The sequence below is a fragment of the Prochlorococcus marinus str. MIT 9211 genome, from assembly GCF_000018585.1.
Taxonomy (GTDB): Bacteria; Cyanobacteriota; Cyanobacteriia; order PCC-6307; family Cyanobiaceae; genus Prochlorococcus_D; species Prochlorococcus_D marinus_B.
This window is the reverse complement of the sequence record NC_009976.1, coordinates 229,520-285,767: the sequence shown is the minus strand read 5'-3', so window position 1 is coordinate 285,767 and position 56,248 is coordinate 229,520. Positions and strand designations below refer to the sequence as shown.

General features: G+C 38.4%; 63 protein-coding genes and 2 tRNA genes (2 of these 65 cut by a window edge). 34 read left to right on the top strand and 31 right to left on the bottom strand.

Going from position 1 to position 56,248, the window contains the following annotated elements:
- Both P9211_RS01485 and P9211_RS01480 read left to right on the top strand, forming a co-directional pair.
- Positions 1-1,143, top strand: the 3' portion of a protein-coding gene (locus tag P9211_RS01485; protein ID WP_012194857.1) for a hemolysin family protein. The gene continues 141 nt to the left of window position 1, outside the view; 1,143 of the gene's 1,284 nt are visible here — the last part of the coding sequence; its start codon lies beyond the left edge, outside the window; it ends in the stop codon at positions 1,141-1,143.
- A gap of 37 nt (positions 1,144-1,180) precedes the next feature.
- On the top strand, positions 1,181-2,185 hold the full coding sequence (locus P9211_RS01480; RefSeq protein WP_012194856.1) for a Gfo/Idh/MocA family protein: 1,005 nt from the start codon (positions 1,181-1,183) through the stop codon (positions 2,183-2,185).
- Positions 2,186-2,307: 122 nt separating this feature from the next.
- Here the strand turns inward: P9211_RS01480 and P9211_RS09185 are convergent, their stop codons facing one another.
- Positions 2,308-2,451 (bottom strand): photosystem II reaction center protein K, encoded by a 144-nt coding sequence (locus P9211_RS09185; RefSeq protein WP_086934864.1) that lies wholly within the window; start codon positions 2,449-2,451, stop codon positions 2,308-2,310.
- 32 nt (positions 2,452-2,483) lie between these two features.
- The gene (gene tgt / locus P9211_RS01475; RefSeq protein ID WP_012194854.1) at positions 2,484-3,602 is read right to left on the bottom strand and encodes a tRNA guanosine(34) transglycosylase Tgt; all 1,119 of its coding nucleotides are present in this window, start codon (positions 3,600-3,602) and stop codon (positions 2,484-2,486) included.
- 65 nt (positions 3,603-3,667) lie between these two features.
- On the opposite strand from tgt, the gene cobS reads away from it, so the two are divergent.
- Positions 3,668-4,474, top strand: a complete 807-nt coding sequence (gene cobS, locus P9211_RS01470; RefSeq protein ID WP_012194853.1) for an adenosylcobinamide-GDP ribazoletransferase — start codon at positions 3,668-3,670, stop codon at positions 4,472-4,474.
- On the opposite strand, the gene P9211_RS01465 is transcribed toward cobS, so the two are convergent.
- On the bottom strand, positions 4,443-5,573 hold the full coding sequence (locus P9211_RS01465; RefSeq protein WP_012194852.1) for a sensor histidine kinase: 1,131 nt from the start codon (positions 5,571-5,573) through the stop codon (positions 4,443-4,445). The genes cobS and P9211_RS01465 overlap by 32 nt on opposite strands.
- 313 nt (positions 5,574-5,886) lie before the next feature.
- Here P9211_RS01465 and P9211_RS01460 point away from each other — a divergent pair, with 313 nt between their 5' ends.
- Entirely contained in the window at positions 5,887-6,255 is a 369-nt protein-coding gene (locus tag P9211_RS01460) for a DUF3155 domain-containing protein (protein ID WP_012194851.1), read from the top strand.
- A 12-nt stretch (positions 6,256-6,267) separates the two neighbouring features.
- Here the strand turns inward: P9211_RS01460 and P9211_RS01455 are convergent, their stop codons facing one another.
- Complete coding sequence (locus tag P9211_RS01455; RefSeq protein ID WP_012194850.1) at positions 6,268-6,873, bottom strand: alpha/beta hydrolase; 606 nt, start codon at positions 6,871-6,873, stop codon at positions 6,268-6,270.
- A gap of 60 nt (positions 6,874-6,933) precedes the next feature.
- Here P9211_RS01455 and purH point away from each other — a divergent pair, with 60 nt between their 5' ends.
- Positions 6,934-8,490, top strand: a complete 1,557-nt coding sequence (gene purH / locus P9211_RS01450; protein ID WP_012194849.1) for a bifunctional phosphoribosylaminoimidazolecarboxamide formyltransferase/IMP cyclohydrolase — start codon at positions 6,934-6,936, stop codon at positions 8,488-8,490.
- Positions 8,491-8,536: 46 nt separating this feature from the next.
- On the opposite strand, the gene P9211_RS01445 is transcribed toward purH, so the two are convergent.
- The 4 genes from P9211_RS01445 to sfsA all read right to left on the bottom strand — a co-directional run bounded on the left by P9211_RS01445 (position 8,537) and on the right by sfsA (position 12,906).
- The gene (locus P9211_RS01445; protein WP_012194848.1) at positions 8,537-9,109 is read right to left on the bottom strand and encodes a DoxX family protein; all 573 of its coding nucleotides are present in this window, start codon (positions 9,107-9,109) and stop codon (positions 8,537-8,539) included.
- Between the two features lie 117 nt (positions 9,110-9,226).
- Positions 9,227-10,441 carry a 4-hydroxy-3-methylbut-2-enyl diphosphate reductase gene (locus P9211_RS01440; RefSeq protein WP_012194847.1) on the bottom strand — a complete coding sequence of 405 codons (1,215 nt, stop codon included), beginning with the start codon at positions 10,439-10,441 and terminating at the stop codon, positions 9,227-9,229.
- 105 nt (positions 10,442-10,546) lie between these two features.
- Positions 10,547-11,977, bottom strand: a complete 1,431-nt coding sequence (locus P9211_RS01435) for an ammonium transporter (RefSeq protein WP_012194846.1) — start codon at positions 11,975-11,977, stop codon at positions 10,547-10,549.
- A 158-nt stretch (positions 11,978-12,135) separates the two neighbouring features.
- Positions 12,136-12,906 (bottom strand): DNA/RNA nuclease SfsA, encoded by a 771-nt coding sequence (gene sfsA, locus P9211_RS01430; protein WP_012194845.1) that lies wholly within the window; start codon positions 12,904-12,906, stop codon positions 12,136-12,138.
- 84 nt (positions 12,907-12,990) lie between these two features.
- Between sfsA and murJ the strand changes: the two genes are divergently transcribed.
- Positions 12,991-14,598: a murein biosynthesis integral membrane protein MurJ gene (gene murJ / locus P9211_RS01425; protein ID WP_012194844.1), complete on the top strand. Its 1,608-nt coding sequence runs from the start codon at positions 12,991-12,993 to the stop codon at positions 14,596-14,598.
- On the opposite strand, the gene P9211_RS01420 is transcribed toward murJ, so the two are convergent.
- Genes P9211_RS01420 through P9211_RS01410 form a run of 3 tightly spaced genes read right to left on the bottom strand, consistent with a single transcriptional unit; the run spans position 14,585 to position 15,453 of the window.
- A complete protein-coding gene (locus tag P9211_RS01420) occupies positions 14,585-14,848 on the bottom strand; it encodes a hypothetical protein (RefSeq protein WP_012194843.1) in 264 nt (87 codons plus the stop codon). The two genes, murJ and P9211_RS01420, sit on opposite strands and share 14 nt — an antisense overlap.
- 24 nt (positions 14,849-14,872) lie before the next feature.
- A complete protein-coding gene (locus P9211_RS01415; protein ID WP_012194842.1) occupies positions 14,873-15,163 on the bottom strand; it encodes a DUF3181 family protein in 291 nt (96 codons plus the stop codon).
- Between the two features lie 29 nt (positions 15,164-15,192).
- Entirely contained in the window at positions 15,193-15,453 is a 261-nt protein-coding gene (locus P9211_RS01410; RefSeq protein ID WP_012194841.1) for a hypothetical protein, read from the bottom strand.
- Between the two features lie 90 nt (positions 15,454-15,543).
- Here P9211_RS01410 and P9211_RS01405 point away from each other — a divergent pair.
- From P9211_RS01405 to P9211_RS01385, 5 genes are all read left to right on the top strand, one after another.
- Positions 15,544-15,617, top strand: a tRNA-Arg gene (locus tag P9211_RS01405).
- A gap of 111 nt (positions 15,618-15,728) precedes the next feature.
- Positions 15,729-16,979, top strand: coding sequence for a serine hydroxymethyltransferase (gene glyA, locus P9211_RS01400; RefSeq protein WP_012194840.1), 1,251 nt, complete (start codon positions 15,729-15,731; stop codon positions 16,977-16,979).
- Complete coding sequence (locus tag P9211_RS01395) at positions 16,972-18,267, top strand: competence/damage-inducible protein A (RefSeq protein WP_012194839.1); 1,296 nt, start codon at positions 16,972-16,974, stop codon at positions 18,265-18,267. The genes glyA and P9211_RS01395 overlap by 8 nt, the downstream gene beginning before the upstream one ends.
- A 24-nt stretch (positions 18,268-18,291) precedes the next feature.
- A complete protein-coding gene (gene leuC, locus P9211_RS01390; RefSeq protein WP_012194838.1) occupies positions 18,292-19,707 on the top strand; it encodes a 3-isopropylmalate dehydratase large subunit in 1,416 nt (471 codons plus the stop codon).
- Positions 19,708-19,713: 6 nt separating this feature from the next.
- Complete coding sequence (locus P9211_RS01385) at positions 19,714-20,337, top strand: 3-isopropylmalate dehydratase small subunit (protein ID WP_012194837.1); 624 nt, start codon at positions 19,714-19,716, stop codon at positions 20,335-20,337.
- 26 nt (positions 20,338-20,363) lie between these two features.
- On the opposite strand, the gene P9211_RS09055 is transcribed toward P9211_RS01385, so the two are convergent.
- From P9211_RS09055 to psbN, 3 genes are all read right to left on the bottom strand, one after another.
- Complete coding sequence (locus tag P9211_RS09055) at positions 20,364-22,568, bottom strand: DUF3769 domain-containing protein (RefSeq protein ID WP_012194836.1); 2,205 nt, start codon at positions 22,566-22,568, stop codon at positions 20,364-20,366.
- A 78-nt stretch (positions 22,569-22,646) separates the two neighbouring features.
- Entirely contained in the window at positions 22,647-22,775 is a 129-nt protein-coding gene (locus P9211_RS09180) for a photosystem II reaction center protein I (RefSeq protein ID WP_012194835.1), read from the bottom strand.
- Positions 22,776-22,910: 135 nt separating this feature from the next.
- A complete protein-coding gene (gene psbN, locus P9211_RS01375; protein WP_012194834.1) occupies positions 22,911-23,051 on the bottom strand; it encodes a photosystem II reaction center protein PsbN in 141 nt (46 codons plus the stop codon).
- Between the two features lie 86 nt (positions 23,052-23,137).
- Between psbN and psbH the strand changes: the two genes are divergently transcribed.
- From psbH to P9211_RS01355, 4 genes are read left to right on the top strand one after another with little or no spacing between them, the layout of a single operon-like run.
- Entirely contained in the window at positions 23,138-23,341 is a 204-nt protein-coding gene (gene psbH, locus P9211_RS01370) for a photosystem II reaction center phosphoprotein PsbH (protein WP_012194833.1), read from the top strand.
- 30 nt (positions 23,342-23,371) lie between these two features.
- Positions 23,372-23,623, top strand: a complete 252-nt coding sequence (locus P9211_RS01365; RefSeq protein WP_012194832.1) for a TatA/E family twin arginine-targeting protein translocase — start codon at positions 23,372-23,374, stop codon at positions 23,621-23,623.
- Positions 23,624-23,652: 29 nt separating this feature from the next.
- Positions 23,653-24,273: an aminoacyl-tRNA hydrolase gene (gene pth, locus P9211_RS01360; protein ID WP_012194831.1), complete on the top strand. Its 621-nt coding sequence runs from the start codon at positions 23,653-23,655 to the stop codon at positions 24,271-24,273.
- A 4-nt stretch (positions 24,274-24,277) separates the two neighbouring features.
- Positions 24,278-24,535 (top strand): DUF3146 family protein, encoded by a 258-nt coding sequence (locus P9211_RS01355; protein ID WP_012194830.1) that lies wholly within the window; start codon positions 24,278-24,280, stop codon positions 24,533-24,535.
- On the opposite strand, the gene P9211_RS01350 is transcribed toward P9211_RS01355, so the two are convergent.
- The 3 genes from P9211_RS01350 to ntcA all read right to left on the bottom strand — a co-directional run bounded on the left by P9211_RS01350 (position 24,516) and on the right by ntcA (position 26,744).
- Entirely contained in the window at positions 24,516-24,956 is a 441-nt protein-coding gene (locus P9211_RS01350; protein WP_012194829.1) for a hypothetical protein, read from the bottom strand. The two genes, P9211_RS01355 and P9211_RS01350, sit on opposite strands and share 20 nt — an antisense overlap.
- A gap of 13 nt (positions 24,957-24,969) precedes the next feature.
- Positions 24,970-25,947, bottom strand: a complete 978-nt coding sequence (locus tag P9211_RS01345) for a DUF3084 domain-containing protein (protein WP_012194828.1) — start codon at positions 25,945-25,947, stop codon at positions 24,970-24,972.
- A 62-nt stretch (positions 25,948-26,009) separates the two neighbouring features.
- On the bottom strand, positions 26,010-26,744 hold the full coding sequence (ntcA, locus tag P9211_RS01340) for a global nitrogen regulator NtcA (protein ID WP_012194827.1): 735 nt from the start codon (positions 26,742-26,744) through the stop codon (positions 26,010-26,012).
- A gap of 240 nt (positions 26,745-26,984) precedes the next feature.
- Between ntcA and P9211_RS01335 the strand changes: the two genes are divergently transcribed.
- The 3 genes from P9211_RS01335 to thyX are packed head-to-tail and all read left to right on the top strand — an operon-like array spanning position 26,985 to position 28,815.
- On the top strand, positions 26,985-27,587 hold the full coding sequence (locus tag P9211_RS01335; RefSeq protein WP_041391358.1) for a cob(I)yrinic acid a,c-diamide adenosyltransferase: 603 nt from the start codon (positions 26,985-26,987) through the stop codon (positions 27,585-27,587).
- On the top strand, positions 27,587-28,180 hold the full coding sequence (dcd, locus tag P9211_RS01330; RefSeq protein WP_012194825.1) for a dCTP deaminase: 594 nt from the start codon (positions 27,587-27,589) through the stop codon (positions 28,178-28,180). Before P9211_RS01335 ends, dcd begins: the two co-directional genes overlap by 1 nt.
- A gap of 2 nt (positions 28,181-28,182) precedes the next feature.
- A complete protein-coding gene (gene thyX, locus P9211_RS01325) occupies positions 28,183-28,815 on the top strand; it encodes an FAD-dependent thymidylate synthase (RefSeq protein ID WP_012194824.1) in 633 nt (210 codons plus the stop codon).
- A 3-nt stretch (positions 28,816-28,818) separates the two neighbouring features.
- Here the strand turns inward: thyX and P9211_RS01320 are convergent, their stop codons facing one another.
- Positions 28,819-29,385, bottom strand: a complete 567-nt coding sequence (locus tag P9211_RS01320) for a thioredoxin domain-containing protein (RefSeq protein ID WP_012194823.1) — start codon at positions 29,383-29,385, stop codon at positions 28,819-28,821.
- A 121-nt stretch (positions 29,386-29,506) separates the two neighbouring features.
- On the opposite strand from P9211_RS01320, the gene glmM reads away from it, so the two are divergent.
- The gene (glmM, locus tag P9211_RS01315) at positions 29,507-30,877 is read left to right on the top strand and encodes a phosphoglucosamine mutase (protein ID WP_012194821.1); all 1,371 of its coding nucleotides are present in this window, start codon (positions 29,507-29,509) and stop codon (positions 30,875-30,877) included.
- Between the two features lie 41 nt (positions 30,878-30,918).
- Here the strand turns inward: glmM and trmB are convergent, their stop codons facing one another.
- On the bottom strand, positions 30,919-31,575 hold the full coding sequence (trmB, locus tag P9211_RS01310) for a tRNA (guanosine(46)-N7)-methyltransferase TrmB (protein WP_012194820.1): 657 nt from the start codon (positions 31,573-31,575) through the stop codon (positions 30,919-30,921).
- An 83-nt stretch (positions 31,576-31,658) separates the two neighbouring features.
- Here trmB and P9211_RS01305 point away from each other — a divergent pair, with 83 nt between their 5' ends.
- The gene (locus P9211_RS01305) at positions 31,659-32,270 is read left to right on the top strand and encodes a DUF3177 family protein (protein WP_012194819.1); all 612 of its coding nucleotides are present in this window, start codon (positions 31,659-31,661) and stop codon (positions 32,268-32,270) included.
- 3 nt (positions 32,271-32,273) lie between these two features.
- Complete coding sequence (locus P9211_RS01300; protein ID WP_012194818.1) at positions 32,274-32,594, top strand: hypothetical protein; 321 nt, start codon at positions 32,274-32,276, stop codon at positions 32,592-32,594.
- Positions 32,595-32,619: 25 nt separating this feature from the next.
- Here the strand turns inward: P9211_RS01300 and ileS are convergent, their stop codons facing one another.
- Both ileS and P9211_RS01290 read right to left on the bottom strand, forming a co-directional pair.
- Positions 32,620-35,529: an isoleucine--tRNA ligase gene (gene ileS / locus P9211_RS01295; protein ID WP_012194817.1), complete on the bottom strand. Its 2,910-nt coding sequence runs from the start codon at positions 35,527-35,529 to the stop codon at positions 32,620-32,622.
- Between the two features lie 22 nt (positions 35,530-35,551).
- Positions 35,552-36,100 (bottom strand): Ycf66 family protein, encoded by a 549-nt coding sequence (locus P9211_RS01290; RefSeq protein ID WP_012194816.1) that lies wholly within the window; start codon positions 36,098-36,100, stop codon positions 35,552-35,554.
- A gap of 53 nt (positions 36,101-36,153) precedes the next feature.
- Between P9211_RS01290 and P9211_RS01285 the strand changes: the two genes are divergently transcribed.
- Both P9211_RS01285 and crtR read left to right on the top strand, forming a co-directional pair.
- Positions 36,154-36,235 (top strand) — tRNA-Leu (locus P9211_RS01285).
- A gap of 135 nt (positions 36,236-36,370) precedes the next feature.
- Positions 36,371-37,396, top strand: a complete 1,026-nt coding sequence (gene crtR, locus P9211_RS01280) for a beta-carotene hydroxylase (RefSeq protein WP_012194815.1) — start codon at positions 36,371-36,373, stop codon at positions 37,394-37,396.
- A 13-nt stretch (positions 37,397-37,409) separates the two neighbouring features.
- Here crtR and gatC read toward each other — a convergent pair whose 3' ends face one another.
- Complete coding sequence (gatC, locus tag P9211_RS01275; protein ID WP_012194814.1) at positions 37,410-37,703, bottom strand: Asp-tRNA(Asn)/Glu-tRNA(Gln) amidotransferase subunit GatC; 294 nt, start codon at positions 37,701-37,703, stop codon at positions 37,410-37,412.
- Complete coding sequence (locus P9211_RS01270; RefSeq protein WP_143703321.1) at positions 37,700-38,485, bottom strand: creatininase family protein; 786 nt, start codon at positions 38,483-38,485, stop codon at positions 37,700-37,702. The genes gatC and P9211_RS01270 overlap by 4 nt, the downstream gene beginning before the upstream one ends.
- Positions 38,486-38,667: 182 nt before the next feature.
- Between P9211_RS01270 and P9211_RS01265 the strand changes: the two genes are divergently transcribed.
- A complete protein-coding gene (locus P9211_RS01265) occupies positions 38,668-39,231 on the top strand; it encodes a DNA-3-methyladenine glycosylase (RefSeq protein WP_012194812.1) in 564 nt (187 codons plus the stop codon).
- On the top strand, positions 39,231-40,244 hold the full coding sequence (locus tag P9211_RS01260) for an aspartate carbamoyltransferase catalytic subunit (protein ID WP_012194811.1): 1,014 nt from the start codon (positions 39,231-39,233) through the stop codon (positions 40,242-40,244). Before P9211_RS01265 ends, P9211_RS01260 begins: the two co-directional genes overlap by 1 nt.
- A gap of 41 nt (positions 40,245-40,285) precedes the next feature.
- Here the strand turns inward: P9211_RS01260 and P9211_RS01255 are convergent, their stop codons facing one another.
- Both P9211_RS01255 and P9211_RS01250 read right to left on the bottom strand, forming a co-directional pair.
- A complete protein-coding gene (locus P9211_RS01255) occupies positions 40,286-40,627 on the bottom strand; it encodes a DUF565 domain-containing protein (RefSeq protein ID WP_012194810.1) in 342 nt (113 codons plus the stop codon).
- A 149-nt stretch (positions 40,628-40,776) separates the two neighbouring features.
- Positions 40,777-40,977: a hypothetical protein gene (locus P9211_RS01250; RefSeq protein WP_012194809.1), complete on the bottom strand. Its 201-nt coding sequence runs from the start codon at positions 40,975-40,977 to the stop codon at positions 40,777-40,779.
- A 237-nt stretch (positions 40,978-41,214) separates the two neighbouring features.
- On the opposite strand from P9211_RS01250, the gene isiD reads away from it, so the two are divergent.
- The 5 genes from isiD (at position 41,215) to ftsH3 (ending at position 46,962) form a co-directional block, all read left to right on the top strand.
- Positions 41,215-41,451: a protein IsiD gene (gene isiD, locus P9211_RS01245; RefSeq protein ID WP_041391354.1), complete on the top strand. Its 237-nt coding sequence runs from the start codon at positions 41,215-41,217 to the stop codon at positions 41,449-41,451.
- On the top strand, positions 41,441-42,730 hold the full coding sequence (gene coaBC, locus P9211_RS01240; RefSeq protein ID WP_012194807.1) for a bifunctional phosphopantothenoylcysteine decarboxylase/phosphopantothenate--cysteine ligase CoaBC: 1,290 nt from the start codon (positions 41,441-41,443) through the stop codon (positions 42,728-42,730). The genes isiD and coaBC overlap by 11 nt, the downstream gene beginning before the upstream one ends.
- A gap of 225 nt (positions 42,731-42,955) precedes the next feature.
- Positions 42,956-43,744, top strand: a complete 789-nt coding sequence (locus P9211_RS01235; protein ID WP_012194806.1) for a photosystem II manganese-stabilizing polypeptide — start codon at positions 42,956-42,958, stop codon at positions 43,742-43,744.
- Between the two features lie 153 nt (positions 43,745-43,897).
- Positions 43,898-45,070: a sulfate adenylyltransferase gene (gene sat / locus P9211_RS01230; protein WP_012194805.1), complete on the top strand. Its 1,173-nt coding sequence runs from the start codon at positions 43,898-43,900 to the stop codon at positions 45,068-45,070.
- Between the two features lie 44 nt (positions 45,071-45,114).
- Positions 45,115-46,962 carry an ATP-dependent zinc metalloprotease FtsH3 gene (ftsH3, locus tag P9211_RS01225; protein WP_041391000.1) on the top strand — a complete coding sequence of 616 codons (1,848 nt, stop codon included), beginning with the start codon at positions 45,115-45,117 and terminating at the stop codon, positions 46,960-46,962.
- Positions 46,963-47,002: 40 nt separating this feature from the next.
- On the opposite strand, the gene aroC is transcribed toward ftsH3, so the two are convergent.
- Positions 47,003-48,094: a chorismate synthase gene (gene aroC, locus P9211_RS01220; protein WP_012194803.1), complete on the bottom strand. Its 1,092-nt coding sequence runs from the start codon at positions 48,092-48,094 to the stop codon at positions 47,003-47,005.
- Positions 48,095-48,261: 167 nt separating this feature from the next.
- On the bottom strand, positions 48,262-49,344 hold the full coding sequence (gene psbA, locus P9211_RS01215) for a photosystem II q(b) protein (protein WP_012194802.1): 1,083 nt from the start codon (positions 49,342-49,344) through the stop codon (positions 48,262-48,264).
- A 306-nt stretch (positions 49,345-49,650) separates the two neighbouring features.
- Between psbA and P9211_RS09050 the strand changes: the two genes are divergently transcribed.
- On the top strand, positions 49,651-49,998 hold the full coding sequence (locus P9211_RS09050) for a hypothetical protein (protein WP_143703320.1): 348 nt from the start codon (positions 49,651-49,653) through the stop codon (positions 49,996-49,998).
- On the opposite strand, the gene P9211_RS01200 is transcribed toward P9211_RS09050, so the two are convergent.
- Entirely contained in the window at positions 49,999-50,922 is a 924-nt protein-coding gene (locus tag P9211_RS01200; RefSeq protein ID WP_041390996.1) for an aspartoacylase, read from the bottom strand.
- Positions 50,923-50,977: 55 nt separating this feature from the next.
- Here P9211_RS01200 and P9211_RS01195 point away from each other — a divergent pair, with 55 nt between their 5' ends.
- The 3 genes from P9211_RS01195 to P9211_RS01185 all read left to right on the top strand — a co-directional run bounded on the left by P9211_RS01195 (position 50,978) and on the right by P9211_RS01185 (position 52,977).
- The gene (locus tag P9211_RS01195; protein WP_012194799.1) at positions 50,978-51,970 is read left to right on the top strand and encodes a glutathione S-transferase family protein; all 993 of its coding nucleotides are present in this window, start codon (positions 50,978-50,980) and stop codon (positions 51,968-51,970) included.
- Entirely contained in the window at positions 51,967-52,644 is a 678-nt protein-coding gene (locus P9211_RS01190; protein ID WP_012194798.1) for a DUF2301 domain-containing membrane protein, read from the top strand. The genes P9211_RS01195 and P9211_RS01190 overlap by 4 nt, the downstream gene beginning before the upstream one ends.
- 114 nt (positions 52,645-52,758) lie before the next feature.
- Positions 52,759-52,977, top strand: a complete 219-nt coding sequence (locus P9211_RS01185; protein ID WP_041391349.1) for a CP12 domain-containing protein — start codon at positions 52,759-52,761, stop codon at positions 52,975-52,977.
- A 72-nt stretch (positions 52,978-53,049) separates the two neighbouring features.
- Here the strand turns inward: P9211_RS01185 and P9211_RS01180 are convergent, their stop codons facing one another.
- From P9211_RS01180 to P9211_RS01170, 3 genes are all read right to left on the bottom strand, one after another.
- Positions 53,050-53,232: a hypothetical protein gene (locus P9211_RS01180; protein WP_012194796.1), complete on the bottom strand. Its 183-nt coding sequence runs from the start codon at positions 53,230-53,232 to the stop codon at positions 53,050-53,052.
- A gap of 82 nt (positions 53,233-53,314) precedes the next feature.
- On the bottom strand, positions 53,315-54,304 hold the full coding sequence (gene obgE, locus P9211_RS01175) for a GTPase ObgE (RefSeq protein WP_012194795.1): 990 nt from the start codon (positions 54,302-54,304) through the stop codon (positions 53,315-53,317).
- 83 nt (positions 54,305-54,387) lie between these two features.
- Positions 54,388-56,248, bottom strand: the 3' portion of a protein-coding gene (locus tag P9211_RS01170; protein WP_012194794.1) for an endonuclease MutS2. Its footprint extends 557 nt past the window's final position; the window shows 1,861 of its 2,418 coding nt (coding positions 558-2,418); the start codon falls outside the window, past its right edge — the gene reads right to left on this strand; it ends in the stop codon at positions 54,388-54,390.

Genomic DNA, 56,248 nt, shown 5'->3' with positions numbered 1-56,248 from the left:
CTGCAAAAAAGGTTACGTAGAACATTAATGGCCGCTCAACTAGGTATAACAATTGCGCTAGTTGCCTTGGGATGGTTAGCAAATGAACTAGCAAACTTATGGTTCTTTTCTACAGAATCAAAATCTCGCTTATTAAATCTCACCATCTTTCTGAGCATTGTCTTACTTGGAACATTGCTTTCTGGCCTCCTACCAAAAGCATTGGTTCTTAGCAATCCTGAAAAATCTGCTCTGCGAATCTCGCCTCTTCTAGAAGGAGTAATAAGAGCAATGACTCCTATTCTTTCTTTATTAGAAACAATCTCTTCTTTTTTACTGAGGTTAATTGGGTTGAACATGCAGTGGGAATCATTAGTTACTGCTTTATCAGCAGGAGAATTAGAAACCCTTATTGAATCAGGCAAAGTTACTGGTCTGCACCCTGATGAAAAAAATATTCTGGAAGGTGTCTTCGCGCTTAGAGATACACAAGTTCGCGAAGTTATGGTCCCTCGTTCAGGGATGGTGACCCTTCCCAGAAATGTTCTTTTCTCTGAATTAATGAGCAAAGTTCATTTAACTCGACATGCTCGTTTTTTGGTTATTGGTGATTCACTTGATAACGTTCTTGGAGTTCTAGACCTGCGCCTCTTAGCCGAGCCAATTTCGAAAGGAGAAATGAATCCTGATACACCTTTGGAAAAATATATCAAGCCTGTTGCACGAGTTGCAGAAACTTGCACATTAGAGATGTTGCTTCCCTTAATAAGAAAAGGAAACCCTTTTTTGTTAGTGGTCGATGAGCATGGAGGGACTGAAGGGCTTATAACAGCAGCAGACTTAACAGGAGAAATCGTTGGTGAAGAAATTGATTCAGGTAAAAAAGAGCCTATTCTACGAAGAATAAATAACAGTTCCAAAACGTGGATTGCTGCAGGCGATCTAGAAATTATTGAACTTAATCGACAATTGAATATCGATCTTCCTGAAAACATAAATCACTATACGCTTGCTGGCTTCTTATTAGAAAAGCTTCAAAGCGTTCCTTCCAAAGGAGAAACCCTTCTAGATAATGGAATTATTTTTGAAATTACTTCTATGAGAGGGCCAAGAATTGATCTAGTAAAAATAATGTTGCCCCAAAAAGTTACTGATAAGGATTGATGGAGAGTAATCTCAGTAAATTCATTGTGACCGTTTCATGACCCCAGCCATGACTCCTGTAAAGGTTGGGGTAATAGGAATTGGGAACATGGGCTGGCACCATGCCCGTGTTTTAAGCCTTCTTAAAGATGCAGAGCTAATTGGTGTGGCTGATTTAGATCCCGATCGAGGCCAACTTGCTACTGAGCAATTTAATTGTGAATGGTATGAAAACTACGAGAGCTTGCTAGATCAAGTAGAGGCTGTCTGCATTGCAGTTCCTACGTTGCTTCATCATAAAGTTGGTCTTAATTGTCTTGAGGCTAAAAAGCATGTTCTTATAGAAAAGCCAATTGCGGCAAGTCAATTAGAAGCTTCAGATCTCATAGCCGCATCAAATAAAGCCAATCGATTACTTCAAGTTGGTCATATAGAAAGGTTTAATCCAGCTTTTAAAGAATTAACGAAAGTAGTCACTAACGAGGAAGTTGTTGTTTTAGAAGCAAGACGTCATAGTCCTCATGCAGATAGAGCTAATGATGTTTCTGTGGTGTTAGATCTAATGATTCATGATCTTGATCTAGTACTTGAGCTTGCTAATGCCCCTGTAGTTAGGTTGGCTGCAGTTGGTGGCCGTAGCGGAGATGGTCCTATGGATTATGTAAATGCAACTCTTGGTTTTAGTAATGGTGTGGTGGCGAGTCTTACTGCAAGCAAAATGAGTCATAAAAAGATTCGTAGTCTTACCGCACATTGCAAGAAAAGTCTTGTTGAAACAGATTTCCTAAACCACACACTGCACATTCATCGTCGATCACATGAATGGTATTCGGCAGATCATGGAGAATTGCTATATAGAAATGATGGATTTATTGAAGAAGTTAGTACCACTTCAATTGAACCTTTATACGCAGAGCTTGAACATTTTCTTCAATGCGTAAGAGGCTTAGAAACTCCTGCTGTAGATGGGCAGCAAGCATCTAGAGCACTTTTTCTTGCAGATCTAATAGAACACGCTGTTGATCATCCTGGAGAGGGAATCTCATTAGAAAAAGCCATTTAGCCTAACCGCTAAATAGCTTAAGTTCTCATTAAAATATTTGGGCTAAGCAATAGCCCATTAAAACTGCTGAAATTTAAAAATTTGCAAGTTGTACAGTAACAACTTAAATCAAATAAATAAATTCAACGGAAGCCCACTGCTGCTTGCCAAACAAATACAAGCAAGAAAAACAGAAGAGGAATTAACGGGAGCACATCAACCGTTGGAGCATAAATTCGGTAAGCCTCAGGTAACTGTGCAAGCAAGTCGAGGGTAAGCGGTGCCATCCCTAAATAATTCATTTACATTCGAAGAGACGCTACCACGTGTAATGCGCAATGGAGTCTTTCTGCCATGGAGCGAAATCCTCTGAAAAACATCCGTCCTCGATCGCTCTGCCCATTGCGCGTGTAAAACGAATCAAATGACTTATGTTATGGACGCTTAAAAGGGTTAGACCAAGCAGTTCCTCACTACGAATTAGATGATGGAGATAGGCTCTCGTGTGGTTAGTGCAAGTTTCACAAAGACAAGTTTCATCTAAAGGTTTGTGATCATTTCTAAAAGTTGCATTTCTCAAATTCCATCTTTCACCACTAACTAAAGCTGTGCCATGCCGTCCCAATCTTGTAGGCATTACACAATCAAAAAGATCAATTCCATTAGAAACAGCAATTGCAAGTTCTCTAAGAGATCCAATACCCATTAAATACCTTGGGATTCCCTCGGGTAACAAAGGGGCGACTTTGCGAACAATATGATTAATTTGATCACTTGGTTCACCCACGCTAACTCCCCCAATTGCTATTCCAGGCAAATTAAAGCTAGAGACAACCCTTGCACTTTCCTCTCTCAACTCGGGGTAGCAGCCTCCTTGAATAATCCCAAACAAAGCCTGGTCTGATTTGTTGTGGATTGCGATAGACCTCTCTAACCAATTATGAGTTCTAAGACAAGCTTCTTCGACATCATTAAAGGTTGCTGGGTATGGAGGACATTGATCAAATGCCATAGCAATATCTGACCCTAAACTCATCTGAATTTGTATAGCTATCTCAGGAGTCAACTTGAGATGACTTCCATCGCGTGGATTCTTAAATTCGACTCCTTCATCATCAATTTTATTCAATTTCCCCAAACTAAACACTTGGTAGCCTCCAGAGTCAGTAAGGATTGGCTGATCCCAACCCATAAATTTATGCAGCCCCCCAGCCTCATGAACTATCTCCTCACCAGGCTGCAGATGTAAGTGATAAGTATTAGCAAGAATCATCTCTGAGCCCGTCTTCAATAACTGATCAGGAGAAACTCCTTTAACCGTTCCAAGCGTTCCTACAGGCATGAACTGAGGCGTATGGACATCTCCATGAGGTGTATTTAGGCACCCCACGCGAGCTCGGGTACTAGAACAATTTGAGTTGATCTGAAAACTAAACACAGCCGAATTACTTTTGTAAATATAATTAAAGGCTTAATCAGCCTTTAATTATCTAACAACCTACGGTGTTATTCAGGGCATTAAAAAAGTTTTTTCTGATTCCACCGAACTGGCTAAAGGACTTTGCTGGCGCATGGGTCTTTTATACAATTTTGCCTCATTGGCCAGGTATAAAGCCACAGTTCAAGCGCATCGCACGCTTTGGACCAGCAATAGGTTTTTTTATAGGATGTATACAAATTACTATCTGGTTAATACTTTCTAAACTAGGTTGGCCAACAGAATCATTGGCTCTTATATCAGTTGCCTTAGCAATTTATCTGACTGGTGGCCTTCATTTTGATGGGTTAATAGATACGGCAGATGGGATAGCAGCAGGACAGGAAAAGCAAATGGAAGCCATGAAAGATAGCAATGCAGGAGCAATTGGTAGTCTCGCTATTATTGCTATTATTTTGATTCAAATTTCAGCACTGTTGAAATTAAATAATCTATCAATTATAGCAATTCCAATAGCATCATTTTTTGGAAGAATTTCTCCTTTATGGGCAATAGATAAATTCCCCTATTTGAAAGATAAAGGAATGGGAAAGTTCCACAAAGATAACTGGAAAGGGTTTTTAAAAGAAATTATACCTTCATTGATAATAATTGTTATTATATCAACTATATTTTCAATTATTCCAGAAACTAAAATAGTTCGATTTAATTTATTAATTGGAACTTTAGTGGGCACTATCCCGGTATTTTTGATACCTAATTGGTTGGGTAATCGCCTAGGAGGTCACAACGGTGATTCATATGGTGCCTCTTGTGTATTAACAGAAACATTAATGTTGATTATTCTGGGATTTTTCTTGGAGGTATACTAAGTATAAATGCATTTCCTTTATTAGGTAGAGAGTCATCAAAGCGTTTAGGTTTCGTCTCCAAGTATAATTCGCCTCCAAACTCTTCTGCCAGTTCCTTACCTAAAGCTAAGCCTAATCCAGTACCTTGAAAATCGGTAATATTTTCACTTCTAAACCCTCTAAAGAAAATGCGATCTCTTTCTTCAGTAGGGATTGGATCACCAGCATCCCAAACACAAATTCCTTCTTCATTGAAAGTCATCCCAAGAGAAACTCCAGGGGGGCTATAGCGAAAAGCATTTTCCAAAAGGTTAGCCACTATCTCTGCTATAACTCCTTCTGAAATAGGGCGATCTTCTTTAGTCCAATTTGGCCAATTTACAGGTCCAAACCATTCTCGGCCCTGCAACTTAGAAGTTACAGATGCTCGATCAATTAAAGGCTTAAGTAATTCTCTTAAGTCCAAATTATCTGAGTTAGTTAATAGCGGAGGCAATAATAATCTAGCGGAAGTTAATGCTTTATTAGGAGTCTTAGTATGGCTTAACTGATCCAGCGCTATTAAGTATTTATTAAATTGCTTCTGTTCGGTCATTAGTCCTTCAACCAAGCTTCTTTGAGAGCTCTCAGGACCAAGTTTTCTCAAAAGAAGCTGTGCATATGTTTTTAAAGCTGCCAAAGGGTTTTTTAACTGATGAACCAACATCCCAATTTGCTCTCTCTGTTGAGTTAGTTCTTCTAGAAGTCTCTTTCGGTCAAGCTCTAAACTCAAGCAATTAGACAAAGCCGAAGCAGTAGCTTGCAATTGCTGGTCTAGAAGATCTGGCCATCCTTGTTCTGAAGAAAAACGCTCAGCTCTAAGCACACCTAACAAAACAGAACCATCTTGCAATGGATACCACCTCCGATTAGGAGAAGGCACTCTTAAATCAGGGTCATTTGCAATTGGAGGCAAAACTTTCTTCCTATTTCTTGGAATTTGTCCGACTACTTCTAAAGTTGGTGATCCCTCCTGATTGCTCTGAGCTACATATACGACAACATTTTCCAGCTCAGCCTCCTTTTCGAAGCTGTTTAATTGCTGATGAACAAGATTTAGGAACCTATCCGAAAACTGCATAATTACTAGATCAATTTACACGAGTAGAAAATGGAAGAGAAAATCACTTGATAAATAAAAAAAAACTAATTAAGATTAAAGAAATGGGCCAATAAAGAAAATCCTTGGATTCTCCCAAAGGTCAATTTGGCAAAGTTGCACCAATAGTGCTACCAAGGCTATATCAGAGGTTGATGGGTCCCCTGAGCTTGCCTTTCAGAAGCTAAAGAGATTGGTTTTTTCATCAAAATAGTTTCTGTCTAGCAAACCACTTTTATTAAGTCGGATTTCCCGGCAAATCTCAACTCCTTTTTAATTCAAAAGAGTTTTTCTCATGTCAAAAAAGCGCAAACGCATTAGCCGTAGACGTCTTGCTGGCCAAAGAGTCATGGCACATGTGCCAACTTTTCACCTTGAAACAGGAGATTGTAAGCCTGTAACAGCAGCTAGGCGGTACATCGCAGAAGCTGGACTTAAGTCTCCATCAATTCTTAATGTTCGTCGCAACGAACACACAACTGATCGTTTCTTTTGGGGGGAGAAAGGTTTATTCAGTGCACAATATGCTGAAGAGAATCATTTCCTTTTCCCATCGCTTAGAGGAATTGTTGATTCAGTTGGAGAGCATAATATGTTTGATGGATTAGAACTTACTTCTGATGATTGGGAAGAAATAGAAGAATACGAATATGCTTTTGTTTGATTTACTTTTTTATTAAACACATCTACTACTAATAAAAGAGCTAATCTGATCTATAGCTTCTTGAGGGATTTCATGCCCACCATTAAAGGTATAAATATCACATTGGTTGTTGTTTTGTTTGGCTAGGGCAAATATTTTTTTCGCAGCTTCTAAAGGAACTAATTCATCATTGTCCCCATGAGTCAAAAAGATTGGCGGTGTATTGGCCTGTGGTAGCCAATCTGGGTGAGGGTAAGCACTACAGCCAATTAAACCAGCGAAAGGGAATGCGCAGCCACTAGCCAACGCCATTGCGCCACCTTGGGAAAAGCCCAACAAAAATGTCTTGGAAAAAGGAATTGAACTAAAAGAATTTTTCTGGAATCGACTTTGTAATTTTTTTATAGCGTCTGGGACTGCTGACCAATCTGGCGGGAAAAGTGGATACCACTGACGACCATCCCCTTCACTCAAATGTTCAGGTGCTCTCAGACAAATCAACTGCAATCCAATAGAAAGCTGATTTGCCAATGCTTTTCCAACAGGGACTAAATCTTCTGCATCAGCCCCCCAACCATGAAGCAATATCAGTCGATGAGTAGCATTTTCAAAGTCGACAGAAATAAGATCCTCTTCCATTAAGCATTTTTGTCCTTAGATGCGTAAGTTAGCTCTTTATAGACCTATTTAATCTTCCTCATGGCCCGTATAGCATTAATAAGTGTTTCCAATAAAGATGGGCTAATTCCTTTTGCGAAAACATTAACAACCCTTCATGGTTTTGAGATTATTTCCAGTGGAGGTACTGCTAGAGCGCTGAAAGAAGCAAATATCCCTGTCAAAACAGTTTCTGATTACACTGGAGCTCCAGAAATTCTTGGTGGCCGAGTAAAAACTCTTCATCCTCGAATACATGGCGGAATACTTGCCAAGCAAGGAAATTCATCTCATCAATTTGATCTCGAAAAAGAAAACATCAAAAATATTGATCTTGTAGTCGTAAACCTTTATCCATTTCAAGAAACAATCTCTGATCCAGATGTTACATGGGATAACGCAATAGAAAATATTGATATTGGCGGGCCTGCAATGATTCGCGCAGCAGCCAAAAACCATGAATCAGTAAGTATTCTGACTAATCCAAATCAATATGACGCTTTTCTTGAAAAATTAGAAGCTGGGGAGATTTCAACAACTATCAAAGCAAAACTCGCTCTTGAAGCTTTCGAGCACACCGCAAGTTATGACATAGCAATTAGCCAATGGTTAAGCAAGCAAATTGAATCTAAATATTCTCCATATTTAACTTCTCAACCAATTAAACAAACTCTGAGGTATGGAGAGAATCCTCATCAAAATGCAAATTGGTATAGCGCAGTTAATCAAGGGTGGGGGCAAGCTGAACAATTACAAGGTAAAGAGCTCAGCACAAATAATCTTCTAGATCTAGAAGCTGCTGTTGCAACAATAAGAGAATTTGGATATGACTTAGGCAATAAAGGCAATTCGTGCGAGAAAGCTGCAGTCATTATTAAGCACACTAATCCTTGTGGAGTAGCTGTAAGCAATAATCTGAGCAATGCATTCAACCTGGCCCTTGAGTGCGACTCAATTAGTGCATTTGGAGGAATTGTTGCTCTTAACTGCAATTTAGATGCTGCTACAGCAAAAGAACTAAGCAGTCTATTTTTAGAATGTGTAGTAGCTCCAGACTATGACGCTAACGCTTTAGAGATCCTTTCAACGAAAAAAAATTTAAGGATAATTAAACTTAGTCACAGCTCTATAAAGTCGTCCGAACGTAAGTATATAAGAAGCATTTTAGGAGGAATATTGGTTCAGGAAGTTGATGACAAATTAATTGAACCTAATGAATGGAAAGTTCCTACAAAATTACAAATGTCTATTGAAGACAAAGCTGATCTAGCTTTCGCCTGGCGAGTAGTAAGACATGTTAGATCAAATGCAATAGTAGTTGCATCTGCTGGTCAAACTTTAGGAATAGGTGCAGGGCAAATGAATAGAATAGGGGCAGCAAAAATAGCTCTGGAAGCTGCAGGAGAAAAAGCTCAAGGTGCTGTATTAGCTAGTGATGGCTTCTTTCCCTTTGATGACACAGTACATTTGGCATCAAGATATGGAATCAAATCAATAATTCAACCAGGAGGAAGTATTCGAGACCAATCATCTATAGATGCATGCAATCAATTAGGTCTCTCTATGATATTTACTGGTAAAAGACATTTCCTTCATTAATAATTAATAGAGATAATCTATCTAAAAATAATCTTCAAATAATATGTTACTTTGCACCTTTAGGATAATAAGTAACTTTATTTTTCTTTCGAAAAGCAGATAATCTTCCAGGGCCAGAGCATAAAAAATATAGAGATATTGCAGCATAAATTGAAGATAGTTCAAAAGCATAGTTATGATCATTTACTACTGCCAAAGGAAAACCTTCGAACCCCGTATCAATTAAATGAAAATAAATAGCAAATACCATTGTTGAAAGAAGGCCTAATGCAGAAAGTCTTGCAAAAACTCCAATTGCAAGACCTAACGGACATAAGACTTGTGTAATGCCTGCAGCAAAAGTCCAAATAATTGGATCTCCAGGTAAAAAACCAAAATATTTGCCTACTACAAACTCTGCAAAGCCCTCTGGATCCTGAAGCTTTTCTAGTCCATGATGAATCATAAACAAGCTAAAGGCGACTCTAAGAACAAAGATTGCAAGCTCGCCCAAAATATTAACTTCACCTTCTGCAGAAGGACTAGCAACGACCACTTCCACTTTCTGAGGTTGATTAATGGATGGCAAGTCTCTTGAAGAACCAGGTTCCTGAGATTTGTAATTGCCAGATTCAGACATCACTTATAAGCAATAGGTATCTATATTAGTTGCTAATCACAAATTAAGAGAGAACTATTGAAACTTAAGTAAAATTGCTAAGTAATTTGGAATTTCGGCCAAAAAATATTTTTATTTTTAATCCACAAAAGCCTTCTCCTCGCTAAGATTAATAAGCTTATGAATTACATGTTCAACCACTCTATCTGGGGTTGATGCACCAGATGTAATGCCGACACTTATATTTCCTTCAGGCAAAAAATTCTTCTCAGTTATTAAATCATCTCCTAAAGGTTTGTGCGTAATAGTATTTTCTTGATCACCTATCCTCTCTGGAGTATCGATATGAAAAGAGCGAATACCTCTGCTGATAGCAATTTCTTGAAGATGCGTGGTATTTGAAGAGTTAAAACCTCCAATAACTACAAGTAGATCTAAAGGCTCATCAACCAGCGAGAACATTGCATCCTGCCGCTCTTCAGTAGCATCACAAATAGTATTAAAAGCTAAAAAATGCTCAGTTAATTCAGCTGGACCATACTTACGAAGCATGGTTTTCTCAAATAAACGGCCAATTTCCTCGGTTTCACTTTTTAGCATGGTTGTCTGATTAGCAACTCCAAGTCTTTGAAGATCTCTATCTGGGTCAAAGCCTTGAGATGAAGCTTTGGAAAACCTTTTCAGGAACTCTTCTCTATCTCCTTTACCCAGAATATAATTAGCTACGTATTGAGCCTCTTCGAGATCAAGTACAACAAGATAGGTACCTGCAAAAGAGCTTGTTGCAAGAGTTTCCTCATGTTTTACTTTGCCATGAATAATCGAAGTGAATTCATGTTTCTTATGCTTCTCAACGGTATGCCAAACCTTTGAGACCCAAGGACAAGTTGTATCAATAATGTGACAACCACGCTCATGCAAGAGCTTCATCTCTTGAACTGTTGCTCCAAATGCAGGCAGTATGACGACATCACCTTCTTGGACAGAAGAGAAATTTTTAATTCCTTTTTCAGCTGAAATAAATCGCACATTCATATTTCTCAAGTGATCATTCACCGAAGGATTGTGAATAATCTCATTAGTAATCCAAATACTTTCCTTGGGGTAATGTCTTCTTGTTTCATAGGCCATTGCAACTGCTCGTTCTACTCCCCAACAAAAGCCAAATGCCTCTGCAAGCTTTACCCGTAATCTGCCGTGCTCAAATAAATATCCATTATCTCTAATCGATCCAATCAAATTACTTTGATAAGCCTTTTCAAGAGCCTGGGCTCTTTTTGTAGGAGATTCAAACCCCCTTCGATTATATCTATCTGAATGATGAAGAGATCTCTTAAAAGCTTGAGTATCCATCTCAATTAAACCAGTCTATTTCAAAGACTCTATTAGGAATTGAAAGAAAACACAAAAAAGCCTGGCGTAAAGCCAGGCTTTTTAAAATTAAATCGTCAGATTCAATTATTGAGCTGAAGCAAAGTCTGGATATGCTTCCATTCCATGCTCACCAATATCAAGGCCTTTGAGCTCCTCTTCCTCTGTAACTCGAATACCTCCAAAGAAGCCTCCAATAATTGACCAAGCTATCCAGCAAGTAAGAATTGTGAAAATTGCATAGCTTGCTGCACCAACAGCTTGAATTAAAAGCTGAGAAAGAGTGCCTCCTGCAAAAACTCCTTTTCCTCCATAAAAAAGGCCAACAGCAAGAGTTCCCCATACCCCACATGTACCATGCACTGAAACAGCCCCAACAGGGTCATCGATCTGAAGACCATCAACAAAAGCAACTGACCAAACAACTAGAAGTCCACCGATTGCTCCGACAAGCCAAGAAGACCACAAGCTAAGTCCATCCGCGCCAGCAGTAACACTTACGAGCCCTGCCAAAATGCCATTGATAGTCATTGTTAAATCTGGTTTTCCAGTATTTAACTGACTCAACAATGTGGCTGCTATACCTCCACCAGCAGCACCAAGAGTAGTTGTAACAGCGACATATGGAACTGCTTCGTTAAAAGCAAGCACTGAGCCGCCATTGAATCCATACCAACCAATCCAAAGGATCAATGCTCCAAGAGTTGCAATAGCCATATTGTGCCCTGGTAAAGCCTGAGACCTACCATCCACAAATTTTCCAATCCGTGGACCTAAAGCAATTGCACCAATAAGGCCAGCCCATGCTCCAACTGAGTGAACAATACTAGATCCTGCAAAGTCATAAAAACCCAACTGAGCCAACCATCCATCACCATTCCATTGCCAAGATCCAGCAATCGGATAAATAACTGCTGTAAGGACTAATGAAAAAACGACAAACTCACCAAACTTGATTCTTTCAGCAACTACTCCTGAAACAATCGTTGCGGCTGTACCAGCAAAAGCAGCTTGGAACAGAAAGTCAATACTTGGAACCAATCCAGCTGGATCAGTAGGTGCTGGATTAAAGAAAGGAGTACCTAATTTCAAAACCCCTGGAATGACCCAAGAGCCTGTATACATCAATTTATACCCAATAAACCAATAAGCAGATACTGCAAGAGTAAACACTATTAGGTTCTTAGCAAGAATGTTGACAGCATTTTTCTGCCTACACATGCCGGCTTCCACCATCGCAAAGCCTGCATTCATGAAAATTACTAACACTGCGGCAACCATTATCCAAAGATTGTCTGCAAGTGCTTGAGTGGTAAGCGCAAAATCTCCTGCATGCGCTGAAAGGTTAAATAGTCCTAAACCAAATAGGGCAAGAGGGACACAAGCAAGCCAAATTAAAGAACTACGAGAATTAAATCCTCTTATGCTCTTCAAAAGAAGCATCGGCCCTCTTAATAGACTTGCCTCTTGAAGTCGTTCAACTCGACGACTTGAGGGAGTCTGCAAAGCAGAAGTCATAAAAAAACAAAAACTGCAAAAAGCTGAGTTCAACGAAACTCAGAAAGTACAATTCTAAATATGGAGAAATCTTGTAATCCTTCTGGTAATCGTTTATACGAATTTAGTTATTTGTTGGATTTAACAAAGGTATCAGTTAGCTTTTTCATTTGATCATTCTAGGGCAAGGGAAAAATTGTTTGAGTTTCTCTAAACGGGCGCATGCCTTCCCACGTAATATGGTCACTGAAGAAACCAAAACAACAAGGCATAACCTCCACCCCCTCGCTTAAAGCTTGTCTAAACAGATTGCCATATATAGGATCAGCAGCATCCCCAGGGGCAAACAAGTCAACATCATTCCTACTAATACATGGAACCAGTAATGCTCTTGCATTAGGCAGAACATCAATCATTTCCTGTAAATGCTTTTGACCTCTTTCCGTAACTGTGTCAGGGAAAAGAGCCAATGAACCATCAGTCCAAGTAGTGTTTTTAATCTCAAGAAATATTTGACGCTGATCACAATTATTTTCTCCAGGAGTTAAAAGAAGATCTATACGACTATTCCCAGTCCTTCCATATTTAACTTCATTGCGAATTCGAGCAATTTCTCCTAATGCTTCTCTAAAACAGCCTGCTTCAATAGCTAGTCGAACAATCTTGTTTGGCAATGCTGTATTAACGCCAACCCAAATACGATTTCCAGCCTGATTGACAACTTGAGCTTGCTCCCAAGACCAAGAAAGTTTGCGGGAAGGAGATGGTGCGTATCTGACTCTAACCCGACCGCCTGGCTTTAAGACCCCAGTCATAGGTCCAGTATTTGCGCAATGTGCAGTGACTATATGTCCAGTATCAAGTTCAACATCAGCCAAAAAACGCTTATATCGCTTTAATAAAATGCCTTCATTAAGAGTAGAGAAAGTTAGAAGACTCTTGCCAATCATGGAAATCAGATTTCCTTGCAATACATTGAGAGAATAGATCGAAAAAACACCTAAATAATTGATCCCCTTTTTTCTAGAAAAAGTATGAAAAGATCACTTAGAAAAATCGCTGGAATAGTTAGTTTAGGAACTCTGCTTAGCAAGTCTGGTGGGTTAATCCGTCAACTTGTTGTTGCAGGTGCATTTGGAGTGGGTGCAGCATATGACGCTTATAACTATGCATATGTAATACCAGGTTTTTTCCTAATTCTGATTGGAGGTATTAATGGTCCCCTTCACAATTCAATAGTTACAGTCTTAAGCAGAAGTAGTAAAAAGGAGAAAGCTTATATACTTTCATCAATTAACACTTTAATAAGTCTTTTATTGATAATAATTAGTATCATTTTATTCATTGCAGCAGATCCAATCATAAAGGTAATTGGGCCTGGGCTAAGCCTTGAAACCCATGAAATAGCGACTAAGCAACTGGAAATAATGTCCCCAATTCTGCTGTTTTCTGGATTAATTGGTATTAGTTTTGGCGCACTAAATGCGACTAATGAGTTCTTTCTACCTTCTATATCTCCAATAATCTCGAGTATAGTTTTAATAATATTTTCTGGCTCTTTTTGGATATATTATGGTCCAACAAAAGATTCTGTAGAACTTAGTCTCAGAGGAGGAATAATCCTTGCACAGGCGACCCTATTAGGTGCCTTATTGCAATTTCTCTTACAAATACCCTCATTAATAAGAAAGGGGCTAATTAAATTAAAATTATCTTGGGATTGGAGTCATCCAGGAGTTAAAGAAGTATGGAGAATACTGACACCTGCAATTCTGTCTTCAGGAATGTTACAAGTCAATGTAGTAACAGATCTATTTTTTGCTTCAAATATTATAGGTGCAGCTTCAGGTTTAGGTTATGCAAACTTTTTAATACAGGCACCTTTAGGTTTAATATCTAACGCACTTTTAATACCTTTCTTGCCAACTTTTGCCAAACTCACAAAAGTTGAAGACAAACCAGAATTAATAAAAAAAATAAGTCAAAGCATAATGCTTTCTTCGGTAAGTATGATTGGATTAGGATCACTTTTCATAAGCGTAGGAACTTCAATAGTATCTCTAATTTACGGTAGAGGTGCTTTTGATTCTCAAGCAATTGATCTTGTCGGAAGCCTCCTTGTAGCTTATGGTATTGGAATGCCAGCCTACCTAGGTAGGGATCTATTAGTTAGAGTTTTTTATGCAATTGGTGATGGCAAAACACCTTTTAGTTTTTCTTTTGCAGGAATAATTTTAAATATATTTCTAGATTGGTTTCTTATTGGAGCTCCATCACCTTGGGGGCATCAATTATCAATTGATTTTGGAGTACAAGGAATTGTACTTGCTACAGTCGGGGTAAATATTTTTACTTGTATAGGTCTTCTACTGAAATTAAATCAAAAGCTAAATGACATCCCTTTAAAAAAATTAAGCATTAATATCCTAAAACTTATTATTTGTGGATTATTCTCAGGATTAATAGCTTGGGCAATTAATTCAATATCAATTTTTTCTTCTATTTACATTTTTGAATTAGTCAAATTAACTCTTGCAATATTATGCGGTCTCATTATCTTTGTAAGAAGTGGAATAGTGTTACATATCAAAGAAGTAAATGAATTAATGATTCTTTTTGAAAATAAAATCAACCATCCTTAAGCTTTATATCACGCTCTTCTCTCACATGAATCGGGAACTCAATAGATTCACTGCCTTCAAGCCTTGGACCCTGAACTGAAAGTATTCGAGCTTCAATCCCAAACTCTTGAAATGCCGTTTCCATTTCCTGGATCAATGCTTTTTCCACCTGAGACTCTGGATCAACAACTTTCCCTATAAGTCGTTCGCCTAGTCGCCCGATGCGTTTGCGAACGACTTCTCGAGCATTTGTGACCTCAATAATGAGCACGATGGGGTTGTAAGTAAAGCAACATTATCTGCAGTAGGGGTCCAAAATCTCTTCAAGTTCAAAAATTTGCGCTGAAGAAATTAATCTTGCTAACGGCAATTGTGTATTCCCGCCACCAAGACGAACTTGAACAGCCTCAATTGCTTTTCGCGCAGCAACAGCTGAACCATTATCCAGATTTGCTTTGCATTCAATAGCTAACTTTTGTGAAAGACCAGCATCTCCCAAATAAAGATTCCAGTTCTCAATTTGGATATAAATACGATCTGAGATCGCATTCTGTATATCCCTGAGTTGATTGGAATCAATAGTCATGAAAAAAATTTTGCTGCAGTAGATGCCGTTCAACTCTTTTTTAGGAGAGGGTCTTTTGCCTGTGAAGGTCGTTTGAGAATCACAATAGTTAGATGTAAACCTAACAAAACCAGCCAAAACCCAGTAAAAAATTGAAGATTGGTCCAGGGGTGCTTGATTTGCTGAAAGAACCAAAGACCACTATTTACTGCGGCAAAAGCCATCGTATGAAGAGTCAAATTAACTATTCGAGAGAAATGCAAATAGAGAGGATCTGATTGATTTCCCGTTCCATACCACTTGATTGGCATAAATTTTTCAGTATTTATATGATTTTGAAGCTATAAACATCAATATAGTTGACTAAAGGGACTTAAATAAGTTCTTATTAATTGTTTATTGCGCCTGTAGCTCAGCGGATTAGAGCATCTGACTACGGATCAGAGGGTCGGGAGTTCGAATCTCTCCAGGCGCGTTTCAAAGGTTTTTGCTGAGATCAGCATCTAAAAGAAAAATAAGAGGAAGTTTTTTTTGCAAAGCTTGATGCTTTGCTTACTATCCGATTAAAAAAGAAGAGGCTTTTTAATTGACTCATATTAATTCCGCTCTAGAGGATGCTGATCCAAATATTGCCTCTCTAATACAAGAAGAAAGTAAACGGCAAGAGAATCACTTGGAGCTTATTGCAAGCGAGAACTTTACCTCCAAAGCAGTAATGGAAGCTCAGGGGTCTGTTTTAACCAATAAATATGCAGAAGGTCTTCCAAATAAGCGCTACTACGGAGGCTGTGAACACATTGATAAGATTGAAGGTTTAGCAATTGAAAGAGCCAAGCAATTATTTAAAGCCGAATGGGCAAATGTTCAACCTCATAGTGGAGCCCAGGCTAATTTCTCGGTATTCCTATCTCTCTTGGAACCTGGCGAAAAAATTATGGGAATGGACCTTTCCCATGGTGGCCATTTAACTCATGGTTCTCCAGTGAACGTTAGTGGCAAATGGTTTAAAGCTATTCATTACGGAGTAGATAAAGAGACACAAAGACTTGAAATGGAGAATGTCCGTGAAATTGCTCTAAAAAATCGACCAAAATTAATAATTTGTGGATACTCTGCTTATCCAAGAAATATTGATTTTTTAGCTTTTAGATCAATTGCAGATGAAGTTGGAGCATATTTGTTAGCAGATATGGCCCATATCGCAGGGCTGGTTGCAACTGGAATCCATCCAAGTCCAATACCCCATTGCGATGTGGTTACCACAACGACCCATAAAACACTTCGAGGGCCTAGAGGCGGGTTAATACTCTGCAGAAATGCAGAATTTGGCAAAAGATTTGACAAGGCCGTATTTCCTGGCAGTCAAGGAGGTCCACTGGAGCATGTTATTGCGGCAAAAGCAGTGGCTTTTGGAGAAGCCTTGAAGCCAGGGTTTAGTTCCTATTGCGAACAACTTGTGAAAAATTCAAAAGCTCTTGCAAAACGAATGCAAGATAGAGGCATAGCAGTTGTAAGCAATGGAACTGATAACCACATTGTTCTTCTAGATCTAAGAAGTATTGATATGACTGGGAAAGAAGCTGATTCACTTGTTAGTGCAATAAATGTCACTACCAATAAGAATACGGTCCCTTTTGATCCAAAATCCCCATTCGTAACTAGTGGGCTCAGATTAGGTACTGCAGCATTAACCACTCGAGGTTTTGATGAGCCAGCATTCTTAGAAGTCGCAGATTTGATCGCTGATCGCCTGTTAAACCCAACGGACTTAATATTAAAAAACAAATGTCAGCAAAGGGTTCTTGATTTATGCAATCGATTCCCGCTATATGACTGAGCTAGTGAGCAATCAATTAAACAGTAAAGATAAAGAAAATTCAGTCGAAATCCTTTGTATAGGCAGTGAGTTGCTTCTTGGTAGCATTTTAAATAGTAATGCAAAATGGTTAGCAGAGCAATTAGCCTCTATAGGATTAGAACATTTTCGCCAAACAGTTGTTGGTGATAATTTAGAAAGAATCAAGCAAACCATTCAAGAAATTTCTAATCGCAGCAGGATATTAATAACTACTGGCGGTTTAGGCCCAACACCTGATGATTTAACTACAGAAGCAATAGCTACTGCATTTAATACTCGACTTGTCGAAAGCAAAGAAATCTTAATAGATCTCGAAGAAAAGTATAAATTATCTTCAGAAAAGATGCCTACCATAAACAAAACACAAGCACTTCACCCAGAAGGTGCAGATTTAATTCAAAATCCAACAGGTACTGCGCCTGGAATCATTTGGGATCCAAAGCCTGGATTTACAATAATTAGCTTGCCTGGTGTGCCATCTGAAATGGAAAAAATGTTTTCTATAAATGCGATAAATTGGCTAAAAAGTAACTTATTAATTAAAGATGTGATTATGAGCAAGACACTTAAATTTACAGGGATTAGCGAATCATCTTTAGCAGAGAAAGTTGGCGATATTATGTCAGGGGAAAATCCTACTATTGCACCATATGCATCATTAGGTGAAGTAAAATTACGTATCACAGCAAAAGCCAAGAATCATAGAGATGCAAAAAAGTTAATCATGCCTATTGAAACTAAATTATTAAAAATAGGGAAAAAGTTTTATTTCGGTTCTAATGATGAAACGTTAGCTTCAGTCGTTATTAAATCATTAAAAGAGCATAGTGAAACTATTTCGATTGCAGAGTCTTGTACTGGGGGTGCACTTGGAGCTGCTTTAACATCTATTCCTGGAGCATCGGATGTGTTCTTAGGAGGGGTAATTGTTTACAGCAATTGGATAAAGCACCATTTCCTGGGTGTTCCCCTCGACATGCTGGAGCGCAATGGAGCTGTTTCTTCTTCTGTGGCAAAAGAAATGGCTAAACGGGTTCGAGAGAAGTTTCAAACTGACTGGGGCCTTGCTATTACCGGAATTGCAGGACCAGCTGGAGGAACCCAAGACAAGCCTGTTGGGCTAGTACATTTTGGAATTGCTAGCCAAAGCATCATTAAATCAATTCAAGTCAACTTTAGTTCGCATAAAACAAGAGAGGAAATTCAACAATTGAGTGTTATTAGAAGCCTCGACCTACTGCGTTTATTTATGCATAACCAGAGCTAAGGTCACTTTAATAAGGAGTAAGCTTTGAGCTCAAAAACGCTCTACGACAAAGTCTGGGATCTTCATCGGATAGCAGATCTCCCTGGAGGAGCTACCCAGTTATTTGTTGGGCTTCATTTGATTCATGAAGTAACCAGTCCTCAAGCATTTGCAGCTTTAGAAGAAAAAGGACTCTCCGTAAATTGTCCTGATAGAACAATTGCAACCGTCGACCACATAGTACCCACTACAAATCACCAAAGACCTTTCTCAGATCCTCTAGCTGAGGAAATGCTTCATACACTTGAAAAAAATTGCTCAAACCATCACATCAAACTATTTGGAATAGGTTCAGGGAATCAAGGCATCGTCCATGTGATGGCACCAGAATCAGGTCTAACACAACCTGGCATGACGATTGCTTGTGGAGACTCTCATACCTCTACCCATGGAGCTTTTGGTGCAATCGCATTTGGGATTGGCACCAGCCAAGTTAGAGATGTACTCGCTACCCAAAGCCTGGCAATGAAAAAGTTAAAGGTTCGTAGAATTTGGGTAGATGGTCAACTCACCAATGGTGTTTTTGCAAAAGATCTTATCCTTCATGTAATTCGCCATCTTGGCGTCAAAGGAGGCGTTGGATATGCTTATGAGTTTGCTGGGCCCGCAATAAAAAAACTCTCAATGGAAGAGAGAATGACTATATGCAATATGGCTATAGAAGGTGGAGCAAGATGCGGATATGTCAATCCTGATCAAACAACCTTTGATTACTTAGAAGGGAAGCCCTATATACCAACTGGCCAGGAATGGGAGTCTGCTCTCCAATGGTGGAAGGAATTAGCCTCTGATCAGAATGCGATTTTTGACGACGAAGTGAAATTTGATGCATGCAAAATCTCCCCAACAGTCACTTGGGGTATTACACCCGGCCAAGCGATTGGGATTGACGAATTAATACCAAAGGTCGACTCACTAGAGACAAGTGACCAACAAACAGCAAGAGAAGCTTATCTTTATATGAATCTGCATCCAGGAAGCTCTATTGAAGGTCTTGGAATAGACGTTTGTTTTATAGGAAGTTGTACTAATGGCCGCCTAAGTGATCTTCAAGCAGCAGCAAAGATTGTTAAAAATAGACATGTGGCTAAGGGTATTAAAGCCTTTGTAGTTCCTGGCTCTGAGAAAGTAGCTAAAGCTGCTGAAGCAGAAGGTTTAGATGTTTTATTTCAAAATGCAGGGTTTGAATGGAGAAAGCCAGGTTGCTCTATGTGTCTTGCAATGAACCCAGATCGATTAGAAGGCAATCAAATAAGCGCTAGTTCTAGCAATAGGAACTTTAAAGGAAGACAAGGATCAGCCAGAGGAAGAACATTGTTAATGAGTCCAGCAATGGTTGCCGCTGCTGCTATTTCTGGATCTGTAACAGATGTAAGGAACCTAATTAACCAAGGACCATAGAAGCCCATGAGCTCTTCATATACCTTTCCCAAAGGATGCATAACCTTAGTAAAAGGTAAAAGCATAATTCTCAAAGGGAATGACATAGACACCGATAGAATTATTCCCGCTCGATTTCTTAAGTGTGTAAGTTTTGACAACCTTGGAGAAAATGTTTTTGCGGATGATAGGAAAGAAAAAAATGGCTCTCATGTATTTGACATAGAAGAAAATAAAGGGGCTTCGATCCTGATTGTCAACAAAAACTTTGGCTGTGGATCAAGTCGAGAACATGCGCCACAGGCTCTTATGAGATGGGGTATTCGAGCAATAATTGGAAATAGTTTTGCTGAGATATTTCATGGAAATTGTCTAAGTCTTGGCATACCTTGTGTCACACTTATAGAGAATGAACTAAGCTCACTAATTGAATCTATAGAAAATAGCAAAAGTAAATATTTTTGCAGTATTAATCTGAGAAAAAAGTTAATTGAATTTAGAAATCAATCCTGGAAACTAAAAATTGAAGAAGGAGCTGCATTAATGCTGAACTCAGGAAACTGGGATGCAACATCTACTTTAATGTCTCAGAAAGAAAAAATTAATCTGACAAAAAGCACTTTGCCTTATTTAAATCAATATATACATTAATCAAAAGTGATTTCGATCTCTAATGGTTAGATAGTATCTACAATTGAATCATTTGGGATTAGTGCCCTTTCAATGTCAAACCCATTCAATCTGAACATCAAACCTCCAGAGTTATCATTAATATCATAGAATATACCCAAAGCATACGATCTGCGTTCCCATAAAATGGCTAATTTAGAACTTAAAGATTTTCCATATTGATCAGAGTCTTTGTCAATATTGACATTGTAAATACCCGAAAGAAGCAAAGGACCATATATTTGTTGAGTTAATTGAAAAGAAATTTTCTGAAGGTCAACTTCATTGTCAAATTTAAATGGACTATCGCCAGCTTTAACAGTAAAGCCTGGCATAATTGATACTTTTGTATAATCTAGGAAAGGCTTTCTAAAGTTTCCTAATGTTAACTCAGGCCCTGCATTTACTCCGAATGAAAACTGACTATCTCCACCTTCGTAATGAAAATAAGTCGAAAAAATTTCTGTATTAAGAATAATGCCAGGGTTAATTTTTGCCATGGAATATCTTGGTTTAACTTGATTGACTGAACTGGCATCTTCGAACATATATATAGGGTATGAAATATTCAAAGAGTTAAAGATGCTTGCTCTCCATAGATGAGATAAAGTAAGAGATTTTAAAGCTTCAGCTTGATATTTACCGATTCCAGATCTAAATCTATATTCATAACGGGAAGTCCCATTTCCCCAATCCACTTCTTTATCCACGTAGCCACCAACTGAAGTATAAATATCACTTCTTCCCAAAGAACCATTCCATGATTTATAACGATAAGCTGCAAAAAGAACTGCATTGATATCTTTAATCCCACCAAGATCAAAAGAATCTTTAAGGGCACCCCAATATCGACTTCCATTAGCAAATCTATCTGGATTGAAACTGCTTATGTTTGCAGATAATTCTGACTGCATATTAAATGTTTTTCCTTTTAATTTTGCCTTCATTCCTATTAAATCTGAAAATTTTGTTGATTGTGATACCTTAGGGCTCAAAACAGATAAATCTGATTCAGGGTAAGCATTTGTTTTTTCATTAATAGCTCGTTGAAAAAGAAATTGTGGCTGCAGTGATAATTCATAATTCTCATCTAACTGAATAGGCTTAAACTTTCTTCCTATATATAATCCATCTCTGTCTTTTGTATCAAATCCTAAGATCCAACGTTCTTCATTTTCTTGATTAGCTCCAAAGGATCTTTTACCAATAGGGATATTTAATTGATCCTCTAATATTAACTTTGTCTTACTAGATTTAATTAGCAAAGTGCCATCTTTATTCTCATTCGCAATTACATTCTTAGCAACAAGCTTGGCTTGAGCAGGGTTAAATGGATCATTAGAAAAAGTCATTATTTTAGCTTTCCAACCTGATCGATTAATTATGACTTTTGGAGAGTTAAATCGCCAGCTATTTATACCTTTATCAGAGAGATCACCAGCAACAAATGGATTTAAACCTAAATCAATTTTACCTCCTTCTATAACTACTCCATCATTTAGAGTAATCCTAGAAGCTGAATTATTTGGTATAGTATTCCTAGATTGCTTTTTATTAATGTTAGTTGAAGAGTTTATGTTAAGATCATTAGTTAAAAGGTTGACTTTGATTACTCCATAGACATCGTCTAAGTATCCATTCTTGCTTACTAAGTTATATCTAAAATAACTGGCCCTAAAGTATTGTTCTCCTCGCATAAAGCGAACATCACCAGTTGCAAAAAGAAGATTTTTAGATCGGTCAAAAACAATTTTTTCTGCTCGAAGTATACCTTGATTGAAAGATACAACAACATTACCTTCAGCTACAAATACATTATCCGTTTCCCAATATTGGCGATCGGCATGAATATCAACTCTGAGAAAAGAAGATTCACTATCGAGATGAATCTCTTTATGCGTATTTTGTATTTGAGAATGACTACCTGAAGCGTCTATAGATAACTGAGAAAGGTCTTTTTTCTTATGAGGAAAGTTATCCTTAACTGAGTGTGAAGCAATTAAGATATTAGATGCCAAATATTGTCTGCGCTCGTCTTTAAGCAAACGAATTCGTTGGTTAGTATTAACTCCTTGAACTGAAGTGTGGATTTCAAACGCTTTGGCATCAGCCAAAAAACTTTCTAAAGGCGCAAAAACTAAGCAGCCAGCAGAAAAAAGTCCTGAGATCCAAGCATTAGAGACTATCGGCGCCAAAACATTCTGTCGACGCACACAATAATTACACAATCAGAGCCATACACAGCCATTAATGGCCAGTATTAGTTCTGATTGGCCTTGCAGCCTATTTGTTTAGTCTTGAGGGCCTTCTAAGTCCTTTCTGGCTGGTGTTCTTGACGGATCACTAGCCAAGAAACCAAACAAAAAGACTCCAACAAAAAAGAAGACGACCGTGTATACGGAAATCTTTAAAGCAAGCATGAATACCGACCAGCATCTAGAGAACCACGCGTATTTTATGGGGCCTTGATGCCTAATTACCCCCCTTATGAACCTGGATTGAAATGTTTCGAAGCTGAATTAACTGGAAATATAAACATTTTTGTAAAAATCCACTCAGTCATCATGCTCATCCCATGGGTCATCTAACCCCTTTGCAGCAGGGCCAAAAGCCATATAAACCCCTAATCCTGTTAGGCCTAGCAATACAACCAAAACGATTATTGCTAATTGAAGAGCAAGAGATGAAGTTTCCATCAAAACTTTCTACAGGTTGGGTACCTGAGAGACAATTTCCCATACAATATCGAAAATGAATCATTAACTGAGGCTCAAAACTCAAAATGGGACAAAAAACAGCTCTAGGATCTCTACTGAAATCCATTGGTAATTCTGGCCAAGGCAAGGTTGTAGCTGGCTGGGGAGCAGTACCAGTTATGGCTTTTATTGGTGTCTTGCTTCTGGTATTTTTAGTAATTCTTCTACAGATTTACAACCAGTCTCTGCTTTTACAGGGTTTCTCTGTTGATTGGAACGGGGTTAAATAGGAAAAGTTTAGAAACAAAAGAGGTTCACTCATGAATATCTTTGGCGTTGGATTGCCTGAGATTGCTGTGATAGTTGGGCTTGCATTGGTTATTTTTGGACCAAAGCGTCTGCCTGAACTAGGAAGAACCCTTGGCAAAACACTAAAAGGTCTTCAAAAGGCCTCTACAGAGTTTGAAAGTGAAATTCAAAAAGCGATGACAGAACCAGATAATTCTGAGTCTGCGACCAAAGAGGGTGCGGATAATCAAGGAGATTCGTTAATTCAAAACAAAATTGATTAGAAAAACCTGCTCATATCACAAGAATCAGAATGAGTACTAGTGCTGACCCAAGTTTATTGGTAGGGCTAGGGAATCCTGGTTCTAAATACAGCTCTACTCGCCATAACGTAGGGTTTATGGTCTTAGAGAAGCTTGCAACAAAAGAGTGTGCTTCTTTTAGTACGAGTAAAAAATTATTTGGGCAACTGGCAGAGATTGGGATTGGTGCTCAAAAAAGAAGACTGCTTATGCCCGATACATATATGAATGAAAGCGGTAGAGCTGTAAAAGCAGCAATGCATTGGTTTGGTCTTCAACCAAATCACATCCTAATTATTGTTGATGACATCGACCTACCTTTAGGTAAATTAAGACTCCGGTACCAAGGAGGTGCTGGAGGACATAATGGCCTCAAAAGTATTATAAATAATCTTGGTACACAAAATTTCAGCAGGTTAAGAGTAGGCATTGGAAAACCTGTAATCGCCTTTGAAGAAAAACAAGTCAGAACTGTTTCTCATGTGCTTGGTGCTTTTAATTCAAAGGAACAATTAGTCATGCAAAGTGTTTTAAATGAGGTTGTATTAGGTTTAAATTTAATTCAAGAGGTTGGATTAGAAAAAGCAGCAAATCATCTAAATTCTATGCACTCTAAGTTTACAGATATTTAGTTAAATGCATCAAAAGCCTTCAACAACAGCATACTTAAGAGTACATAGTCAAAGTTTTTTAAATAGATCTCTTGCAGGAGAAGTTTCTGCTGGAGAGTTTAAATGGGAATTTATATGGAGATATGCCAATGGCGAACTATTGCTAGAGCCTTCCTTAGGAAAGGCATTGATTCAAGATGCTCTTTTAAGGTTTCTAATCAAAGCTGATTATTCTCTTGAAGCAGGAGGAGATTACATATTTATTATTCGGGCCAAGTTTTAAGACTAATATCTCCTAACCATTGAAACTTTCTGTGAAGGTAGTCCTCTAATAAAAGTAATGCAGCAAAAGAGTCCAAATTTTTTGGTGGTATTCGCATTTGTTTTGGTATAAAGCGCAAGAAAAAGTTAGGTGATGAGATTTCAAAATACCTTCCTCTTGCTCTAAAGGTTGTTCCGCTTTCTTCTACGAGTTTAATAGATAATTTACATACCTCTATAAGCTTTAAATACCAGAAATTACTACTTGTTCCATTACCAAGAATAATTAATTTAATTTCATAGTTATTTTGCCATTTAATTATCAAATCAAGTACTGAAGAAGAGATTACAACCTTGCCTTCTATCACAATGTGATTATCGAGATCAGCAAGTATAAGTCCGCATTTTTCTCTTCCTGGGTCTATAGCAATAGCATAATTCATAAATTTATATGGACTAATTCTTAGATGGAATCTTACTAATCCTAAGAGAAACCGATACGTTTTCAGCAGTATCACTATTTTTATTAGAAATAACCTCCAAGCTAGTTTTGCTTGTGTCGAATCGCTTTAACTTATTCCTCAATGAATTAATTGATTTTGTATCAACTTGTATTTCTGAAACTAAGGATCCTCGCCTCTTTACTTCAGCCAAGGTTGAAGCTAATAAGAGCTTTACCTTCTTATTTAAGGTATGAGGTTTGTAATCATTCCTTTCAAGAGAATTGCTAGCTATTATCTCGCCCTTAGTGACGATATTTTGATTCAAAAGAACTTCAGGAAAAGCATATACATAATTTTCTCCTAGTAAAACATTTCCTGCTGATCGTATATTAATAACCCATTTACGATTATCCGAAATAATTGATTTCATACGTTGGACATGGTCTAATCTCACAAGGATTAGTCTTCGATCGGGTTTTTCTCCAGGTTTGACACGCATAAAAGCATTAAAATTTGCTCTAGTAAATATATTCTCTATCTCTTCATCAATATCAGACTTCTCATTGAGTTGAATAGTAAATGTCCCTAAGGATTCGCCACTAGTTATAACTACTTCTCCTTTCCTTAAAGCAAAGAAATTCTTCTCTAAATTAATAAGTTCCTTCTCTCTTTTCTCAATTCTTTCTTCAAGAATACTTCTTTGTTTTTGCAAGGGCAATAAAGCTGATCTGCTTTCCTTTAACTCAGTTTGAATATCATTTAATCTGAATAAACCATCTCTTAGTTGCCTATCAACCAAGAGCATCAACATTAATGAAATAGAGCTTATAAAACTACCAGTTAAAATTGTTATCAGTACTGCTGTTCTTCTTGGCCTTAATTTGAATATGCTTAGACGCGCCTTCCCTATCTTGGTGCCTAGAAAATCTCCAAGCGTAGATAGTACGCCGCCAAGAATAAGCAAGAAAATAATTAACAACCAGCCCGTCACAAGAAAAGAAAGTTAAGTAGGACTAAAACAAAGTTATTTTATAATGGAGACAAATAGTAATTTTAGTTAAAACGTTTAGCAAGGGCTATTGGATCAAATACCGTGATTTTTTTTCTATCAATCTGTAGTAAGCCTAACCCTCTCAAATCACCTAGTAGACGAGTAATTGTTACACGAGTCGATCCTATGGCTTCCGCTATGGCCTGATGAGAAAGGCGAAGGTCAATAGTAATTCCTCTATCACCTGGTACTCCAAAATCTCTACAAAGCACTAAAAGAAAGCTAACTAGTCGAGAAGACATGTCTCTATGGGTCAAGGTTTCAATCATGGTCTCTGTTTGCAAAATCCTGCTTGACAAGCCTTGCAACAAAAGAAGTCCTACGCCACTATCTGCTTCAATCGCATTTCTTACAGAGCCTGCAGGGGCAGATACCATCTCGACACGAGTAAATGCCAAAGCATGGTAAAAACGATCAGATCTGTGCCCAGTTAAAAGGGAAAGGACTCCAAACAAACTGTTTTCTCTTAACAAAGCAACCGTTATCTCTTCTCCTGACTCATAAACCCTGGTCAAACGAACAGCTCCTCTTCTAATTAAATACACTCTCTCGGCAGGATCGCCAGGGAAAAAGATTGTTTTAGAGCGCTCAACCAACTCGGAGGTTGCCCCATCAAGACCTCGAATTACCTCAAGGAGAGTCTTCTTAGGTTGATTTGGATCATTACCCTGGTTAGGAGACTGTCCCCCTAAAGATTGATTTGAGTAACGGCTAAAGCCACTAGCAGCAGTTGCCATATCGGCAAAGCGATTTAATCGACGCTAAGGACGGGTTATAAAACCACTTGTAGCAATAATGACTTTTTTGAACTTTTTTTTAATGCTCACATAGTTGCTTCATATAAATAAAGCATTAAGAGATCTCAGTAACCAAAGCAAAAATAGCCCGAAATCGATAATCTCAACACTATCTGTAGTGTCTACTCATTGTGAACCTGGATCATGCCGCTAGATTTGAAACATAGTTATTTTAGTTTTTTGACTGCCAGCCCAAGCTACATAAATAAAAATGCGCCGGAAAAGGATAGCAATTTAAGGTCTATTCCTTTTGAAAATCCAAAGCCAATTCTTCGTATTGTCGAACCTCAAGGACAACTGCAAGTTCATATGGCTAATTTTGGAGGTAGTTTTCCTGTTGTTCTCAGCGAAGCTCTCCGATCAGCTGGACTTGGCAGCGAAGTCCTAATAGCTCAATTACTAAAAGGAGGCGTTGATCAAGGCCCTTCCAAAGGGATTCAACTCTGTGGAAGGCTTCATTGGATCAGGCCTGATTTACCCTGCTATCTTGGCAATGAACAAAGCATTGCAGACCATTTATCCAGCCAATTTATTCAGGCAAAACAAGCCGTGCAGGCAATTTGGCAAATCTGTCAGCAAAACTTACTAAAGGAAAATATTCATAAACTTGTTTTAGACGAGGTAGGACTTGCAATTAAATTAGGTTTTGTTCAAGAAACAGACCTCATCGAAACACTTGAACAGCGACCTCGCGCTATAGATGTAATTCTTACAGGTCCTTTCATACCAAAGGAAGTTGTAGCAATGGCAGACCAAGTTACTGAACTAAGGTGCTCTAAATAATGCTTAAAAACGATCGCTGGATTAGTCAGAAAGCAAAAGAAGGAATGCTTAAACCTTTCCAAAGCACTCTGATTAGGCACCTTAATCCTGCTTCAAAACAAAATCCTGTCTTAAGTTTTGGCTGCTCGTCTTATGGCTATGATCTTCGATTGTCCTCTAAAGAATTCCTAATCTTTCGTCATGTACCTGGGACAGTAATGAATCCCAAAAGATTTAATCCAGATAACTTAGAATCAACCCCTCTCCATAAAGATGACGACGGAGATTACTTCATCCTCCCTGCACATTCATATGGCCTAGGAGTCGCATTAGAGAGAATGAAAGTCCCTGCAAACATTACTGTTGTTTGTCTTGGTAAAAGCACTTATGCACGGCTTGGCATAATAGTTAATACAACCCCAGCAGAAGCAAGCTGGGAAGGACATCTGACTCTGGAGTTCAGCAATAGTTCTGGAGCAGATTGTCGAATATATGCTAATGAAGGTATATGCCAACTCCTCTTCCTAGAAGGAGACCCTTGTGAAACAACCTATAGTGACCGCAAGGGTAAATATCAAAATCAACCTGAGAAAGTAACTCTTGCAAAGATATAACAATGAATAGTGTTCATCTGGTTACAGCAACTCCAGATGCTGAAAAAACTATGGCATATATTGCCAGAGTTAGTAATCCCAAAAACCAGGACAATGAAGATTTTACAAAGCTTTTAAGATATTGCATCAAGCATGAACATTGGAGTGTCTTTGAACAAGCATTTATGACTATTCAAATTGAAACAAATAGAGGCATAGCTGCTCAAATTCTTCGCCATAGATCTTTTACATTTCAAGAATTCTCCCAAAGGTATGCAGACAGTAGCCAGCTAGGTCAAATTCCTGTCCCTGAATTAAGGAGACAAGATAATAAAAATAGGCAAAATTCAATACATGACTTACCCGAAGAAATAACTGCCCGTTTCAAGATAAAAATAAAGAAGCAGTTTGAAGACTCTCTCAACCTATATCAAGAAATGCTTGAATCTGGAATAGCAAAAGAGTGTGCAAGATTCATTTTACCACTTGCAACTCCTACAAGAATATATATGAGTGGTTCTTGCAGATCCTGGATCCATTATATCAATTTAAGGTCAGGTTATGGCACTCAAAAAGAACATATGGAAATTGCAAATGCCTGTAAAACAATTTTCTCTCAACAATTCCCTATAGTCGCAAAGGCTCTTGATTGGTAAGTTTTAACTATGGCTTCTAGGATTAACAGGCCTGGACTTAGAGGTATCAATCAAATCTGTGAATTTAAATCTATCTGGAGACATATTATTGAACTCTTCAATATCAGTTAGCTCTTTATTGTCTATAAGATACTCTGATGCCTTAATTATTTTTTCAGAGCTTAATAGGCCAATGGAAATTCCCTTAAGATCCCCATCTTGATTAAAGAAAATGAATTGAGGTATTCCATTAACATTATATTTATCAATCAGGGGAGACCACCTCTGATTATCTACATTCAATAAAACAATATCAAGTTTATCCCCCATCCTTTTTTCTAAGTCGACTATTGAGGGGGACATTTTTTGACATACTTCACACCAATCTGCATAGAACTCGAAAATAGTTGGTTTACCATTGGCTAAAGCTATTTCTGGCAACAGCGAACTACGAGCCAGTTGCTCGAGTGGCTGCACTGAAGCAACACTAATCTTCATGATCAAAAGTGCTGCAGATAGTACAAAAGCCACCAGCATCAAAAGAATTTTTTGTAGTTTGCTGAGGGCAATTAATGAAGAATTATCTGCCATAAAAAATCTGATTCAGAACTCACTTTGGCATTATTTGAATGATTTATTAGGAAAAGGTTTCTATTTGAGCTAATGTTCAGCCGATTTAACCTTCTTGGCTATATCAAATAGCCACAATGAAATGGACCCCATTGGCCTTTCGCCTTTATCAAAAGAATCTTCAATCTTCGGAACAGATGGGATCCGAGGAAATGCAAAGAATTTGCTAACAGAAAATATTGTTTTCAAAATTGGATACTGGTTTGGCCTAGCAATTTCTGGTGAAGGGCCTTTCCTAATCGGTAAAGACTCTCGTCAGAGCGGCTCAATGATTGTTTCTGCATTGGCAGCTGGTTTGACGGCTGCTGGCAAAGAAGTTTGGGTATTAGGCCTATGCACAACACCTGCAGTACCGCACCTCATTCAAAGATTTGGCGCTTCTGGAGGTGCCATGGTTTCTGCAAGCCACAATCCACCAGAAGATAATGGAATAAAGTTTTTTAATTCGACTGGTAATAAAATTACACTTGGACAACAAAATATTATTGAGCAAGGCCTATTACAAGAAATAAGTACTTCAAAAAATATTGGACAAGTCTATTTCCGCAATGAACTTCTTGGAGATTATGAGAATAGCCTTTTAGAGTCTGCCAAAGACCAAAGCTTGGCTAATGTATCAATTGTTCTAGATCTATGCTGGGGATCAGCCACATCATGTGGAGAAAAGATTTTTAAGGCTTTAGGAGCAAATGTAAGCACAATAAATGGGAAAGCTGATGGAGGGAAAATTAATGTCAACTGTGGATCGACCAATCTTAATCAGCTAAAAGAAGCCGTTCTTTCAAAGAATGCTCAAATGGGTTTTGCTTTTGATGGAGACGCTGACAGATTAATGGCTATTGATGAAAAAGGGCGAGTCATAGATGGAGATCATATTCTTTATTTATGGGGTTCACATCTTAAAGCGAAGAATAAACTGAATGAAAAAAGGTTAGTTACCACATCAATGTCAAACCTTGGGCTAGAAAAAGCTTGGCTAGGGCAAGGAGGTTTATTAGAAAGAACGTCCGTAGGTGATCGCCATGTTCACGAAGCAATGCTAAAAACTAATGCAAACTTAGGAGGAGAACAATCAGGTCATATTCTCTCAAGCATGAATAAGCTATGTGGAGATGGTCTGCTTACGGCTATACAACTTTCAACGATATGTGCTGGCCTTGATCTTCGGCTTTTTGAATGGCGAAATCAAAGCTTCAAGCCATATGCCCAAAAACTAATAAATGTACCAATAACTAATGCACCTGTATGCAGACCCTGGAAAGAATCTCAACCACTTCAAGCAGCAGTTCAAAAGGCTAAATTAGCAATGGGAAAGGAAGGAAGAATTCTTATTAGAGAAAGTGGGACCGAGCCATTGTTAAGGGTGATGGTTGAATCTAAAGACCCTCTTTTAGTTGATTCATGGAGTTCTCATCTTGCAGAAGTAGCTCAAGAGGATTTAAACGCTGCTTAAGTAAGTTATCTATTCAAGTCAAACAAGAGTTCACATTAATTTTAAATACCTATAGTTTTAGGCAAATCTTTTTCAGTCCTATAAAATAATGCTCTGTAAACAGTTAATTCTCTACTTATTGCATACTCTTCCCGCTCAGTAGATAACTGAAAAGGATTATTTTTCAACCAGATTTCAGGTCCTGGATTAATACTTTCAAAGCATTCACTTCTCTCTATAATATCAATCATTGAATTAATCACAGGAAGGACATCACTCTGAATAAATAACTGCGAGCCAGTTCCTAAAGCTGAAGCCAATGCCATTAATAGTGAAGTATTTAAAACCCTGCGCTTCTGATGACGTTTTTTAAACCATGGATCAGGAAACTGTATAGAAACTCTCTTTAATTGACCTTTCTTTAAAGATCTCAACCATTTTATTAAGCTAACATTTGCATTGCAAAATAAGAAGTTTAAATTCTCTAAGCCTAGTTCTTTCCTTTCTTTCTCAGCAGCTTGAACAAGTGAATTTCTAATGTCAACACCCAAAAAATTCCATTGCTTTTCTAAAGAAGCAAATTTAATCAAAAACTTACCTTTTGCCGAGCCTATATCCAAATGAATTGGCAAGCTTCCATCTAAAAAAAGCTCATTTGGTTCTGGAAGCTCTAGCTCAACTTGAAAGAATCTACTCAAAGGGTTGACATGTTGTCGCACTCTTTAAAAACGCAAGGGTTCATTTAAGAAGCCTAAGAGAGTTCTTTGCAGAATTGATACTCAAAAAGAGATAAAGTTATGGAATGGCTGAGATCTCATTTCGCACTCTTGTTTGGCTTACCTACAAACTAGGGGCTACTTTTGCTTTTGGACTTCCCTTAATTCTATTAATTTGGGCCAGCATTAAAAAAGAATATTCAATTGTTAGATTGCTATCAATTTATTGGAAGGTTGCTAGTCTAATTCCGATCAGCATCCTTCTTCTAACTGGAGATAGGTCTATAGGTCATTTAACTTCCTTTGCGGCTCCCTTCCTCTTGGTAACGTCAATTTGGTTCTGGGTAGATCTCAATGAAGAATTAAGAGACTTACCTCATTGGAAACCTCTTAATTTTATAGTTAAAGTATGGAGGTGGATAATTAGTTTTTTTGGAGTCATATATCTCAGTCTCAGCTTTTCAAGTCTGTCATGTATTCAATCTTTATCTAATCAATCTTGTAATGCTTGGAAAGAAGCTCCAATAAAATCACATATCATGCTAAAGGGCTTATTCAACTTTTTATTTGGTGCCAACTGGACTGAATCATTAGCAGCTTTCCTTGGCTATCTAGCATTAATTGCATATCTTGTGGGACTTCTTCAATGGTTATTGGTCCGCTTCCCCAAACAAGGGAGGATTGCAGGAGGTTTCTGATATATGGCTCTTTCAAATAATGAAAAAATGTTATTAATATTAGAAAGAATTAGTCAATTGCATATAAATAAAATTCTTAGGTTAAAAGGCTTTATTGTAGAAAAAGATGAAAGTAAAAGACCATTAGAGATATTAATCTATAAAGGATTTAGTAGTTGTACAACTCATTCAACAGATTTTGATCTAGACAAACCAACACTACCTAGAAATGCAAATCTCATTGAAGCTGAGTTACTACTAGCACCAATGAATCCTTCACAGGATAAAATAGTTCGAGGGCCATTAAAAATAGAAGAATTCCTAAAAGAAAGTAATTGGTTATAAACAAAAATTTATTCTTTATTTTATTTTAAAGCCTATTCATTACAGTCACACATCTTCCACATAATGTTGGATGTTCAGAGCAACTACCAATATCTTGTTCATAATGCCAACATCGTTCACACTTATATCCCCTTGCATTAGATATCTCAATAACTCCTAATTCAAATTGTTGGCTTATTAAGACTTCAGCCCAAGGCTCTCCTCCTATTTGAAGTTGTGACACAAGAAACCAATCTCTAATACAATCAACATCATGGTCACCATTCTTAGCAAGAAAGTCTATTGCATCTAAAAGACCCTGATTAGTTATCTCAAGCCGCAATCCTGCTTCCAAGGAAGAGCCTAGCTCCTGCCTATTTCTGCAACCTTCTAAGACACGGTTAACTGATGTCCTAAGTTCTCGAATTAAAGAAATAGGTTCAGTTAAAGAAGCTCTCTTCCAATTGCTTGGAGACACTGGCCAGCCTCTTTTAAATACAGATTCTTCAGAAAGTTGATAGGGTATATTCTGCCAAATATCTTCAGCCATATGACATAAAACTGGAGAGATAAGACCTGCTAATTTCTCTATAATTAAAGCCATTACAGTCTGACAAGCTCTTCTTCTGGGATCATCAGGTGCACTCACATAAAGTCTATCTTTCGCAATATCTAAGTAAAAATTAGACAGGTCAACTGTACAGAAGCTTTGTAATAATTGAAAGAATCTAGAAAACTCATATTTCTCAAAAGCCAATGTAATCTCATCTATGACTTCTGCTGTTCTATTAAGCATCCATTTGTCAAGTATTGGCAAGTTATCTATATCAACCGAATTTTTTTTAGGGTCAAAATCATGCAAGTTACCAAGAAGATAGCGAGAAGTATTCCTAACTTTTCTATAAACATCAGAGAGTTGTTTTAAGATGTTAGAACCGATAGGAACATCAACTGAATAATCAACTGAACTTACCCAAAGCCTAAGAACGTCAGCTCCATATGCAGGGTCAGTTTTCTTATTTGTTCCTCCATTAATTATTACTGTTGGATCAATAATATTGCCCAATGATTTACTCATCTTCCTACCATTTTCATCTAAAGCAAACCCATGAGTTAAAACTTTTTTATAAGGAGCATGACCATTGACAGCAACGGATGTTAACAATGAAGACTGAAACCAGCCTCGATGCTGATCTGTGCCTTCCAAGTAAAGATCGGCTGGATAGCCCAGTTCATCTCTTTGACAACTGACTGAAGCCCAACTAGAACCAGAGTCAAACCAAACATCCATAGTGTCAACTCCTTTTTGCCAATGATGTGATTCAGAAGCTAAAGATGGAGGCAAAAGTTTAGACTCATCAAATTCCCACCAAATATCTGCTCCATACTGAGCAAAAAGATTTTCAATATGATCAATAGTTTCCTTATTTAATAAAATTTCATTGGTATTTTTTTTATAAAATACTGGTATTGGTATACCCCAAGTCCGCTGCCTAGAAATACACCAATCACCTCTTTCGCGTACCATGGATTGAATACGATTGCGTCCAGATTCTGGTAGCCACTCAACATCATCAATTGCTTTTAGAGCATCTTCTCTAAAGCCTTCAACAGACGCAAACCATTGCTCAGTTGCTCTAAATATAGTTGGTTTTTTTGTTCTCCAGTCATATGGATATTTATGTACATAAGGTAGCTCTTTTAATAAAGAGCCAGAAATCTCAAGGGAGCTAATAATTTCTTTATTTGCATCCTTTAAAACATTTAGTCCTTCAAATTTGCCTGCCTCTGAAGTAAAAATTCCTTTCTCATCAACTGGACAAAATACTTCTAAATTATTTTGAAGTCCTGTCTTGAAATCATCAATTCCATGACCAGGTGCAGTATGAACTAAGCCTGTACCAGATTGAGTGGTTATATAACTACCGCCAAGAACAATTGGAGCCGTTCTTTCATATAAAGGATGTTTATAAAGAATTCCTTTCAAAGATTCACCTTTAGCATTTGCAACTTGTTTGAAGCTAATCCCTAATATCTCAGATACTTCTTCTAAAAGTTCAGTAGCAAAAATTAAGATCTGGCCTTTTTCTTCATGTCTAACAAAAGAATAATCAAGATTAGAATTTACAGATACTGCTGCATTTGCAGGCAAAGTCCAAGGCGTAGTGGTCCAAATACATACTTTCAATCTTTTACTTAATTCGACTTCATCACCTGGAAGTTCTAAGCCTTGCTTAATAAGATTTTCAGATAAGCTTTGAGGTAAATGTATTACTGAAAAAGCAACATATACACTGGGACTGGTATGTGCTTCTGGATATTCTAATTCTGCCTCAGCCAAAGCTGTCCTAGAACTAGGACTCCAATGCACTGGCTTAAGCCCTCTATAGATGTATCCCTTGAGCACCATCTGACCAAATAATTTCACTTGAGCAGATTCGTATTCTTTTTGAAGGGTTAAATAAGGTTTATTCCAATTTCCCCATATGCCCCATCGTTTAAAACCTTCCATTTGACCTTTTACCTGCTTACTTGCATAAGCAGCAGCCTTTTTTCTTAATTGAATAGGAGTTAAAGCTTGTCTTTCTTTATTTGAGAGGGTTTGTAGAACTTTGAGCTCAATAGGTAGTCCATGGCAATCCCATCCAGGGACAAAATGTACTTTGTGCCCCCGCATAATGTGAAATTTATTAATTATGTCTTTCAGAACTTTATTAAGGGCATGTCCCATATGAAGAGCCCCATTTGCATAAGGAGGGCCATCATGCAAAGTAAAAGATGGACCTTTATTGGCCAAACCAAGTTCCAGGTCTATTCCTTTGTCCGCCCAAAAGTTTTGAAGCTCAGGTTCCCTAAGAGTTGCATTGGCACGCATACCAAAGCTTGTCTTTAGAAGATTGAGTGATTCTTTGTAGGATGGGCGGTTTTGCTCGCCCTGACGTGTCTCCTTGGTCACATTGATCCTTCGTTAAAAAAGATTATGAGTCCTCAGAGGTAAAATTGCTCTTTTTTAGTGATGAATTCTGATCTGGGTCAGTTTTCAAATCCGATGGTGAAGTCTCATCAGAAAAAAATTCCTTTGGAGTTAAGGTTTTGGATTCAGCGGAAGGATCTGGGCGAATCCACTTTTTTACAGTTGAATTTGTTTGTTTTTTTGGAAGTAAAGCTTTAATTAGCTCCAAACAGATAGACCATAATTTTGCAAAGATTAAAAATAATTGCCTAATGCTGATATTCCACTTTTGAAACGACTTCAAAGCAATTTTTTCTTCGGGACTTAATTGCTGCCATCGATTATTAGAGACCTCCAATAAAAGTCTTGAAATAATTAATGCTCCCAAAAGGACTGCTAGCATTGGCGTGCCAGTAAAACGATCATTCTCTGTAATCAGAATTAAACCTAAAATGATTACCAAGGCTCCCCATAAAGAATCTCGAGCCCGACTCAACTCAGTAAGCACCAAAGGTAAAATTAAAATTACAAACCCTACTAAAACAGAAAGGTCACCAATAAAAACGGCCAACATGATTTCCTAGAATGACCATGACTTTATATATTTTGTCTTAAGTTGAACAGTAAGCCCACCTGGCGGAATTGGTAGACGCGCTGGTTTTAGGTACCAGTGACTTCGGTCGTGGGAGTTCAAGTCTCCCGGTGGGCACTATTAAGGCAATTCTAGATAAAGTGGTTTTATCTATTAAGAAAGTTTCTCTTGGGAATGGAAACACCCGAATTAAAAATCATTCTCAAAACTTCCAAAAATGATTTTTCTTCTAGGGATTAATCCAAAAAAGCAATGACCCAGATACTAGATGTCGCTCAGGCCAAAGAAGTCTCAGAGAAATCTCAATCTTTTGCATTTTGGCAAAAGGTTATTAAAGACTATCTAGATCCGCCTGATTCTATAAACCCAACAGTGGCATTGTTTCTAGGTGGATATCTCATCGCATTCTTAACTATCTGGCAATGGTACGAAGGTGATTGGCCATTGCCAGTACTAGTTGGGATGGCATTCCTTTCATTGCATATGGAGGGAACAGTCATTCATGATGCATGCCACAAAGCAGCTCATCCCAACAAGTGGATAAATCAAGCGATGGGGCATGGAGCAGCAATTTTATTGGGCTTTAGCTTCCCCGTTTTCACTAGAGTCCATCTACAACATCACTCTCATGTGAATGATCCTAAGAATGATCCTGATCACATTGTTAGCACTTTTGGCCCAGTTTGGTTAATTGCTCCAAGATTTTTTTATCACGAATATTTCTTTTTTCAGCGCAAACTTTGGCGCCGTTATGAACTAATGCAATGGGGCTTAGAAAGAGCAATATTTTTATCAATAGTTCTTGCTGGAATTAAATTTGACTTCATGAATATTATTTATAATTTATGGTTTGGCCCTGCCCTAATGGTAGGTGTAACTTTAGGAATATTCTTCGATTACCTACCTCATAGACCATTTCTAGCACGCAATAAATGGAAGAATGCGCGGGTTTATCCAAGTAGAGTTATGAATATTCTGATAATGGGTCAAAACTATCATCTTATTCATCACCTTTGGCCATCTATTCCTTGGTTTGAATACAAAGCAGCTTATGAAAAAACCAAACCTCTATTAGATGCAAAAGGCTCTCCTCAGAGAATGGGAATCTTTGAAAGTAAACAAGATAGTTTTAACTTTCTATATGATATTTTTCTTGGGATTAGAAGTCATAGAAAAAATAGAAGCAAAATGCGCCCTCTAGCTAAATTAATGCCAAATTATCGACTAAAAAAGAGTTGGATTAACTTAATTCATAAAACAGCCGTTTTACCTAAGTAAAATAAAACTTAAACTATTCAGAAAGAATCTTTGGTACTCGAAAAAAGTCCCCTTCTCTATTCGGAGCTAAGTTTATTAGATCTTCTCGAATATCTGTTTCTTGAATAATATCCTCCCTTAAAACATTGGTCACCTCAACTGCTCTTGATGTTGGAGGGATATCTTCAGTGTCAACCTCTTCTAATTGAGCCACATAGCCCAATATTTTTTCAAGTTGGCTGGTATAGGTATCAATAAGATCTTCTGGCAAATTTAATCTTGCAAGAGTTGCTACTTTACGAACATCATCAGAAGTAATTTTAGTCATAGTTCTTTGAGGAAATTCAACAAGTCTTCAGTTAAAGCTATCGCAGCTTTATCCAAAAAGATTTCACCATGATCCGGTTTAGCCAAAAAAGGATCTGAACCCATTCTGCCATCAGGATATCTTTGACGAAAATCTTGATAATCATAAATTGGACCTGCAGGTGCAGGTTCAGGCAATTGTCGTTGTTTACTTTGCAAGTTGGGTTCTAAAAAAAGAGTAACTGCAATCTCACTTGGAGTGGCATGCTGGCCCTCAAGATTCCCATATCTTGCTTTGGCCTCCTTAAAAACATCAGGTACCATAAACCAACTCACAAGCTTGCACCTAAAACCTGCAGCGACAGGCAGCTTTAAATTCAAAACAGTTTTATACGCTTGAGAGAAAGCAGCTTTCACAGTTGCAATATTTCCACCATGACCGTTAACAACAAAAACCCTTTCAAATCCATGCCTTGCAAGAGATAACAAAAGGTCGTGAACAACGTTAAGCAAAGTAGATGATTGCAGACTCATTGTCCCTGGGAACCCAAGATGATGCTCAGCCATTCCATATGCCTGCGTGGGAGCAACCAATACGCCAGCTCTCTTCCCAACCTCAAGAGCAACTGCCTCGGCTGTGAGAGCATCTGTACCGATTGCACCAGTTGGCCCATGTTGCTCAGTTGAGCCAATAGGCAAAATAATTCCTTTGCATTTAGTTAAATACTGCTCTACCTCTGCCCAAGTACAAAGGTCTAAGCGATATGAGTTATGAATTAACTCTGAACAATTTAAACTTGTCATGCATTCGTTCATAATTGCTTATAACTTCAATATGAATGAATTAGGCTGCAGTAGTTACCTAATCACAATAGTAATTGCCAAACTGTATAGAAATAGTTACTAAAGGGTAATTATCATCTCATTATTTTCAAATAGATTTTTCTGCTCTCCAAACAGACTTCTTCTGCAGGCCTGCAGAGCTTGTGGCACCTGATTTAATTGGTTGCTTACTTATTAAGCAACAGCCTAATCACAAGCCACTATGGGGAGTAATCGTCGAGACTGAGGCTTATTCAGAGTCTGAGCCTGCATGTCATGGTTATAAAAAAAGGACTCCGAAAAATGAAACTCTTTTTGGACCGCCAGGTCGATTTTATATATACCTATGTTATGGCATGTATTACTGCGTAAACGTCGTTACAGATAAAGCAAACTGGGCAAATGGTGTACTTCTTAGATCCATTGCCTTGCCTAATGAAGATGAACGGATTGCATCAGGGCCTGGTTTATTGGCAAAAAGGTTTGGATTCAATCTTGAACATGATAAGTATTTAATAACAGCTGAAAAAATGTTTTGGCTAGCTGAAAGCACATCAGCCATCAAAATGAAAGAAGTTATCAACACAACCAGAGTCGGTGTTTCAAAGGCCAAAGATTTGCCATGGAGGTGGTATCTGCAAAATAGTCGTAGCGTAAGCAAGCGAGCAAAAGGAGATCGTTGCCCACCAATTTCCCAAGCATGGAAACCAACTCTTAAGGAAAGCTAATGGCTAGTTGGAACCATAAGCACATTATTGATCTGGCGGCATTCTCTTTGGAGGATTACCAAAATGTTCTAGAGCTTGCCAATCGCTTTAAAGCACTCCCAAAATCTGGCGCCAGAAAACTACCTGCCTTACAAGGTAGGTTCATTGCAATTTTATTTTTCGAGCCAAGTACAAGAACTCGCACCAGCTTTGAAATTGCTGCAAAACGTCTTTCAGCAGATGTCCAAACATTTTCTGCTTCAACTAGTTCTTTAACCAAAGGAGAAACACCACTTGATACCGCTCTGACATATGTCGCGATGGGGGCAGATACTCTTGTAATACGCCATAGTTCGTCTGGCGTACCAGAGCAAATTGCAAAATCTCTTGAAAAAGCTGGGAAAAAGACAGCAATTCTGAATGGAGGTGATGGACTACACAGCCATCCAAGTCAAGCATTGCTCGACTTATTTACATTGGTCAATTTTTTTGAACCAAGCAAACCTGATATAAAGTCAATTAAAGGTAAAAGAATTGCAATAGTTGGGGATATTCTTCACTCAAGAGTTGCCAGGTCTAATTTATGGAGCCTCACGGGATGTGGTGCTGATGTAATACTTTGTGGCCCTAAAAGCCTCCTACCTAATGATTTTGTTGATTTTGTATCTTCTCCACCACCAGGACAATTAATTGACCCAATTAAAAATCGAGGGAAAGTAATGATTTCCAGATCGTTAAAAGAAACATTGCAACAATCTGATGCTGTAATAACTCTAAGGCTTCAAAAAGAACGTATGAACCAAAATCTCCTTACTAACCTAGGTTCATATCACAGAGAATATGGAATATCACGTCGAATTCTTCAAAATTTTAGAAAGGAGATCCCTGTCTTGCACCCTGGTCCTGTAAATAGAGGAATAGAGATAAGCAGTGAACTTCTAGATGATCAATCAATTTGTTTAACTCAGGAGCAAGTTAAAAATGGAATTCCTATAAGGATGGCTCTTTTATATTTACTTATGGCATCAAAATAAACAATGGAATTGCCCTAACTCTAACAAGATTAAAGCATTATTTATAAAAGCTTGAATCCTTCCATAAATAATCCATAAAGAAGTCCAATACGTGCGCTATCAATAATTTGAAGGAGAATTGAAGAACTATTTTTTCTATTCCATGCTTGTCTCAATCGAACCATAAACTCTAAAAGAAGAACTGTAAAGAATGCCCCAATAAGATCCATTAATTCTAAAACTGCATTAATCATTCCAACAGAGCTGCCAAATACAAATGCTCCAAAGAAAATAATTAGTAGCAATGAATACCTCCTCCATGGATTGTCTGCCCAAGTCTCTAAAATAATTAAGGCATTGGTAATATTTTTATTAAGGGCTGTTGACTGGTATTTCTTAGGCATAGAACCATTGAAAAGTAAGAGTTTCTGCAAAGTCTCAGCAAATAAAAATAGGCGTTAATAACCTCAATTCCAAAAGAATTAGAAAAATAGATAAAAGTCTAGTTTAATTCTAATGAAATATTGTTTGTTGTTCAATTCTCACAAACCTGTTAATTAGCCTCAGCCTTCGCCTTGGCTTTAGATTTACCCTCTAAAAGCTCAAGCAATGCCTCCATTTGTGCCATTACACCTCTAATCTCCCCTGGTTCCGGAAGCAACCCATCATCTAATACGCCTTGATGCATCTCGCGAAGCTCTTGCCGGATGTATCTAAGATGACTAACCACCTGCTCTCTCTTAGATTGAGACATTGAGTACTTTTATTTTTTAATAGATTTTCTACACATTAGTTGTTTTCTTGAATTTGCAACCAAAGAAGATTCATTTTTCAAGCAACAGTTTTTGAAAACTCTTTTCTATAGAAAGAAGAATGGAGAATATTGATTGGAAGTATTACAATCTTCTTTCAGAGACTATGGCACTTCGCTACTAGATCATTTCTCTTTCAAGCAACCATCAAATCACTTCTTGATAACGAAGCAGCAATTATGACTCAAAAGAATGCTGTCTCAAAATCAACTCTTGGCATTACTCAAGAGCGACTTGAAGCATTTGACGAAAGATCTATTGCAGTTCTTGCTAAACGTCTTGATCAAGATGATTATGCCAGCCCTTTTGATGGTTTAAGTGATTGGCATTGGTTAAGAGCACTTGCAATTCATCGTCCAGAATTAACTCTTCCTTATTTACATCTGATCGATCAGGAACCATTTGATGAAGACTAAAGAATCAAGCCACTTAAAAGGTAGAAAAATCCTTGTAATATCCACTGGAAGCATAGCTGCAGTAAAGACACCATTACTAGTTAGTAGCTTGATCAAAGAAGGTGCCGAAGTTCGGTGTGTAGTTAGTCCAAGTGCATCTCAATTAATCAGTCCATTATCTCTTGCAACCCTTAGCAGGAGCCGCTGCTACCAAGACAAGGATCAATGGGATCCATCTGAACCCAAGCCTCTTCATATCGCTCTAGCCGAGTGGGCCGAAGTAGTTGTAATTGCTCCATTAAGTGCTTCATCCCTAGCAAGATGGGTTAATGGATTAGCCGAAGGGCTAGCCGCCAGTATCCTCTTGGCATGCGAAAAGCCAATTATTGCAGCAGCTGCAATGAACACAGGCATGTGGCACAACGAAGGAGTACAGCGTAATTGGATCGCACTTCAAAAATATTCAAATGTATTAACTTTGAGCCCATCTGAAGGGCTATTAGCTTGTGACCGAATTGGTGATGGAAGGATGATTAATCCAGAGATGATTCAATTAGCCCTAGAAAGCACAGTAATTCAAATGAAAAAGGATCCCTCACTTTCAAAAGACTGGGAAGGATACAAATTACTTGTGACTGCAGGACCAACTATTGAGGATATAGATGCAGCAAGATATCTGACAAATAGGAGTAGTGGGAATATGGGTGTCCTAATTGCACAAGCAGCAAAGTTCCGTGGCGCAAATGTTGATTTGATCCACGGTCCTTTACAAATATCAGACTCTTTTTTAGAAGGCCTGGAAACCTATCAAATTAGAAGTGCGGTTGACATGCAAAAAATGTTGAATGAGCTTCAATCTGATTCAAATGCAATTGCTATGACAGCAGCCATCTCAGATATCCGATCAAAAGGAGGGTCTTTAGAAACCAAAGTCAATAAAGAGTCTCTGATTGATTCAATCAAAGACTCTTTTGAACTAGTCCCAGACCTAATTAGTGACTTAATAAAAAAACGACCAAAAAATCAAGTGATTCTAGGATTTACAGCATTAACAGGAAGCGATCAAAAAGTAAAAAAAGGCGGAGAGCTGAAAAAATCTAAGAAAGGCTGCGATCTTCTATTCGCCAATCCTATTGACAAGCCTAATCAAGGCTTTGATTCTGAATTTAATGGAGGCTGGTTACTTGGTCCTAACGACAGGGCGCTATCAATACCTGTAGCGTCAAAATTATCCATTGCGCATCTATTACTTGACGAACTATTAAAAATCCTGAAAAAGACATCAAAAAAAAATAATTAATCAAAACTCGCTCAATTGTTTTTTTTTAAGCAAAATCTCCAAGAATAACTGCAATTAAAAGGTTCTTAAAAGAATACCCCCCTTTTTTTGCGACTTAAATAAGCTACGGGTTGTTGAGAGCTGCAAAAGGCCGTACATAACGAGCATTTCCCCCTGTAAGCTCCCAACTGAGTAATTGGGCGGTTTTTAATACCGCATTTATTTGGCCTTTAGGCATCCCAACCCATGAGATTTCGTCCTTTGCTAGCCCTGGTGCTTGCTTTCTGTCTCACTTTCATAGCTGCCCCTAGTAGTGTCTCCGCCTCCGGGGAAAGGGGTAATGACAAATTTGCCAACATTGTTAATACCGGCAAGGCTAATGATTGTCCAACTATCTCAGCTGGATCTGGATCAATTAGCGTTGATGGTGGTCTAACAGACATCTGCATGCATCCAACAGAGGTGTATGTGAAGGTTGCAAGATCAAAGCGATCAAAAGCTGATTTCGCACCTGCAAAAATAATTAGTCCTAGAAACAACACAACTGTTGAGCAGGTCTATGGAGATATGTCTGGCGGCACCTTTAAAGAAAAAGGTGGCATTGACTTCCAGTTAATAACAGTACTTGCCCCCAATGGCGAAGAATACCCTTTTGTCTTCTCGGCCAAAGAAATGGCAGTAGATTTCAAAGGTAAGTCTATTTCTCCTGGAACTGAAGCAAGTGGAACAACATTCACTCCAAGCTACAGAACAGGTGATTTCTTAGATCCAAAAAGCAGAGCAAAAGATACTGGTGTTGAATATGCACAAGGTCTAGTGGCTTTAGGTGGTGATGATGAAGAGCTTGCAAAAGAAAACATCAAAAGAGACCTATCTGGAGAAGGCGTTATTACTCTTTCAATAGATAGTGTTGACTCTGATACAGAAGAATTTTCTGGTTCCTTTGTTGCAATTCAACCATCAGATAATGACCTTGGTTCTAAAGAACCAGTAGACGTCAAAATCGTTGGAGAGCTCTATGGGCGTAAAGCTTAATTAGGGTTATTTAGCCTATAAGCGAATACATTTCTTTGAAATGAAGGGACCTATTTTCTAGGTCCCTTTTTAATTTTTCACAAACATTCAAACTAATAGATCCGTTTTTTTGTATCGCTCTCTGGGAGAATTTGCAATATACATATAGTTCTAATGACCTCTAATCAATCACATCCTAAAAGGCAGTCTGAGGTTATAGCACCATACGGAGGCTCTCTTGTTGATTTAATGCTTCCAAAAGCTGATCAAGAAAAAGTCAAAAAAAATGTTAGAGGAAAATTAGAATGCTCCGATCGCAATGCATGTGATATTGAATTACTTGTAATTGGAGGTTTTTCCCCATTAAGAGGATTCATGTTGAAGGATGATTATGAATCTGTAATCAAAAATCATAGAACTACGTCCGGGGACTTATTTGGTTTACCTATTGTGATGGATACTGATCGCGAAGATCTTGTCATCGGTGATCAAGTATTACTTACATATAAAGGCCAAGATATTGCAGTTCTAAAAATCGAAGAAAAATGGGAACCAGATAAAATGCTTGAAGCAAAAGGCTGCTATGGAACCACATCTCTAGAACATCCTGCAGTCAGAATGATTGCAATGCAAAGAAAACGTTTTTATTTAGGTGGCGCAGTTCATGGGTTAGAGCTTCCAAAAAGAGTGTTTCCATGTAAAACACCTGCAGAGCTTAGAAAAGAATTGCCAAAGGATGAAGATGTAGTTGCCTTTCAATGTCGGAACCCAATCCATAGAGCTCATTATGAACTCTTCACTAGAGCTCTTGATGCAGATAATGTGAGTAAAAATGCAGTTGTATTAGTTCATCCAACATGTGGTCCTACTCAAGAAGACGACATCGCAGGTGAAGTTCGTTTTCAAACTTATGAAAGGCTTGCATCTGAAGTTAATAATCCAAGAATAAAATGGGCTTACCTGCCATATTCAATGCATATGGCAGGTCCTAGAGAAGCTCTGCAACATATGATTATTCGTCGGAATTACGGCTGTACACATTTCATCATTGGGAGAGATATGGCTGGGTGCAAATCAAGTCTTAATGGAGATGACTTTTATGGTCCATATGAAGCTCAAGATTTTGCTAAAAAGTATTCCACTGAACTGAGTATGGACACTGTCCCTTCATTGAATCTTGTTTTTACAGAAGAAGAAGGCTATGTAACCGCTGAACATGCTAAAAGCTGCAACCTTCATATCAAAAAATTAAGTGGCACTGAATTTAGAAAAATGCTTCGTAATGGAGAGGATATCCCAGAATGGTTTGCATTCAAAAGCGTGGTTGAAGTACTACGTAAAGCCTAATCAGAGCAAATTCCTATTAACATCTCAATACAAGCTAAAAAACCTTGAACAAACGCTGGAGAAACATAGCCCTCTACTTCCTAATGGTAGTAGTAGTAATTTTTGTTGGGACTGCCTTATTAGATAAGCCCACAGAAACTCGTGATTCAAGAACTTTGCGATACAGCGACTTTATTGAAGCAATCCAAGAGGATCAAATCAGCAGAGTCATGCTCTCTCCAGATAATGGAACTGCACAAATAGTTGAGAATGACGGTTCTCGTGCTGAAGTAACCCTTGCTCCTGATCAAGACCTGCTGAAACTGCTTACTGAACACAATGTTGATATCGCTGTTCAGCCAACACGTCAAGCTGGTCCATGGCAGCAAGCTGCAAGTAGCCTTATTTTCCCAATAATTCTTTTAGGTGGATTATTTTTTCTGTTTAGACGAGCTCAAGGGGGTGCAGGAGGCAATCCTGCTATGAGTTTTGGTAAGAGCAAGGCTAGATTACAAATGGAACCATCAACTCAAGTAACTTTTAGAGATGTTGCTGGTATTGAAGGAGCGAAATTAGAACTTGCTGAAGTAGTCGACTTTTTAAAAAGTCCCGACCGATTTACAGCAGTGGGAGCCAAGATTCCTAAGGGTGTACTTTTGGTTGGCCCACCAGGTACAGGGAAAACTCTTTTAGCAAAAGCAGTCGCTGGAGAAGCAGCCGTGCCTTTCTTCTCAATTTCAGGCTCAGAGTTTGTAGAAATGTTTGTTGGAGTAGGCGCTAGCAGAGTAAGAGATTTATTTGAACAAGCTAAAAAAAATGCCCCCTGCATAGTCTTTATTGATGAGATTGATGCTGTTGGACGCCAAAGAGGTGCTGGGCTTGGTGGTGGGAATGATGAACGGGAGCAAACCCTTAATCAATTACTAACTGAAATGGATGGATTTGAAGGTAATACAGGAATAATCATAGTTGCAGCCACTAATAGACCAGATGTTCTTGACTCAGCTCTTATGAGACCTGGTCGTTTTGACAGACAAGTTGTTGTCGACCGTCCTGACTATTCAGGTCGTCTGCAAATACTAAAAGTACATGCCCGAGAAAAAACGCTATCTAAAGCAGTAGATCTCGACCAAGTAGCAAGGAGGACCCCTGGCTTTACTGGAGCAGATCTTGCAAATTTACTAAATGAAGCCGCAATTCTGGCTGCTAGAAGAGAGCTAAGTGAGGTTAGCAATGATGAAGTAAGTGATGCTATTGAACGTGTTATGGCAGGCCCTGAGAAGAAAGATCGTGTAATGAGTGACCGTAGAAAAAGGCTTGTCGCTTATCACGAAGCGGGACATGCCTTAGTTGGGGCACTGATGCCTGACTATGATCCAGTCCAGAAAATTTCTATTATTCCTAGAGGCCAAGCAGGAGGCTTGACTTTCTTTACCCCAAGCGAAGAGCGCATGGAGTCAGGTCTGTACTCACGGTCTTATTTACATAATCAAATGGCTGTAGCACTTGGTGGAAGAGTTGCCGAGGAAATAGTCTATGGCGAAGATGAAGTAACTACTGGAGCCTCTAACGATCTTAAACAGGTTGCTCAAGTGGCCAGACAAATGGTTACTCGATTTGGAATGAGCGACAAACTAGGGCCTGTTGCATTGGGACGATCCCAAGGAGGAATGTTTCTTGGCCGTGATATTGCCTCGGAAAGAGATTTTTCTGAAGATACAGCAGCAACGATAGACGAAGAAGTCTCTCAATTAGTTGATATGGCATACAAAAGAGCCACAAAAGTTCTTACTAATAACCGACAAGTGCTTGATCAACTTGCCGAAATGCTTGTTGAGAAAGAAACAGTTAATTCAGAAGATTTACAGGACTTGTTAATTCAAAGTCAAGTAGAAGTTGCAGAGTATGCATAACTAATCAAAGTTATATTTTAATCGGTTTAAGTAAACGAATTTACTGCCAAAGGCCGCATTGACCTTGCTGTCTTAAAAGATGATCAGCCAAAACTAATGCCACCATAGATTCCACCATAGGTACTGCTCTTGGCAAAACACATGGATCATGTCTTCCTTTGGCTGACAATGTTCTTTCCTTCCCGTCAGAATCAACAGTCTTTTGATCTTTGCGAATTGTGGCTGTGGGTTTAAAGGCAACTCTTAAAACAATTAACTCTCCATTACTAATCCCACCTTGTATGCCTCCAGAATTATTAGTCGCTGTTCTCAAAATGCCTTTACCTGAAGGAATAAAAGCGTCATTATGTTCACTTCCTTTCAGAAAAGTGCCACTAAATCCTGATCCAATTTCAAAGCCCTTGCTTGCAGGTAATGACATCAATGCCTTGGCTAAATCAGCTTCTAATTTGTCAAAGACAGGCATTCCCAATCCTGCTGGAGGATTACGCACAATGCATTCAATAACTCCACCACAAGAGTCTCCATCCCGACTAACTTCTTCAATTCTTTCAACCATCAGTTTTGCAATTTTGGGATCAGGACATCGAACAATATTCGATTCAATATCTTTAATCTGAACAGAATTTGGATCCACATCAGCCTCAATAGTGTGAATTCGTTTCACCCATGCCAAAACTTCCGTCTGATTGACTTTTCTAAGTAATTGTTTCGCAATTGCTCCAGCAGCTACACGACCAATCGTTTCTCGAGCAGAAGCTCTCCCTCCACCACTAGCAGCTTGGACTCCATATTTCAAATGATAAGTTCCATCTGCATGGGAAGGCCTAAAAATATTTTGCATTTCCCCATAGTCATTTGGTCGGAAATCTTTATTCCTAACGACCATCGATATTGGTGTGCCTAAAGTTTTGTTGTCAACAAGCCCACTCAAGATTTCTACTTGGTCAACTTCATTTCTAGGGGTTGTAATTTTGCTTTGTCCTGGTCTCCTCCTATCCAGTTCTGCCTGAATTGCATCAACATCTATTGCAAGCCTAGGAGGGCAACCCTCCAAAATTACACCCACCCCTCCTCCATGAGACTCTCCAAAAGTACTTATTCGAAAAAGATCTCCAAAACTGCTGCCCATAAATCTCTTATTTTTTAAAAATCCTAAGGAAGTTCTTGGGAAAAGGCATCATTTCAGTTTTTCATATAGCAGAAAATACATATAAGACAATAAAAAACCCCCTCAAAGAGGGGGTTGGATAACTACTCATCAATGAGAGTTCGTATTTTTCTAAGGAAGTGCCTTAATTAACCAATAGCTGGAGCAACTAAAGCCACAGAAGTGGACTCAGCAGCAGCTAGGTCAAGAGGGAAGTTATGAGCATTACGCTCATGCATAACTTCCATACCTAGGTTCGCACGGTTAAGAACATCTCCCCAAGTTGGAACAACCTTTCCACCTGCATCAACTACAGATTGGTTAAAGTTGAATCCATTTAAATTGAAAGCCATGGTGCATATACCCATGGAAGTCAACCAAACACAAACAACAGGGAAAATAGCCAAGAAGAAGTGAAGACTACGGCTGTTGTTAAAGCTGGCATATTGGAAGATCAAACGACCGAAGTAGCCATGAGCTGCAACGATGTTATAAGTCTCTTCCTCTTGACCAAACTTATATCCATAGTTCTGAGACTCTGTCTCGGTGGTTTCACGAATAAGTGAAGAAGTCACCAAAGAACCATGCATAGCAGAGAACAAACTGCCGCCGAACATACCTGCTACACCAAACATATGGAATGGGTGCATCAAGATGTTGTGCTCAGCCTGGAACACAAACATGAAGTTGAAGGTTCCAGAAATTCCAAGAGGCATTCCATCAGAGAAAGATCCCTGACCAAATGGGTATACAAGGAAGACAGCGAAAGCAGCTGAAACAGGTGCTGAATAAGCAACACAGATCCAAGGGCGCATACCTAAACGGTATGAAAGCTCCCACTGACGTCCCATCCAACCGCAAATACCAATTAAGAAGTGGAAAACAACGAGCTGGTAAGGACCGCCGTTATAAAGCCACTCATCAACGGTTGCAGCTTCCCAGATTGGGTAGAAGTGCAAGCCAATGGCATTACTTGAGGGGACAACAGCACCAGAGATGATGTTGTTTCCATATAGGAATGAACCAGCTACTGGTTCACGAATTCCATCGATATCGACAGGAGGTGCCGCAATAAAAGCGATTACGAAACAAATAGCAGCCGCAAGAAGGCAAGGGATCATCAACACACCAAACCAACCAACATAAATTCGGTTGTCTGTGGAAGTAACCCAGTCGCAGAATTGTGGCCAACCTTTTAGCAGCGATGAACGCTGCTGCCTAATGGTTGTCATGAGGACGTGAATTATGTCCCTTTTGAGGACGGTAGTTAAGAGCGAGATATTTCTCGCCGAAAGGACTCTAAACCAAAAACCTCAAAAATGTGACCAAATCCATAGGACTTTTACTAAGACAATACAAAAACTGGACAAAGGACCTTCCCTTATAAGCATCAATTCTTGGGGTTTTCTTAAGCCTAATAGGATTCCAATTCCTTGCAAGGGACTGAAACTGATCTACGAAGCACTTAAGTAAAGAGATTCTTAATTTTCAGCTAAATTATCAAGGAACTTAATTCAAAAAAAATAATGAAGCTAAATATGCATTTTTTGAGTGAATTAATTGCCAAATCAAAATCTTTAAAATTCCTATATTTAGGCTTAACTGCATCCATTGTATTGGTAACGATACTTCCAACTCAACGTAGGCTTTCTGCAATTGAGGACTTCAATAAAATACTAAGTCAAAGATTATCTAAAGTTGAGGGAATGGATAGAGAAAATATAATTAAACTAAAAAGCAACAAAAATAAAGACTTTTCTATATATATAAAGTCTTTAACATTCAGACTAGGAAGTGAAGATGATCGGTTAAGAATTTATTGGTCAGATGGGGAAAAGACTGATCTTCCTTGTACTGAAGACGAGAACATCTGGGCCTGTGGATAATTATCGAATCACAATTTTCTTCAAATCTTCGTACCAATTTCGTTCAAATCTCCAACTTTCTCTAACCGTTAAACTCATTGCTATTCCTTTTTCCAAATATGCAGCTTCATTTATAAATACTGGGATTAAATCTTCCTGAAAGTTCTCTGCAGATAATTTTACTGTATTTCCTTCAGTATCTTCAAATAAAGGAGTTTCCCTATTAATCGGAATCCAGTCTTTCCCTTGTATTTGTGAATGAATAAACCCGCATTGATTACCTGACTCATCTCTTGGAAAATCTATACTCTTTAAATGCCTATGAACTAATATATTTTTAGGAAATTTTGCTTTCCCAGACTTAGCAAGTGCTATTTCATCAATGAAAGTTTGTAATGCAATCAATGTCTGATTAATAATTTTATTGTGTAAAACACCTTGCGAGACGGGACCAATTTCTACAACCATCCCACAAGGCCATGACTCAACCAAAAAACCTGTCTGAGACTTTTCACCCTCATGTAAATAAATGGGAAGGCCAAGACGGTTTTGAATCAATCCAGCAAGAGCCAAGTCAGCCGGTCTCCTTCCATAAACAACCAAACTAGAACCCATCGAAGAAGTTGTACTGTGAAAGTCAATTGCAATTTGGCATGGCTCAATTGCTCTGGATCCGTATAAATCAAGAAGTTCTTTTGCACGTTTTATCTCATAGTCATCAATTTTTGAAGAATTAAGTAAATCCTTAGAAAAGCTACGATTTAAATCACGATCTATATATCTTTTACACAATTGTCTAGCTAGAGGATTACCAATCACCGTAGAAAAGCCTAGACCATGAGTTTTTATTAAACCTGGGTTTTTTTTCCATTGATCTAAAAGCCAAGACGCATTAATTTCATTCCCATGGGTTCCAGCTACCAACAAAACTTGAAGATCCGACATCCGTTTTTTGGTAAAGCCTTCTATAACTCTGAAAATAACTAAAAAGAAAACCTTTATGTCGATACCTCCAGTAATTGTTGCCATCGCTAGAGAAAGCTGGAGGTGGCAATGGGAACAATTAATGAAAGGGCTTGCACCTGCAGATAAGTCAGGAAATTTCCAGAGAGTACCAAGCCAAGTCACTAATGCTGTCGTACCAATTAAAGAGAATCTGGTAAATCGTCACGCAAATGAGTTTCCAAGATTAATTATTGGTCGAAGCTGTCCTTGGGCTCATCGCACTTGGTTGGTTTATCAAATCAGAGGTTTGCAAACTTCTCTTGATTTACTTTTAGCAAAGGCTGATCATCGTCAAGGTCTCTGGAAGATAGAGCCTTCTTGGCTAGGCTGCAGTTCTCTTTTAGACCTTTACAAACTATGTGGGATCAGTCCAAAACATCGTGCAACTGTTCCTGCAATTATTGATCCCAAATCGACTCACACAAATGCACCCAAACTTCTTGGGAATGAAAGTGCCCAATTAATTGAAGTACTTAATGAATGGCCAGCTAAAGAGAATTCTCCAGACCTTTTCCCTCATAGATTGAGAAAGGAAATCAACGAATGTTCAAAAATACTTCAATCATCAATTAATGACGGTGTATATAAATGCGGTTTTGCTCGAAATCAAAAGGCCTACGAAAATGCCAGCGAAGAGCTTTTCAATGGCTTAAATGAAGTGGAGCTAAGACTTTCTAAAAAAGGGCCTTGGCTTTGTGGAGAAAATCTAACACTAGCTGATATAAAGCTTTTCCCAACATTAATTCGTTGGGAGGCTATATACGCTCCGTTATTTAAATGCAGCAAAAAACCTTTGTTGCTATTTCCCAAAATTTGCGAATGGAGAAGAAGGCTCTTCCACATCCCCGAAGTGATGAAGACTTGTAATTCAATTGACTGGCAGAACGATTATTTTGGAGCTCTATTCCCCTTAAATCCAAGTAATATTGTTCCAAATGGTCCTGATCTAACCACAATAGTAAATAGTTCTAGAAAAACTATGAAATGACTGAGAAATCACCAAGTTTAGTAACTTCTAAAACATTGATAGAGCCTGAGTTTGAAGGTTTTTATGGAAAATACAAAATTACCCTTGTAGACCAGCTAGAAGTTAAGCGCTATCGAATCTCAGTATTAGTCTGTGCAATTTCTTTTTGCTGTGGTTTAACTCAATGGCTTGCTATCGGTCCAAATTTGGCTTGGATATGGCTTATAACAATGACGATTTCTCTAGGACTAGCACTGCAATGGATTCACATCTACATTCTCTTTCTTCATAATGCTCTAAAAATATTTTGGGCGGTTGGATCTTTAGGAGTATTATTCCTTCTTTTTAATATAGGCCCTCAAGAAATGCTTTCTAGCATTGCCTCAAAACCAATATTAGAATTATTCATTGGGCCATTCTTTATGGCTCTAACCGGTTTAGGTTTTAAAGAATTTTTTTGCTTCCGTCGACCAGAAGCAATAGGAATGACATTCTTTATTCCTATTGCACTTTTAGGACATTTACTAGGAGTTTTAAGTCTAAGCTCAGTAATGTCACTTCTATTTATATCAGCAATCCTTTTATTAATAATGGCTGTGCGAAAATTTGGAGTTGATGCAGCTCTTGATATAGGTGATAAAAGTGTTTTTGAATACTTAGACAATCAAAAGACAGCCGAGTCATCTGGTATTTAGAAATACATTTCTTACCGTAGGTGTTGCAAAGCAAACCAAGTGCGGTTTTTACATATGACAAATTCAAGAAGGTTATTAACCTATATATGAATGAGATGTTTTCGCCAAGAATTCATGAACACAATCGACGAACACATTAAAAAGGATCAAAATGAGATCCTTTCTGCTAAAGCCGAAGGAAACACTCCAAAGGTTCGCCACTTAGAGGAGGAACTTCATTCTCTTGAGGAATATAAAGAGCATCACCCCGAAGACAAGCATGATCCAAATGCTCTTGAGTTATTCTGTGATGCCAATCCAGATGAGCCTGAGTGCCTAGTATATGACGATTGATCGAACACTGGTAAATAATAGAAATTAAAAAAGCGAGCTTAAAGCTCGCTTTTTTAATTCAACAATATTGCTTTAATAATCCATATTGAAATCTGAAGGGCTTCCTGTTAAAGAGCAAACCACTGATTCTTCTTTTCTCATCTCACGCACTTCATCTATAGGACGTCCCATTTTGCGGAGAACTTCAATCTCCTGAGGGGTTTGGCACCTGGCAATTACATTGCCTTGGCTATCGAAACAAGTAAAAAAATTCATGACTAGAAGAGCCTCATACTATTTATGACCAATCATTGAGTAATCGACAAGTACGAATTAGACCTCAAACACATAAAAAATATTAAATCTCTAACTTTTCCCAGACGTTTTTGAGTAGTTCATCTAAACCTTCACTTGTAGCAGCAGAAATAAAAATGATATCTCTATTAGTAAAAGCACGAGCCTCTGCTTGCAATTTCTGAAGGCACTGTTCATTCAAAAGTTCCTTCTTATTAAAAACTAAAACTCTTGGCCTATTCATAAGGGAATGACCATAGGCAAATAGTTCTTTCTCAATGATCGCTATGTCTTCTATTGGACGTGCTGCAGCTGCATCTACTAAATGAATTAAAAGCCGAGTTCTTTCAATATGTCTTAAAAACTCATGACCTAGGCCCACCCCTGCAGCTGCTCCTTCAATTAAGCCTGGAATATCAGCAAAAACAGTTCCATCTCCAGTTGGCTTCCTAACAACACCAAGATTTGGAATCAGAGTAGTAAAAGGATAATCAGCAATTTTTGGTCTTGCCGAAGAAACTACTGACATCAAGGTACTTTTCCCGGCATTAGGCAAACCAATAATGCCAACTTCTGCTAATAATTTTAATTCCAAATGTAATAACCACTGCTCCCCTTCTTTCCCTTCAGTGCATTTTTCCGGTGCTCTATTGCTATTACTTAAATAATGAGCATTACCTAAGCCACCTTTCCCTCCATAAGCAACAACAAGAATTTCTCCATGGTGTTTTAAATCACCAAGAATTATCCCTGTAGTTTGATGTCTAACTTGAGTACCACAAGGAACCTTCAAAACAAGGTCTTTCCCAGATGCACCAGAACATTTATTAGGGCCTCCTCTTCGTCCATCCTGAGCAACGATGAACTTCTTAAACTTGAAGTCCAACAACGTCTGGAGATTTGAATCAGCTTGAAGCACAATCTCTCCACCTTTTCCACCATCTCCTCCAGATGGTCCTCCTGCAGGTACATACTTCTCTCTTCTAAAAGCAACGATCCCATCACCACCACGTCCTGCTTTTACTGAGATACATGCCTGATCAATAAACTGCACATCAAGCCATCAAGTATTCATTTTTACAATAACTCTTTCTAAATAAATAAAGCTTGAACTGATTATCTTTTGTCCACAATTATCTATCGCAACCAAATCACACTGCAACCTGATCCGCCATCATTTTGCTCTGCATCTACGACTCGCTCCACATAGGGGAGAGTCTCAAGCCATTGACGTAAGCCCCTTTTTAATTTTCCAGTTCCAATGCCATGAATTACCCAGACCTTCCCAATAGCATTGCGCAAACTTTCTTCAACTACTGCTTCAGCTTCATGAACTCTTAAACCTCTTACATCCAAAGTATTTCGATCGGTCCGCACTGTTGAAAAGCTTCCCATAGTTCGAGGAGTCGTCACTTTCACCGACGACTTAGGAATACTTGGTTTGCGACCATCAAGACTTTCTATACTAGACAAATCAACAGTGCTACGAAAAATCCCACAAAGAACAGTTAAATGGCAACCATCTTCAGAAATGGAGATTATCTCTCCAGACTTGCCAAGAGCTATAAGTCTCACACGATCTCCGATTTTTGGTCTCCAATTAAAATCATTCCTTCTTGAAACTTGTGGACGCGAGTCAAATTCAATCTGCTTTAAACGTTGCCCTGCTTTTCTTGCTATATCTCCATCTGCTCCTTCTGCACGTAAACGACGGATTAAATTCCTAACTTCTCTTTGACCTTCACGTATAGACGTACCTAATTTATATCTACCAACTTCCTGCCATTTTCTATTGGTTTCTTGTTGCTGTTCCCATCTAGCAAGCAATTCTTCATAAAGCAATTCGGTTCTAGCCAAAAGGGCTGCCGCGTCTTCTGCAGCTTTCTGCTGTCTCTCTCTCTGTTCTTCGAGTCCAAGGATCACTTGATTAACATCTTGCAATCCTTTGGGTCCAATTAATTTTTTTGCTGTTTCTGTGATTTGAGAATCAAGCCCTAATCGAATAGCAATCGCAACAGCATTGCTCCTGCCAGGAATTCCCCATAACAAATGATAGGTAGGCCGAATAGTTTCACTATCGAAGGCGACCGAAGCATTCTCAAAGCGAGAATCGCTATATTTCAATGCTTTCAATTCTCCAAGGTGAGTTGTTGCGATTGTTAGTCTTGCGCTATCGGCCAATGCTCGTAATAGAGAAATAGCTATAGCACTCCCTTCAGTGGGATCAGTGCCTGCACCAACCTCATCCAATAGAACTACCGTTGGTCCAGGAGATTGAGCAATTACATCAAGTATTCGAACTATGCGAGCAATATGTCCACTAAATGTTGAAAGGTTTTGCTCAAGAGATTGTTCATCTCCTATATCGGCTAAGACCTGATTGCACCAAGGTAAAGTAGGTTCCGAGGAACATGGCAAAAGCATGCCACACCTTGCCATTAAAACTGCCAAGCCAAAGCTTTTCAGAGCAATTGTTTTCCCGCCTGTATTGGGACCAGTAATAGCTACTACCTTTAGTCCTTTGGAGACATCGAAAGTTATTGGAATGACTTTGTGACCACCAAGTTTTTTGTTTTTCCAAAGCAATAATGGATGGGAGAAATCTTTAATCAGGAAAGGATCGTCCTCTTTAGTTGTTATTACAGGGAGCACACCTCCTAGCCAATCGCCATACCGAGCTCGTGCCAAGCCAAGTTCCAATTGCAAAAGCACACTAGACAGATGATTCAATGAATTAATATTCTTAGCGACTAATTGACTCCATATGGAAAGGAGACGTTCTTCCTCTTTGGAAATCTTAGTTTGAATTTCAACGATTTGATTGCCAAGAGAGATAACTATTTGTGGTTCCAGAAAAATTGTATTCCCAGAAGATGAGCTGTCATGAACAACACCAGGAACTTGATCTACGGAACCGACTTTCATTGCTATTACAGGTCTCCCATATCTTTCTGCGATAACAGTATCTTGAAGGATTGAACCATTCCTTCTGATCAGA

Coding starts and splice junctions, on each gene's coding strand:
- P9211_RS01480 (WP_012194856.1), top strand. CDS start 1,181: ATGACCCCAGCCATGACTCCTGTAAAGGTTGGGGTAATAGGAATTGGG.
- P9211_RS09185 (WP_086934864.1), bottom strand. CDS start 2,451: ATGGCACCGCTTACCCTCGACTTGCTTGCACAGTTACCTGAGGCTTAC.
- P9211_RS01465 (WP_012194852.1), bottom strand. CDS start 5,573: ATGCAGTTTTCGGATAGGTTCCTAAATCTTGTTCATCAGCAATTAAAC.
- P9211_RS01460 (WP_012194851.1), top strand. CDS start 5,887: ATGTCAAAAAAGCGCAAACGCATTAGCCGTAGACGTCTTGCTGGCCAA.
- P9211_RS01455 (WP_012194850.1), bottom strand. CDS start 6,873: ATGGAAGAGGATCTTATTTCTGTCGACTTTGAAAATGCTACTCATCGA.
- purH (WP_012194849.1), top strand. CDS start 6,934: ATGGCCCGTATAGCATTAATAAGTGTTTCCAATAAAGATGGGCTAATT.
- P9211_RS01445 (WP_012194848.1), bottom strand. CDS start 9,109: ATGTCTGAATCTGGCAATTACAAATCTCAGGAACCTGGTTCTTCAAGA.
- P9211_RS01440 (WP_012194847.1), bottom strand. CDS start 10,441: ATGGATACTCAAGCTTTTAAGAGATCTCTTCATCATTCAGATAGATAT.
- P9211_RS01435 (WP_012194846.1), bottom strand. CDS start 11,977: ATGACTTCTGCTTTGCAGACTCCCTCAAGTCGTCGAGTTGAACGACTT.
- sfsA (WP_012194845.1), bottom strand. CDS start 12,906: ATGATTGGCAAGAGTCTTCTAACTTTCTCTACTCTTAATGAAGGCATT.
- murJ (WP_012194844.1), top strand. CDS start 12,991: ATGAAAAGATCACTTAGAAAAATCGCTGGAATAGTTAGTTTAGGAACT.
- P9211_RS01415 (WP_012194842.1), bottom strand. CDS start 15,163: ATGACTATTGATTCCAATCAACTCAGGGATATACAGAATGCGATCTCA.
- P9211_RS01410 (WP_012194841.1), bottom strand. CDS start 15,453: ATGCCAATCAAGTGGTATGGAACGGGAAATCAATCAGATCCTCTCTAT.
- P9211_RS01395 (WP_012194839.1), top strand. CDS start 16,972: ATGACTGAGCTAGTGAGCAATCAATTAAACAGTAAAGATAAAGAAAAT.
- P9211_RS01385 (WP_012194837.1), top strand. CDS start 19,714: ATGAGCTCTTCATATACCTTTCCCAAAGGATGCATAACCTTAGTAAAA.
- P9211_RS09180 (WP_012194835.1), bottom strand. CDS start 22,775: ATGCTTGCTTTAAAGATTTCCGTATACACGGTCGTCTTCTTTTTTGTT.
- psbN (WP_012194834.1), bottom strand. CDS start 23,051: ATGGAAACTTCATCTCTTGCTCTTCAATTAGCAATAATCGTTTTGGTT.
- psbH (WP_012194833.1), top strand. CDS start 23,138: ATGGGACAAAAAACAGCTCTAGGATCTCTACTGAAATCCATTGGTAAT.
- P9211_RS01365 (WP_012194832.1), top strand. CDS start 23,372: ATGAATATCTTTGGCGTTGGATTGCCTGAGATTGCTGTGATAGTTGGG.
- pth (WP_012194831.1), top strand. CDS start 23,653: ATGAGTACTAGTGCTGACCCAAGTTTATTGGTAGGGCTAGGGAATCCT.
- P9211_RS01355 (WP_012194830.1), top strand. CDS start 24,278: ATGCATCAAAAGCCTTCAACAACAGCATACTTAAGAGTACATAGTCAA.
- P9211_RS01350 (WP_012194829.1), bottom strand. CDS start 24,956: ATGAATTATGCTATTGCTATAGACCCAGGAAGAGAAAAATGCGGACTT.
- ntcA (WP_012194827.1), bottom strand. CDS start 26,744: ATGGCAACTGCTGCTAGTGGCTTTAGCCGTTACTCAAATCAATCTTTA.
- dcd (WP_012194825.1), top strand. CDS start 27,587: ATGCTTAAAAACGATCGCTGGATTAGTCAGAAAGCAAAAGAAGGAATG.
- thyX (WP_012194824.1), top strand. CDS start 28,183: ATGAATAGTGTTCATCTGGTTACAGCAACTCCAGATGCTGAAAAAACT.
- P9211_RS01320 (WP_012194823.1), bottom strand. CDS start 29,385: ATGGCAGATAATTCTTCATTAATTGCCCTCAGCAAACTACAAAAAATT.
- glmM (WP_012194821.1), top strand. CDS start 29,507: ATGGACCCCATTGGCCTTTCGCCTTTATCAAAAGAATCTTCAATCTTC.
- P9211_RS01305 (WP_012194819.1), top strand. CDS start 31,659: ATGGCTGAGATCTCATTTCGCACTCTTGTTTGGCTTACCTACAAACTA.
- P9211_RS01300 (WP_012194818.1), top strand. CDS start 32,274: ATGGCTCTTTCAAATAATGAAAAAATGTTATTAATATTAGAAAGAATT.
- P9211_RS01290 (WP_012194816.1), bottom strand. CDS start 36,100: ATGTTGGCCGTTTTTATTGGTGACCTTTCTGTTTTAGTAGGGTTTGTA.
- crtR (WP_012194815.1), top strand. CDS start 36,371: ATGACCCAGATACTAGATGTCGCTCAGGCCAAAGAAGTCTCAGAGAAA.
- gatC (WP_012194814.1), bottom strand. CDS start 37,703: ATGACTAAAATTACTTCTGATGATGTTCGTAAAGTAGCAACTCTTGCA.
- P9211_RS01270 (WP_143703321.1), bottom strand. CDS start 38,485: ATGACAAGTTTAAATTGTTCAGAGTTAATTCATAACTCATATCGCTTA.
- P9211_RS01260 (WP_012194811.1), top strand. CDS start 39,231: ATGGCTAGTTGGAACCATAAGCACATTATTGATCTGGCGGCATTCTCT.
- P9211_RS01255 (WP_012194810.1), bottom strand. CDS start 40,627: ATGCCTAAGAAATACCAGTCAACAGCCCTTAATAAAAATATTACCAAT.
- P9211_RS01250 (WP_012194809.1), bottom strand. CDS start 40,977: ATGTCTCAATCTAAGAGAGAGCAGGTGGTTAGTCATCTTAGATACATC.
- isiD (WP_041391354.1), top strand. CDS start 41,215: ATGACTCAAAAGAATGCTGTCTCAAAATCAACTCTTGGCATTACTCAA.
- coaBC (WP_012194807.1), top strand. CDS start 41,441: ATGAAGACTAAAGAATCAAGCCACTTAAAAGGTAGAAAAATCCTTGTA.
- P9211_RS01235 (WP_012194806.1), top strand. CDS start 42,956: ATGAGATTTCGTCCTTTGCTAGCCCTGGTGCTTGCTTTCTGTCTCACT.
- sat (WP_012194805.1), top strand. CDS start 43,898: ATGACCTCTAATCAATCACATCCTAAAAGGCAGTCTGAGGTTATAGCA.
- aroC (WP_012194803.1), bottom strand. CDS start 48,094: ATGGGCAGCAGTTTTGGAGATCTTTTTCGAATAAGTACTTTTGGAGAG.
- psbA (WP_012194802.1), bottom strand. CDS start 49,344: ATGACAACCATTAGGCAGCAGCGTTCATCGCTGCTAAAAGGTTGGCCA.
- P9211_RS09050 (WP_143703320.1), top strand. CDS start 49,651: ATGCATTTTTTGAGTGAATTAATTGCCAAATCAAAATCTTTAAAATTC.
- P9211_RS01200 (WP_041390996.1), bottom strand. CDS start 50,922: ATGTCGGATCTTCAAGTTTTGTTGGTAGCTGGAACCCATGGGAATGAA.
- P9211_RS01195 (WP_012194799.1), top strand. CDS start 50,978: ATGTCGATACCTCCAGTAATTGTTGCCATCGCTAGAGAAAGCTGGAGG.
- P9211_RS01190 (WP_012194798.1), top strand. CDS start 51,967: ATGACTGAGAAATCACCAAGTTTAGTAACTTCTAAAACATTGATAGAG.
- P9211_RS01185 (WP_041391349.1), top strand. CDS start 52,759: ATGAACACAATCGACGAACACATTAAAAAGGATCAAAATGAGATCCTT.
- P9211_RS01180 (WP_012194796.1), bottom strand. CDS start 53,232: ATGAATTTTTTTACTTGTTTCGATAGCCAAGGCAATGTAATTGCCAGG.